The following is a 57671-nucleotide window of genomic DNA, read 5'->3' as shown; positions in this document are numbered from 1 at the left end:
AAATACATTAGTTTCCTCAACAGCTTCTCTTAATAATTCATAATCCATTTCTTCTATATCTGATCCTAATAATAAATTATTTACTTTAATTCCAACTTGTTTACAAACAGCAGCTGTAACCTTATCATTATCTCCAGTTAAGATTTTAACATTAACACCATAATCATTTAATGCATTAATTGCACTAGCAGTACTTTCCTTTGGTGGATCTAGAAATGCTAAAAATCCAATTAGCACCATATCTTTTTCATCACTAATGGAAAGTTCATTAACTCTTGGTGGATTATTCTTTTGTGATATTCCTAAAATCCTCATTCCTTGTCCATTATAGTCTGAAACCCTACTTAAAATTTCTTTTCTAACTTTTTCTGTAATGGGTGTTATTTCTCCATAGTATTCTACATGAGTAGATACTTCTAGCATTTCTTCAATTGCACCTTTTGTAATAAGTTGAGTCTTTCCATCTTTATCTTCAACTACAACGCTCATACGACGACGACTAAAATCAAAAGGAATTTCATCTACTTTCTTATAGTCTCTCCAAAGTTCTATCATATTACTTTCATTAGCATGATTAATTATTGCAATATCCATCAAATTTTTAAGTCCAGTTTGATGATAACTATTAAGAAAAGCATGACGTAAAACTCTATTATCTTCTTTTCCCTGAACATTTAATGAATATTCTAAAACTACTTTATCTTGAGTAATAGTTCCTGTTTTATCTGTACAAAGGACATCCATAGCTCCAAGATTTTGTATTGCACTTAAATCTTTAACTATTACTTTTTTCTTAGACATAGAAACTGCCCCTTTAGCAAGGTTTGCAGATACTATCATTGGTAACATTTCTGGAGTTAGTCCTACTGCTACTGATACTGCAAATAAAAATGCTTCCATCCAGTCTCCCTTAGTAAATCCATTCATAAATAGAACTATTGGAACCATGACTAGCATAAGTCTAATTAATACCCAAGATACTGAATTTACTCCTTTTTCAAAACTTGTATCACCTTTTTTACCAGATAAATCCTTTGCTATGGAACCAAATATTGTGTCATTACCAACATTAATTGCTATTGCTATAGCTGAACCACTAACAACATTACTTCCCATAAATGCTAGATTTTTTAACTCTAGTGGATTCTTACAATCAGTTAACAATGAATCTGATACCTTTTCAACAGGCTCACTTTCACCTGTAAGAGAAGCTTGGCTAATAAATAAATCCTTAGACTTTAATATTCTAACATCAGCTGGTATCATATCTCCTGCTGCAAGATGAATTATATCTCCGACTACTATCTCATTTATTGGAATTTCTTTAACGCCTTCCATTCTTCTAGCTACACTAATTGTAGTTTTCACCATTTCCCCTAGCCTTTCAGCAGCTTTATTAGATTTTGTTTCTTGCACAAAGCGTAAAATTCCACTAACTAAAACCATTGAAGTAACTATAATAACAGAAGTTCCATCCTTTTTACCTGGCTCAGCCATTATTATATCTGTTACAAAAGATATTATTGCTAATATTAATAAAATTATTGTGAAGGGATTTATAAAGGCTTCCACTAATCTCTTTATTATAGAATCTCCTTTTTGATGAGTAATTTCATTTTTCCCATACTCTTCCCTCATTATCTCTACTTTACTCTCTTCATAGCCTTGATAACTTGTATTATACTTCTTTAAAAGATCTTTTTCTTTTAATTTTGAAGCTACTATCAAGTTATTAGCTATTTCATTCTTTCTTACTTCCTCTGTAATTATTTTTCTAAATAATCTCTTTTTCATAGTCTTACCTCCTATTATTTTTAATAAATTAAAATGTAAGACATAGATCCGAAAGAAGTATTATAATAAATATTTAATTTTAACTTGTGAGAGGAATAAAATCCTCCCTTATAAATAATCTTATAATTTGCCCTAAAGGATCTATAATCTTACTACTGGCTTCATCCATTCCTCTTCACCTCCTAAAATCAAATTTAATAAAATGGATGTTAAAAATAAAAAAACCTTACCACAGATATATGGTAAGGTGAGTAAACTTATAAATATATTATATAAAAATAATATAAATAAAAAAGTTTGCGCAAAACATAAAGTAAATTAATTTACTTTATTATCGTTCAAGCTTCAGTATCACAAGGCGATGAAATTGCATTAGTCTATGCCTTGGTTTCGACATCGACTGCTGACCTTCTCATAGTGTCTCCACTATTTTGCGGCAGCAACCCGTATCCTTGTGGTAACCTCACCTACCGAATATTTATTTTCTATTACACTTACATATTATTCTTTAATTTTAAAATTGTCAACAAATTTGAAATTTATTTTATAATATTGTTATATTTATTTAAAAATGCTAAAATAATCCTAATAATAACTTTCTAAGTTTATTATTAATATAAGATATTATTCTAATTTGGGGTGATGTTACATGAATAAGAAAAAAGTTGCATTAGTATCTACAGGTGTTTTAGGTATTCTATCTGTTGGTGCATTAAGCATAGTAGGTAATTATTTTTATAATTTAGCGTTAAATCCTAAAAGTTCAAAGGAAGCGATTTTCGGTACTCCAGAAGAGTCAAATTCAAATAGTGGAGAGGTAGTTAATGAAACAATAAAATGGTTGTTTAATAACTCAAATTACTCTGATGTTTATATTGAATCTTTTGATAAATTAAAGCTTCATGGATATAAGATATTAAATGAAAATTCAACTGATAAATGGGTAATTACAGTTCATGGCTATACTGGTAATGGTATTGAGATGAGTAGTTATTCTAAAAGGTTTTATGATATGGGCTACAACATACTAATTCCTGATTTAAGAGGTCATGGTAATAGTGAAGGAAATTATATTGGGATGGGTTGGTATGATAGACTTGATATTTTAAAATGGATAAATTTAATTATTGAAGAAAATGAAAATTCTAAGATAATACTTCATGGTATTTCCATGGGAGCCGCAACAGTATCTATGACTTCTGGTGAAATACTTCCTAATAACGTAAAAGCTATAATTTCTGATTGTGCTTATACATCTGTTTGGGAACAGTTTTCTCATCAACTTAAGACTATATTTTCATTGCCTAATTTTCCTGTAATGAATGCTTCTTCCTTAGTAGCAAGATTTAAGGCTGGATATGGTCTAAAACAAGCTTCAGCTTTAAAACAAGTTAGGAAATCCAAGACTCCTATACTATTCATACATGGAGATAAAGATGATTTTGTTCCTTATAGAATGATGGATGAACTCTATAATGCAGCTAATTGTGAAAAAGAAAAATTAACAATACATGGAGCAGGGCATGCTAAGGCATCAAAAGTAGACCCTGATTTGTATTGGTCAACAATAGAAAACTTTATAAACAAATATTTAAGCTAATGAATATAAATAAATTGCTTTGCAATTTATTTATATCCATTAACAACTAAATCTAATTTTCCTGTCTCTGGATCAATAACTAGACCATGTACAAATATATCTTTAGGAATTAAAGGATGTTTTTTTATTAAATTAACGCTATCTTCAATGGACTTCTCTACTGAATCAAATCCATGAAGCCATTTATTAATATCTATTCCTCCATTTTCAAGGGTTTCAATAGTATCAATAGGTATTCCTATATCTATAATCCTATTAATTAAATCCTTTGTATCTAAATTACACATTCCACATCCATGATGGCCAATGACTAATATTTCATCAACATTAAACTCATATACCGCTACCACAATACTTCTAATAACGCTTCCAAAAGGATGCATTATTGATGCACCTGCATTCTTAACTATTTTAACATCTCCATTTTTAATATTTAAAGCTTTTGGCAATAAATCTGTTAATCTAGTATCCATACAAGATAATATAAGGATTTTTTTATCTGGTTCTTTTGATGTTCTGTATATTTCATAATCTTTATCTTCTACAAAGTTTTTATTGTATTTTAATATTTCTTCTAATTTATTCATATTATCCTCCTTATGCCTTAGCTTCTATATTATACCTAAATATTATTTTTATCTATTTTTTTGCATATATTTACTGAATATTTATTCTTTTTAGTAATAATTAATATCTTTTATTTTAAAAATATATTATAATTATTAAAAATATATTTTTAGGAGGTATTTATGGAAACATATGCTATAACTTTTTATTTAAATGAAGATAGTCATACTTGTGGATGCGAAGGACATGATCACGATCACAATCATGATCATCATCATCATCGTGATGATTATGATATTATTGCAACTATAAAATCTCTTGGAGCATGGGCTAACTTTATGCCTGATAGTTATTTAGTTAAAACTACCTCTTCTGCAAAGGAAATTGCTGAAAAGATACAAGCTTTCTTAGAAGCTGGTGATTTACTTTTTGTAACTAAGGTCGCTAAGGATGATGTAGCATCATTGACTCCTGGAGTTGTTGATTGGATAAACTCATAATTCAAAGAGATATTTAAGATAAAAAAGTGTAGCAACTTAATATTGCTATGCTTTTTTATGTTAATCAAATGAAATTATGGATATAAATTGTCCAAAATTATATATTATGTATATTATTCCCCTATATTCTGTTTATTGCTTTATATAATTAAGTTTTCCTTATATGAAAATTTAAACTAATTAATCTATAATAACTAAAAAAGGAGTGATTTTTTTGATAGATGCATTAACCATATTTTTATTACAGTTAGTTTATGTTCCACTTCTTACCTTAAGAACTACCTTTGTTGTTAAAGGTAAAAAAATTCAAGCATCACTATTTGCTTTTTTAGAAGCAATTATTTACATAGTAAGCTTAGGTATAGTATTTTCTGACTTAAAGAACTTTTTAAACATAGGTTCCTATATCCTTGGTTATGGAATAGGAATATATATAGGTGGAAGAATTGAAGAGAAACTGGCAATTGGATATAGATCAGTTCATGTGAATTTAACAAAATATAATGAAGAGCTTGTCAATAAGCTAAGAGAATTAAAATTTGGTGTTACTCTCTATGAAGGAGAAGGAATAAATAAAGAAAAGAGATATAAACTTGAAATAGTTTCTCATAGAAGTAGAGAAACTGAAGTTATTTCTTTAATTCAATCTATAGAAAAAAATGCTTTTATTGTTTCATATGAACCTACTCAATATAAAGGTGGCTACATTACAAAACAACTAAAGAAATTTTAATAAAAAGAACCATAAATTCATATCATTTATGGTTCTTTTTAAAGTTCTAAATTATCCCTACTTGTTATTACTGCAAGGAAAGTAAATAAGGTAGCTAAAAATGATTTATAGCTAGACACTACTTCTTTATTATTAAAATCATTTTTATGTTTACACTTATTTTCTTGTAATATAGTATAGTTTAAAATTAAAAACATTCCTGTTGTAAATAAAAACATGGTATTGGTTATTATTGGAAAATCTGTGGTGTCTATAAAATTTTCTTTACAATTTGTATTAAATAATTCATCTAATATTTGTGCTTTTAAACTATGCACATAATACAAATTTAAAATTGTTGCAATGACTATTATAGTTACTAAATCTATGCTTAAATTTATAATTCCTAGTTCCTCAAATAATTCTTCTCTAGTAGGTGTTTCAGTGGTAGCACCCTCTTCTACTTCTTCTATAACAGGTTCACTTTCTTCATCTGTTGTTGTAGTTGAATCTATTCTTATTTCTATCCTTCTTCCCCCAAAAAGATCCGTTGCCCCTCTTCCCTTTTTTTTTCTATGTTTTTTCTTAGACAAAAAAATACCCCACCTTAAAGACATCGTTATATTACAATCTATGAACTTTTTATCAGTGAGGTACTATTTTAAAAATATTTAATTTACTTCTTCCTTATTAGCAAATTGGCTATTATAAAGATTTTCATAAAAACCACCTTGCTTCATTAGCTCTTCATGAGTTCCTTGCTCTATAATATTCCCATCATTTATTACTAAGATTAGATCTGCGCTTCTTATAGTTGAAAGTCTATGAGCAATAACAAAACTAGTTCTACCTTTCATTATATTTCTCATTGCTTTTTGAAGTAATAATTCTAATCTAGTATCTACTGAACTTGTGGCTTCATCTAGAATTAATATTGCTGGATCTTTAAGAATAGCCCTAGCAATTGTTAAAAGTTGTTTTTCACCTTGAGATATGTTAGAAGCTTCTTCATTTAAGAACATATTATATCCATCAGGTAAGGTTTTTATAAAATGATGTACATTTGCAATTTTTGCAGCTTCAATTATTTCTTCTTTGCTTGCTCCAAATCTACCATATTCAATATTATCATAAATAGTTCCATTAAATAACCAAGTATCTTGAAGCACCATTCCAAAGATTTCTCGTAAATCTTCACGTTTCATATCTCTTATATCAACGCCATCAATCTTTATAGAGCCACCTTTAATCTCGTAAAATCTCATTAGAAGATTAATTAAAGTTGTTTTTCCTGCTCCAGTTGGTCCAACAATAGCTACCATTTGACCACTTTTCACTTCTGCACTTAAATCTTCTATAAGTATTTTATCATCACTATATCCAAACCTTACATGTTCAAAGCTTACATTTCCTTTAGGATTATTAATCTTTATAGAATTTTCTTTATCAATTATATCTTCCTCTTCATCTAAGAATTCAAAAACTCTATGTGCTGATGCAAAAGCTGATTGTATGGCAGATGATAATTGAGTTACTTGAGATAATGGTTGATTTATTTGCCATATATAACGTATAAACGCTTGTAAATTACCTACAGTAATTCCTCCTGAAAGTGAAATAATAGCTCCTGTAATACCTACAACTGCTATTCCTAAATAACTAACAAGGCTTACTAAAGGAGACATTATACTTGATATAAATTGAGCCTTAAATCCCATTGCACGCAGGTCTTCATTAGCTTCCATAAAATCCTTTAAAGCATCATTTTCCTTCCCATATAGCTTTATTTCATTAAAACCTGTATATAATTCTTGTACTCTCCCATTAAGCTTACCTAAAGCTTCCTGTTGCTTATTAAATAGATTTTGTGATTTATTTACTATTATTTTTGTTATTATTAAACTTAAAGGAATTATTAAAGTGGCTAAAAGTGCTAGTTTTACATTTATTGAATACATCATTATAAGTGCTAAAGCTACTGATAAAATAGCATTTACTACTTGAACAAAGCTTTGTTGTAATGCATTTGATATTGTATCAACATCATTGGTAATCCTACTTAATACATCTCCATAGCTATGTGAATCAAAATATCTTATAGGAAGCCTACTTATTTTATTTTTAACTGCCCTTCTAATATCTCTCATAGTATTTTGAATAGCATTAGTTAATAAAAAGCTTGCTATAAATGTAGAAGCTGCACTACTTAAATATACTAAAAATAATACAATTAGAACTTTTATAATATAATTAAAGTTAACAGAAGCACCTGTAACACCTTTTATAATATCAGCAAAATCTATTGTTAATCTTGTTATTATAAGGCCTTCTGTTCTTGGTGCAATTGCTGTAAAAACTGCTGCTGAAATTATAAATAATATAGCACCAAAGAAAGACCACTTATACTTACTGACAAAAGGAGAAATCTTTTTTACAACTATTCTAAATTTATTCATTATGCTAATTCCTCCTCTGTAAGTTGTGACAAAGCTATTTCATGATATATTTCACAATTCTTTAGAAGTTCCTTGTGCTTTCCAATACCAACTACTTCACCTTCATTTAAAACTATAATCTTATCTGCATCCATAATTGAACCAATTCTTTGTGCAACTATTAATACAATTGAATCCTTTGTTTCAGACTTAAGTCTTTTTCTTAAAATAGCATCTGTTTTAAAATCAAGAGCTGAAAAACTATCATCAAATATATATATTTCTGGTTTTCTAACAATTGCTCTGGCAATAGATAATCTTTGTTTTTGTCCTCCAGATACATTAGAGCCACCTTCACTTATTTGCTCCTCAAACTTTTTTGGCTTACGTGAAATAAAATCATAAGCTTGAGCAACTTTAGCAGAGTATTCTACTTCACCAGTTTCTGCATTTTTCTTACCGAATCTTATATTACTTGCTATACTTCCTGTAAATAAAAGTGTCTTTTGAGGAATAAATCCTATTTTCTTACGTAATGCTCCTAAATCATAATTTCTTATATCTATACCATCTATTTTTATACTACCTTCTGTAACATCATAAAATCTTGGTATTAAATTTATTAATGTACTTTTTCCACTACCAGTACTTCCAATAAAGGCAATAGTTTCACCTTTTTTTGCTTTAAAAGAAATATTCTTAAGTACTGCTTCTTCTCCATTTGGATAAGTAAAGGATACATTATCAAATTCTATTAATCCTTTAACATCAGTTTCTTTAATTCCATTTTCAGGGCTTTTTATTATTGGCTCTTCATTTAGAATTTCCATAATTCTATTTGCTGAGACTTGAGCTCTTGGATACATTACAAATACTAAAGAAAATAACATTATTGAAAACATTGCATGGAAAAGATATTCAATAAATGCAACTAGTTGACCAACTTGAAGTGTGCCTACATTTATCATTTTACTTGATACCCAAAATATAACTATAATAGCTATATTAAGTAAAAAGAAAAACATTGGCTGAGAAATTGCCATAAGCTTGTTTAACTTTTTTGATACATCTGCATAAAGTTCATTAGTTGCATTAAACCTTTCATCTTCATGCTTGTCATTCCCAAAGGCCCTAATTACTCTTATTCCAGTTAGATTTTCTCTTGATATCCTGTTTAGTTTATCCAATCTCTTTTGTAAGGTTTCAGATAAAGGTTCTGAAGTTTTTGCTATTACAAATACACCTAATATTATAAGTGGTATTACTGCTGCTAGTACTAATGAAAGTGATGGACTAGTTTTTAATATCATTACTAAACTAACTGTAAACATAACAGGTGTAAGTAAAGCTGTTCTTAATAATGTATTTGTAAATTGTAATAATACAAAAGCATCATTAGTAGTTCTTGTTATCATTGAAGATACACCAAACTTATCATATTCTGTATGAGAAAACTCTTGTGCTTTTTTAAAAATATCATTTCTCATATCTCTAGTAATTCCTGTTGATATCTTAGATGAACAATAGCCTAAAAGTATAGTTCCAAGTACTCCTACTATGGAAATAACTACTATTATAAGTCCCATTCTTTTAATATAAGGAATATCATTGTTAATAATTCCAATATCGATTACTTTAGCCATAATAGTAGGTATTCCAAGTTCTACTAAAGCAAAGCCAAATATTGATATAATATTTAAAGCAAGTATTAATTTATAATTTTTCATATATTTTAGTATTAATTTCATTGCTGCAATTTACACTTCCTTTCTTTAAAGTCTTATATATAAATAAAAATGAAATACTCTCTAAATATTAGTATTTCATCTTTCTTAAATATCCATTCTAATTATCACAATATTTTATCATAAATTAATATAAAAATCTACAATAATTGCCATAAATTTAATTGTATATCTTTATAAGTACGTTTTTTTATTTAATAAAATAAAAAAGCACAATATTAATAATAAACATTGTACTTTTTTCTTATAATTATAAAATTAAAGTTCTAACTACATTTTCTACAGTTTTCTCAAGGTTAATTTCTCCATTTTTAAGAGCTTCATCTAGAGAACATACCCCTCTCATAATTCCAAAGATTGAGTTTATTCCTATATCATAAAGATTCTCTACTCCATCTCCAACCTTACCTGCAAAGGCTATTGTTTTTACATTATGCTTTTTAGCTATAGCTGCTACTCCCATTGGAGTTTTGCCAAAGATAGTTTGATTATCTATTGCCCCTTCTCCAGTAAATACGAAATCTGCTCCCTGTATCTTATTTTCTAAGTCAGTATGCTTTATTATTAAATCTATACCTCTTTTTAATTCTCCATTAAGAAATGTAAGCAAAGCTGCTCCAAGGCCTCCTGCTGCTCCTGCACCTTCCACATTAGCTACATCAACTTTGAATTCTCTTTTAATAATCTCTGCATAGTTACTTAAAGCCTTGTCTAATTCTAATACCATTTCTTCTGTAGCACCTTTTTGTGGACCAAATATTCTTGAAGCACCTTTTTCTCCAATAAGCGGATTTGTTACATCACAAGCGACTTCAAATGTTACTTCCTTTAACCTACTATCAAAACCAGTTAAATCTATATTATTTAAATTAATTAAAGCTGCTCCTCCAAATGGAAGTTCATTACCTTCTTTATCTAATAAATGACAGCCTAATGCTTGAAGCATACCAGCTCCTCCATCATTAGTAGCACTTCCTCCAATTCCAATAATTATATGTTTTACACCTCTATTTATAGCATCTAGTATTAATTCACCAGTACCATATGTAGTTGTAATTAAAGGATTTCTCTTTTCTCTTTCCACAAGATGAATGCCACTTGCACTTGCCATTTCAATTATAGCTTTTTCTCCATTTCCTAATAAACCATATTCAGCCTTTATCTTTTTATCTCCAAGAGGATGTGTAACTAATGTATTAACAATTATTCCTCCAGTAGATTCAACTAAGGCTTCAACAGTGCCTTCTCCTCCATCTGCCATTGGAACCTTTATACATATAGCATCTTTTATTACCTTCTTTATTCCTCTTTCCATTGCATTACAAGCATCTTTTGATGTCATACTTTCTTTAAATGAATCTGGCGCTAATATAAACTTCATGTAATTCATCTCCATCCAATCATATAATTATAATATTATACCAAATATTATTGAAGAAACTATTGCCATTGTCAATCCGATTATAGATTCATAAGGTATAAGTTTTAATCTTTCTCCCATACTCATATTTACACTACCACCTGTTGCATGGAAAAAGCTTCCGTGTGGTAAATGATCTAAAACTGTTGCACCTGCATGTATCATAGCAGCTGTTCCTAATGCTGGTATACCTAATTCTAGTATAGTGCTACCAAATACTGAAGTTGCTACTGCTGTTCCTGAAGTTGTTGATGCCGTTGCTGCAGACATTAATATTCCTGAAACTGGTGCTAATGCAAAGCTTGGCAAACCTAATACATTTATTCCACTTATTATTACGTCCTTTAATCCTGAATTAGATATAATTCCTGCTAAAGTTCCTGTACCTATTAGTAATATTGCTACTCCACTCATTTTTCCTATTCCTAGTGTTGCATATTCATTTATATTTTTAATTTTCCCCATTGCTAATGCACCTGCTAGTCCACCTAATGGTAGTGCTATTAACGGATCAATTTCTATCTTTGCTATTGGTCTTAACATTAATAATAATATAGCAACTATTGGTCCAACTATTGAAGCTAAAAAGCTTGGCATTTCTTCAGTTTTTTCTAATGTTTCTTCTACCTCTACAGCTGTACCTTTATTTTTAATCTTTTGTGTTATTATACAAGTTACTATTAATCCAAATATGGCTGGTACTATTCCTGCTATCATAACGCTAGTAAGAGAAACTCCCATATTATCAGCAGCTGCAATTGCATTAGGATTAGGTGACATAATATTTCCTGCCTTACCACCACCAATCATAGCTAATAATATTGCTGTTCTACTTAATTTAACTCTTTTTGCTATGGCTAGCGCTATAGGTGAAACTGTAATTACAGCAACGTCTATAAATACACCTACCATTGTTAATACCATTGTTGCAATAGCTAATGCTATTAATGCTTTTGACTCTCCTATCTTGTCCACTATTGTTTCAGCTATTTTAGCTGCTGCTCCTGATTGAATTAAAACTCCTGCTAAAATACCTGCGGTTATAATTCTTAAAATTGCTGGCATCATTCCTTTAGCTCCAGTAATCATTAATGTTACTGTATCAACAATAGATGCTCCTCCAACTAATCCACCTATTACAGCACCAATTATTAAACTGTATGCAGGATGAACTTTTTTAATTATTAATGTAATTGCTACAATTAAAGCAACAATTGCCCCTAAGGCAGTAACTGTTATATCCATTATATCTCCCCTTCCATATTTTATGAACACAACCATATAATACTCTCAATAGTAAATGATTACATCGTTCATAAACACAAATTTACAACTTTTCTATTGTGCATTTGAATAAATGACTTTATAGTAAATATATGCATTAGTTAGTCTATAACAATCTATTGCCTTATTAAATTTTAATCCTGTCAATTCTTCTATTTTACTTATTCTATATGCTAAAGTATTTCTATGTATATGTAATTTTTTATATGTGATTTGTCTTTCATAATCAGACTCCACAAAAGCAATAAATGTTTCTAAAATATCACCACCATAGTTTTTCATTTTTTCAATCATTTCTTTATTGTTTATGTTTTGAACCATTTTATCTATTTCTGATAAAAATTTTATATCCTTTTGTAGAATAACTTTGTCTGTTATATTTAATTTGTTCGCTATAGTTATTGAATTTAAAAGTTTGTAGAAGGATATAGATAATACATTCTCTATATTATCGTATATTACTTTTACTATTTCTTCTGTATTTTCATTAATTAATTCTGTTATTCTTTGTTTTGTAATATCTAATTTAGTACTAAGAATAAGTACTAATCTATTAAAATTTGTATAAATCACATACTCATTTTTCTTTATAAATAGTTTTATATTTCTTCTTAGAATATCATCCTTACTTTTTTTATATTCTATTATAACTATAGTTTTGCTTAGTTCAACATTTATTTCTACTTCAATTCCTCTTTCAATAAATTCCTTATCATAAGGCTCTTTTCTATGAAGCCATTCATATAAATATTCTTCTTTAATTTGATTCTTCACTATATATTTCTGTATACTATACTCTTGATTAATTAGTAATTCAGCAGTAACTCTTACAATTTCACCAAAGGACCTCACCTTTTTTGGATCTCCTGTAATTCCTATAACTCCAATTATTCTACTATTAAAGGTTATTGGAATATTTACTCCAGGCTTTACCCCTTTACTTTCCTTGCTCACTTCTGTACCTTTCTTTAATCTAAGTGATTCAACTGCTCCTAAGTGTAGTTGCCCTATTCTATCCTCATCACCACTTCCTATTATTACCCCATTCTTGTCCATTATATTAACATTGTAAGGAATAATATCCATCATTTTATCAACAATTTTTTGTGCTAATATTTTATTTAACATTTTATTCCACCATCCAAAAAACAATATTTTCATATTTATATAAATTTATTAAAGTTCTTTTTCAAAAGCTATTCTTTTACTTCCATCTACTAAATAAATAATTCCACAATATCTATAGTTGTTTTTTTGTAATAATTTTTGCATTGATAGATTATCTTCATGAGTATCTATTTTTATATTATTTATCTCTCTAGCTCTACATATATCTTCAGATCTTTTTAATAATTCAGTACCTATATTTTTTATTCCTTCTACTTTAGCCACAGCTATTCTATGTATAACAGCATATTTATTTTCTGATAACCATTTACCTTCATAAATCTTATCATAAGTTTTTTCTCCATTAAAAGAAAGTGCTAAAGTCCCTATAATTTTTCTATTATATTCTAATACATAACTTTCACTTCTACTTATATCATTTAATAAAGCTTCTTCATTAGGATATCCATTTTGCCATTGGTCTACATTATTATTCTTTAGGAATTCCTTGCCTTCATTGATTATGTCCATTATATTATTTAAATCCTCTTTGGTTGAATTTCTTAATATCATTTTAATCTCTCCTAATTTATAAATATAATAATTATTATACAATACATTCTGAATATTTTAGAATAATTTCTAAAATTGCAAAAGAAAAATCCATAGCATTTTATACTATGGATTTTTACTCCTACTTTTTTATTTAGTTTTTTATTTATCTTGATATTTTACCCACACCATAGTTTACTTGATTTTCCACTTCTTCCCTAGTAACCAAATTTGCATCCCCATAAATACTATGTTTTAATACTGAAGCAATCACTGCAAATTCGCTTATATATTCTGGTGATTTTTTTCTAAGGATTCCATAAAGTATTCCTGATGTCAATGCATCTCCACCACCAACTCTATCTACTATATCATCAATTTCATGTATTTTAGATAAATATAATTTATTATTTGTATAGTAATTGCATTGTAATGTATTTACTGAAGCTGATTTAATTTCTCTAAATGAAGAAAAAATATGTTTTATATTAGGATAATCTTTAGTTATTTTATCATAATAATAATTTATCTTTTGGTACTTGTCTTCTATATTACAATTCATATTTAATATATTTTCAGCATCAAGTATACCTGCTGATAAGATATTTACATAGGGTAAAACTTTTTTGGTAAACTTACTAGCTTTTTCTAAGCTCCACATTTTAGCTCTATAATTTGAATCATAACTTACTAAAATATTATTTTCCCTACAATATTCTAATATTTTAAATGTGAGTTTTCTAACTTCATCAGATATTGCTAATGTAATCCCTGAAAAATGAAATATATCAATATCTTTTAATGCTTTTTCAATTATTAAATCATCTTCTGATATTGATGAAAAGGCTGAATTTTTCCTATCATATATAACTTTAGAATTTCTATTTCCACTACCAACCTCTAAGAAATATATTGGGGTTCTACCTTCTCCTCTAGAAATATATGTTGTATCTATAGCTTTTGATCTTAAATAAGATAACATTCCATCTCCAAAGCCATCTTCAGAAATTTTGCTTATCATTCTAGTTTCCACTCCAAAGTTAGACAATGCTACTAAGACATTAGTTTCTCCCCCACCATAATTAACATTTAATTCACCAGTATTTGAGATTAAAACACCTTTTTTAGTAGCTAATCTAAGTAATACTTCTCCAAATGCAGCAACTTTCATAATTATTTACTCCTTGCTTCATTAAACTTTTCTATATATTCTTGACAAGTAGATACTATCTCATCATATCTTCCTTCTTCGCCTAATTTATTTAATTCTCCGCCTATGCCAACTAGTGATGCTCCTGAATTTACCCAAGTATCTATATTATTTATATTTACTCCACCAGTAATCATTATAGTTACATGTGGAATAGGACCCTTAACAGAGGATATATAACCTTGTCCAAAAGCATTTCCTGGGAATAACTTAACTACATCTACTCCACTTTCATAAGCTTTAACTATTTCATTTATAGTCATAACCCCTGGTATATATGGAACATTATATCTATTACAAAGTATTGCTGTATCTTCATTAAAAGATGGTGAAACTATATATTCAGCTCCAGCTAATATAGCCATCCTTGCAGTTTCAGAATCTAATACAGTTCCAGCTCCAATTACAACATCTTCTACTCTTGAATATTTTTCTGAAAGTTCTCTAATTATCTCATTTGCAAATTTATTTGTATAAGTTACTTCTATAGCCTTTACATTTCCTTTAATACAACTTTCTGATATTTTTATTCCTATTTCTTTGGTAGTACCACGAACTACTGCAACTACTCCACATTTATTTAAGGCATTTAATACTTTCATCTTAAACATTAGTAATCCTCCATATGTTTTATGTTTTATATTTTATTCCATATATCCACCCTTCATAGGTGATACGGCTCTATCTGAAAATACCTTTAAAATTCCTGATTCATATTTATTTTTTCTTGGTTTCCATAGCCTTTTACGATTTTCTAAAACCTTATCTACTTCATCAAGATTCACTCTTTCTGCATTAACCCCAACTATCTGAAGAATTCTATTTTCTATATCTATTTCTATCAAATCATTTTCTTCAACTAATGCTATTGGCCCACCAACTGCTGCTTCTGGTGAGACATGTCCTATAGCTGGTCCCTTTGATGCTCCTGAAAATCTTCCATCAGTAATTAATGCAATACTTGCTGATAAATCCTTATCCGATGAAATTGCTTCTGTTGTATAGAACATCTCGGGCATTCCACTACCCTTAGGGCCTTCATATCTTATGAATACTGCATCGCCAGGTTTAATTTTCTTAGAAAGTATAGCTTCTATTGCTTCTTCCTCACTATCAAAAGGTCTGGCTTTTAAGATTGCCTTATGCATTTCTTTTGGTACTGCAGAATGCTTAACTACTGCTCCATCAGGCGCTATATTACCCTTTAATATCGCAATTGCTCCATTTTTCCCAATTGGATTGCTATATGGTTTAATTACATCTTCTCTTTTTAAACCAACCTTTGCTAAGTATTTATCACATTTTTCATAAAAACCATTTCTTCTTAAATCCTCTAAGTTTTCTCCTAAAGTCTTTCCAGTGACAGTCATTACATCTAAATGAAGTAAATCCTTAACCTCCTCCATTATTGCTGGTACACCACCTGCATAATAGAAATATTCTGCTGGCCACTTTCCTGCCGGTCTTATATTTAATAGATATGGTGCAAATCTATGAATTCTATCAAAAGTTTCTTCATCTATCTCAATTCCAAATTCACGTGCTATAGCAGGAATGTGCAATAATGAATTACTTGAACCTGAAATTGCTGCATGAATTACTATTGCATTTTCAAAGGACTTTTTACTTACAATATCTCTCGCCTTTAAGTTTTTCTTCGCAAGTTCTATAATTTGCTTTCCTGCTTCAATAGCTACATCCTCTAAATCTTTGCAAGTTGCTGGCATTAAAGCACTTCCTGGTAACATTAATCCAAGAGCCTCAGCCATAACTTGCATAGTTGCCGCTGTCCCCATAAATGAACAAGATCCACATGATGGACATGCATTATGTTTGTAGTAAGTTAATTCTTCTTCAGAAATCTCACCACGTTTTTGCATAGCGCTATAAGCTCCAATCTGTTCTAAAGTTAATAGGTTAGGGCCAGCTTCCATTACACCACCAGTAACTATAATAGCTGGTATATTTATTCTTCCAATAGCCATTAAATGTGATGGAACTGCTTTATCACAACTTGATATAAAAACTCCTCCATCAAAAGGTGTTGCATTAGCATGTATTTCTATAAGTGATGCAATAGTATCTCTAGATGCTAATGAATAATTAATTCCATCATGACCTTGAGCCATTCCATCACATATATCAGTTGCAAAATATCTTGCTGCCTTTCCCCCTTTTTCATTTACTCCTAAAACTGCATTATTTGCAAATTTTAAAAGATGGGCACTTCCTGGATGACTGTCCCCAAATGTACTTTCAATTATTATTTGAGGCTTAGATAAGTCTTCTACAGACCATCCCATTCCTCTACGTAGAGGATCCATTTCTGGAGCTATTTTTCTTATTTCTTGACTAATCATTATACCCTCTCCTATCTTAATAATTATTAAAACATAGCTCGGATAATGGCAATCCATACTCCGAGCTATCATCATATAATTATTTCTCTATTTTAATTCTGGCCAATATCCCTTATTTGCTTCAATTAAATCATCTAAAATTTCCTTAGCAACTTTTGCACTTGGAACTGTCTTAGATAAAGTTAATGCTTGCCATAATTTTTGATAACTTCCTTCTATCCATGCTTCAACTACTAATTTTTCTACTGCTACTTGTTGTTCCATTAATCCTTTTTCAAATCTTGGAATGCTTCCTTGAACTAAAGGTTCTGGTCCATTGCTACCAACTATACATGGAACTTCTACCATAGCAGTTGGATCAAAGTTTTCAATAGCTCCTTTATTTTCAACTATACATAACATTCTTTCATGAGTATTGTATGCAATTGCTCTTGCTAAATCAACTATAAATGTTGCATGGGCATCTATATGGAATTCACTGCCTTTAGCAGTTCCAGCCTTTATTATATTTCTAGCTGCTTCAAACACATGCTTTTCTCTTCCATTCATTACTTCATTTGCTCTAGTATAATCTTTATTAGAATGTTCTACTACGTAATCTGGATATAAATAATATTTTAAGTATGTGTTTGGTAAGAACTTTGGATCTAAAGCTATTAAGTCTTTAGCCTTCTTATGTGTTTCTTGCCAGCTTGGTTCTGTATGTTGTGTATCTACTTCTATTTGATTTAAATAACCATTTTCAGATACATATTCTCTCAGTTTTGGCATTAAGTCATTTCCTTGTTTATCTCTAACACTTGTCCACCAACCAAAGTGATTTAATCCAAAGTAGTTAACTTCTAAATCTGCTGGTGTTAATCCAACTATTTGAGACATACGACGTAATGTTCCTACAGGCATATCACAAATATTTAATACTTTTGAATTTGGCTTTAATACACGACATGCTTCTGCTACTATTGCTGCTGGGTTTGAATAATTTAGCATCCAACAGTTAGGAGAATACTTTTCCATCATATCTATTAATTCTAACATTCCACCTATAGAACGCATTCCATAAGCAATTCCTCCTGGTCCACAAGTTTCTTGTCCAACAACTCCATGCTTTAGAGGGATTTTTTCATCCTTTTCACGCATTTCATATTTTCCAACTCTAATGTGAGCCATACAGAAATCTACATCTGTAAATGCTTCTTCTGGATCTGTTGTATATGAAAATTCTACTTCTGGGTAACTTTCTTTTAATAATATTTCAAGAGCTTTCCCAATTACTTCTTGACGCCCCTTATCATTATCATATAACTTTAATTTACGTAATGGAAAACGATGTGCATTATCTAAAAGCATCATTACTATTCCTGGTGTAAATGTACTTCCTCCTCCTGCTATTACTATAGAAAATTTTCTATTATCCATATTGCCTACCACCTTTCATTATTAACATATATAAAAATTAGCTTATTATATATTTTAAATTTTGTTGTTTTTATTACTTATAAGCACATTATAAAACAGTAAAATACCATGGTAAACAATTTCGGTAACCAAAAAAACTTGTTACCCTAGGTTGTAACCTGTTCCTTAAATACGCCTATATTTTCACTTTTTTCTTACTTTTATTTTCATAAACTTATTATGTTATACTTTAATAAACAACTCTATACTTGGAGGATTTTATATTGGAAATTATAATCATTTTATTATTAATATGTTTGTTTATATTCAACGTTCTTTTCTATATTCCTAATCGATTAAAAAATCAAGAATAAAAATTATCTTTACACTTTAAAGAAATTCAAATTAGGTTAAATAAACTTGAAAAACTAATAGAAGATAAAGGAAAATAGGAGTGACGAATAGTCACCCCTATTTTATTAATTAGCTTCTATTCCAAGGAATTCATCAACGCTCTTTCTAACCCCAGTAACCTTTAATCCATAGATTACTTGAACATTCTCTCCTTTAATTACTACTCCATTTGCTTGTGTTTCATTTTTCAACACAGCTTCATTAACTAATGAGGAATCTTTTAATATTAATCTTAATCTCGTAAAGCAATTATCTACCTTAACAATATTATCTACTCCACCTAAAGCTTCTACAATAATTGGTGCGAATCCAATTTCACCATTACCACCTTTTGCTGCTACTTTTTCTTTATAATCATTCTTAGTATAAAGCTTAGTATCTCCATCTTCTTCTCTTCCTGGAGTTCTTAATTTAAACTTAGTTATAACAAATCTGAATATTACATAATAAACTACAAATTGCCCTAATCCAATTAATATATACATTGGCCAACCGGTCTTTTCTATTCCTAGTGGTAAGTTATATAATAAGAAGTCTATTAATCCATTTGGACCTATAGCTGTAACTCCTAGTACATTTAATACAACCATACCTAAACCACTTAATAAAGCATGGATTACGAATAATACTGGTGCTGCAAACATAAATGAGAATTCGATTGGTTCTGTAACACCTGCTAATATCGATGTTACAGCAGCTGGTATTAATATAGCCTTTATCTTAGTTTTATTTTGTGGTAATGCTGTGTGATACATAGCTAAACATGCACCTATTAATCCAAACATCTTAGAAAGTCCTCTAGCATCCCAAATTACTGTTGCTGAAAGTTTAGCTATAGTTGGATCAGCCATTTCTGCAAAATAAATGTTTCTAGCACCTTCAAAAACTTGTCCTCCAATTTCAGCTACTCCACCTAAAGAACTATATAAGAATGGTGTATAAACTAAGTGATGTAATCCTGTTGGGATTAATAGTCTTTCTAATGCTCCGTATGTGAATATACCAAAATTCCCTGAACCTTGAATAAATTCACCAAGATTGTTAATTACATTTTGTACTGGTGGCCATACATAGCTGAATAGTATTGCTATACCAACAGTAACTGGTATTAATATTATAAATACTAATCTAGAACCACCATAGATTTGAAAAGCTCCTTCAAATTCTTTTTCACAGAATTTATTATGAATATAAGCAACTACTATACCTAGTATAATTCCTAAAAAAACACCCATATCAAGTATTTGAACACCTAATACAGTTGTTTGTCCACTTCCTCTTAAAGCATCTGCTGGTACTAACTTTTCACTTAAAGTTAAGAATATATTCATTGCATTTATAAATATCAAGAATACTAAAAGTGAAGTAAATCCAGCTTCAGCTTTTTTCTTCTTAGCAAGACCCACTGCTAAACCTACACAAAATATAATACCTAAGTTAGTTAATATTGAAACTAGTGAGCCTGATAGCATTTTACCCAGTCCATATACAATATCATTCTTTAAGAATGGTAAGTATTCTGCTAATCTAGCGTTTGTTAATATATTACCTATAGCAATTATTATACCTGCAATTGGTAATATCAAAACCGGTACAAACATCCCCTTAGAAAAGTCTTGTAATTTACTCATTATCTTTTCTTTCATTCTTATTCTCCCTCCATTACTCTTTTCAGAAACCATTTACATTTTCCATTATAGTCAGCTATCTACTTTCTGTATATATATTTTGAGCTCAAAAAAACGTGTTACTCAATTAGATAACACGTTACTTAGATATATCTTTTTTTCGTTTATAATATTCATATATTAATAACTCAATAAGCACTAATACTTTTGGGAAAAATGTATTTGGCATTAGGTTTCTATCGTCTAACTTGTTTGGGTCATCAATTTTAAAGCTTATATCTGCCAACTTACTTATACTATTTTCTCTTTCGTTAGTAAATGAAATTACTTCTATTCCATAATCCTTTGCTGTTTTAACCTTATTTAAAACCATTGGGGTTTCACCAGACTTTGATATAACTATAATTGAACTTATATAATCTAAATTATTTTCAAAAACACCTATTGAATCTGTTCCATTTGATAATATACATCTTTTACCCATTACTAAAAGCTTCTTATTTATATATTCTGCTACTATACCTGAAAATCCATTTGCATATATAAAAATAAACTTATTATCTTCACTAAATAAGATATCAACAAATCTGTCAATGCTCTCACTACTATTTCCTTGCAAAAGATTATCCATATTTAAGCTATCAACAAAACCTCTCTCATCTATGGTATCCCCTGACTTACTTTTCTTAAGAGCAGCTAAATTATACTGCATTTCTAGAAATCCAGAATATCCCAACTTCTTTGAAAGCCTCATTACTGTAGATGTTGATGTAAAATTGTTTTTTGCTATTCCTCTAACACCTAACTTATTTACTTCATCTATGTTATCTACTATGTAATTTAAAACTTTGATTTCAATCTCTGTAAGCCCTTTATTTTCAGTAAACTTTGATAAATCCATTATATCTTCCTCCATTATTATAAGAAGATTATATATTATTTTCATAATTTTTTCACTATATATATTATCTAATAAATATTGTACTTTTTAGCCTTATATTTTTATGTTCTTCTCTAATTTTTTAATGGCTTCTTCCATTCTTTTTATTTTTGTTTCTTCTTTTTTAGCTGAAGTTATCCATTGAAAATACTTTCTTTGTTGAGAATAAGATAAGCTTTCATAAAATTTGTATGCATTATTATTTTTAATAAGTTTTTCTTTAAACTCTTTTGGTAATTCTATTGTTCTCTCTTCTTCATCTTTTTCTAATTCAACACTTACAATATCACCATATGTTTTTCCAATTTTATTTCTTATCTCCTTAGTAATTCCAATCATGTAACATGGTAACCCCATTTTTACTATGGAACCTCTATAATCTACATCATCAAATTTTGCCTTTATCTTAGCTCTTTTTGCTCCAAATTCTTTTTCAACATCTATAGGAACCTCTATATAAGTTGCGTCCTTGCCTTCATGTTTTTTTATTTCCGCTTCAAAATTATACTTTTTCATATATTTCTCCTATTTTTATGTTTTAATTTATTAATTATAATTTTAATACATATTCTAACTATTAGTAAAATAAAAGTATATATTAATTTAAATTTTTTATCCATAACAAAATTGATAAATATAAAAACTCACTGATTTTTTAGTAAATCTATATAAATTAACATTTTCTATCTGATATAATAATTAATAAATATTTTTATAGGAGATTATATGAATACACTTGATACTAATAATATTTCTATATCTAAACTTGGTGGTTTAAACAATTCCAATTATCTAATTAGCTTTTCAGGCTCAAAATTTGTATTAAGAATTCCTAGTAAAGATAATAATAATAATTTTTATTATGAAAATGAAATATTAAATACTATTAAATTCTTTAATATTTCCCCAGAAATTATTTTTCATGATAAAGAAAGTGGAATTTTATTAAGTAGATATATTGAAAGCCAAAAATTTAATACAGAATTTTATAATTCAACTATTTTTATTAATAAATTAGTTTCTACATTAAAAAAACTACATGTGTTAGAATGTAGTAATTCTTTTAATCCTTTTGAAGAAATTTATAATAACATAAATCTTTTACTTAGTTTAAATTATAAATTTAATCATGATATAAATTTTTTAGTTAATAAGTTGAAAGAATTAGAAAAAGATTTATCAAAAGATGTACATTATGGACTATGCCATAACGACTTAAATACTTCTAATATTTTATATTCTAATGATTATACTTATTTCATAGATTTTGAATTTGCAGGTATGGGAGATATTTTCTTTGATTTAGCCACAATATCATGGTTTTTAGAAGATAAACTTAAAGATGAGCTAATAAAGAATTACTTTGGCTACTTTAGCGTAACCCTTAAGAAAAAGCTTACAGGGTATTTATTTGTCGTAAAGCTTTGGAATGCAACTTGGAGCTTTATTAAATCAATTAATAATACTTCCGATTATGATTATAAATTAGGTGGAAATATGATATTAGATGATTTGATAGAAAACTACAAAAAGTATTGATTAATAATATCAATACTTTTTTTATCTTTTCTAATTATGCAACCATCTTAATAAATGCTTCCATAGTAATTTTATACTCTATCTCCATTGGAAGCTCCCTGACTTCCATAAATCCAATCCCCTTAAATAAATTTTGTGATCTTTCATTTACCTTTTTGATTTTAGCCACAACATAGTTAGCTCTCATCTGAAAAAAAGCTACATTCAAAGCTTCAACCACTGCATTATGGCCGATTCCCATACCCCAGAATTCTTTCTCACCTACAGCAACAACTATTTCAACATAATTTTTTTTAGGTACTAGTCTTAAAAAGCCAATACTTCCATATAAATTTTTAATTATAAAAAATCTACAATTATTATTAAAAAGATGAGTCAATATGGGCATATTTATTCTGTTTATAGTATTCATTAGATTTTTTTGAACATTTACTTCTTCATTTAAAAAACTTATTATTTCCTTGTCATTAAGCCAGTTACATATTTTTTCAGCATCAGATCTATATACTTCCTGACTCAGGACAACATTACTAATTTCCACAAAGAACACTCCTTAGACATATATTCTTATATTCAATAATCATATATTACCCTCATTACCGATATAAGTAAAAATCAGTATTCTTTGTTGTGAAGGTTTAACTTGCCTTTCTTAACTTTATCTTCATTTACCACCATTTTTACATTATGTTTATATTTCCCATTTATAGTATTTTATTTCCATTTAAAGTTATTAAAAGTATTTTTCTTGTAAATTGAAAAAGTAACTTCCGTTTTTTTACTTAAACAGAAGTTAGTTTTGCAAAGTCTTTGATATAATTAATTTGATATTTGTCCTTAGCATATTGGGAGGATTAATTATGTCAAACAATAATTTATGCAAGGGAAAGCACCTTAGGATTGAAGATCGAATTATAATTGAATATGGATTAGATCAAAATTACCCATTAAAAGAAATTGCCGAAAGATTAAAAAAGGATCCAACTACTATATCTAAGGAAATTAAAAGAAATAGATTTCTTAAAGTAAGTAAGAAAAAGGAAAATGATATACAACCGTGCCAACATCGAAGAAGTTGCACTAAGACAAACTTATGTAATAGTAACTGCGGAAAGCAATGTAAGAAATGTAGATTCATAAACTGCTACAGAGCATGCACTGATTTTTCAGCTAAGAAATGTTTTAAACTTGATCGCTATCCATATGTTTGTAACGGCTGTAACACTGCTACTACGTGTACGGCAGAAAAGCAGTATTATAAATCTAAAATTGCAGATACAAAGTATAAAGAACTATTAATATCATCTAGGGAAGGCCTTAATATAACCTCAAAAGAATTGAAAAATATAGATGATGTTATCTCTCCATTAATTTTTAAAGGGCAATCTTTATTTCATATTTTTACTCATCATAGGAAAGAAATAAATTGTTGTGAAAGAACTTTATATAATTATTTTGATAAAAATGCTTTTACAGCTAGAAATATTGATTTACCTAGAAAAGTTAAGTATAAACCCCGAAAAAAATCTACACCTCCTGTCATTAAAGAATCTAATTATAGAATTGGAAGAACATTTGTTGATTTTGTTAAATTCACTGAAGAGAATCCAAATATACCTATAGTAGAAATGGACACCGTTCACGGCACACGAAGTGGCAAAGTTCTTATAACTTTTATTTTTAGAAATTGTGCCTTAATGCTAGCGTTTATAATTGATAGTTGTAGCGAGCTAGCTGTAAAAGAAGTTATAGATAAGTTATATGAAGTATTAGGGCATGAAGTATTTAAGAATCATTTCCCTATTATATTAACAGATAATGGTTCTGAATTTAAGAATCCTAAAGATTTAGAATTAGATGCTAAAGGAAATCAGAGGACCAAAATTTTCTACTGTAATCCCATGGCTTCTTATCAGAAGCCGCACGTAGAAAAGAATCACGAGTACATAAGGTACATAATACCTAAAGGAATATCATTAAACAATCGTACTCAAGAAGATATTACTTTGATGATGAATCATATTAATAGTACAGCAAGAGCTAGCTTAAACGGAAATACACCATTCAGACTAGCTCAAATGTTATTAGATAATTCATTGTTAGACAAGCTATCATTAAAACCTATACCAGCAGATGAAATACATCTAAAACCTGCACTTTTTAAAAAATAAGATATCAAAAATCTAGGGCAAGTATCAACGGAACTTAATCATGCAAAAATCAAGCAAACGGAACTTAGTTTTGCAAGCCGATTTCCGTAGGCTTAATAAGCATGCTTAAAAACCCTAAAAATTGATTATCTTATGAAAATTATATCTTATTTTAGAGCTTTTAGCCACTAAATTTAAGTGTAAAAACTGACCTTACTCTTGCAATATCAATAGCTTACTCTAAAACGGAAGTTAGTTTTGCATTCAACGAAAGTATTTTTCTGTAAATTTATATGCAGCTATCTATAAAAGCTTTAAATATAGAGAATTGAATTTTAAAATCCTTATATAATAGTTCTGGATGCCACTGAACTCCTAATACAAATTTTTTATTTTTTAAATAAATACTTTCTATAAGTCCATCATCAGTTATAGCCCCCACTTCTAAATATACTAGTAGCATCCAAATACTATCTTTTTTATCATCAAATAATGCAGTGACTGCTACTATTGGTTTCTTCATAAAAATCTCTCCCTTTGTAAATATTGACTTAATATATTAGTATGAAGTATCTATATTGAAATTTAATATAAAATATATTCAAATGTTAAATTTAACAATACTACAAATTTTTTCATATAATATTTAGAAACATTGGAAGGAGTTATATGGTATCTTGGACAATGAAGAATTCAAAGAGTATATGGAAGAATATATAAGAGAGCTAGATTTAGAGACAGAAAGATTAGAAATTTTAGGTGCCTCTTTAAATGCACTTGGATACTTAATAATTTGCTACGGTGCTAAAATTGATATTTATGACATAATTACCAATAATGAGATAGATATAACTTCTGCTGAAGTTACTTTATTTGGACAACTTGTGGTAGTAATAGGATACTCTATCCTGTGGGTTGTTTCTAGACGAAGAATATATTCTAGAATACTAAGAAATGAATATTTAGATGAAAATAACTTTATTCCCTCATTTAAAAAACTTGAAACTGGTTATATTCTAAGTGTATTTGCAAACTTACTAAGACTAGAAGCTTTTTATGAAATTCTACTAAACCGTGAAGTAAATAGAGAAGATAATTTTGAATAGTCTAACACTATAATAAATAATGTTAGACTATCTTTTTTATATTGCTTTATAATATATTAACTTTCCTTTGAAATCTCCATAAAGACCTATTAAGTTTATACCTGCATTCATTAAAGCAGCTCCTGACAACACGTCCCCGGTTTCTTTATTTTCGTATAATTTTTCATTATCTAATCCTTTTAATTTTATTCTTCTGCTATGATAGTTAGGTCTGCCTAAAACTTGAATACAAGTTACTAAAACCTCATCCTTCTCCTTAGATACTACTTGCCATGCATCAAACTCATGATTTTCAGAGTAATTATTTAATCTATAATAATCCCCTCTTCTAATCAAATCATTATATTTATGATATAATTCTACTTGTGTAGGAATCATTTTTCTATCTTCTTCAGGTATTTTAGTTACATCAAGCTCATAACCAAATGTACCAGCTAACGCCACATAACCTCTAGTTTCAAAAGGTGTAGTTCTTCCCACTGTATGATTTGGACAATCACTAACATGAGCTCCTATAGCAGAAAGTGGATATACCATTGATGTTCCTTCTTGTATTTTTAATCTTTCAATTGCATCAGTATCATCTGAACACCAAATTTGAGGACTATAATATAACATTCCTGGATCAAATCGTGCACCACCGCCAGAACAATTTTCAAGCAATATATTTGGAAAATCCTTCGTGAATCTATCCATCATATCATATACACCTAAAACATATCTGTGGAGTAATTCCCCTTGATGTTCTTTATCTAATGCATAACTTCCTAAATCGGATAATTGTCTATTCATATCCCATTTAACATATCTTATATTAGCACCAGATATAACTTTCTTTATCGTATTATATATATAATCAACTATTTCTTTTCTAGAAAAATCTAATACATATTGCTCTCTACAAAGTGCTGCCTTTCTTCCTGGAATCTGAATATACCAATCTGGATGTTCTCTAAATAAATTTGAATTCTCAGATATCATCTCTGGTTCAATCCATATTCCAAATTCCATTCCAAGTTTATTAACTTCATCTACTAAATATTTGAGTCCACCATTTATTTTATCTTCATTTACAAACCAATCTCCTAGGGATGAATTATCAGCATTACGCTTTCCAAACCATCCATCATCCATAACTAACATTTCAATTCCTAGAGAGGATGCTTCTTTTGCTATATCAAGTAACTTTTCAGTATTAAAATCAAAATAAGTTGCTTCCCAATTATTAATTAAAATAGGTCTCTTTTTATCTTTATATTTACCTCTTATCAAATGATTTCTATAAAAATCATGATAAGTTCTTGACATCTTACCTATTCCTTCATCAGAATATACCATAACTACCTCAGGGGCTATAAACTCATCATTTTTATCAAGAACCCACCTGAAATCCTCTGGATTTATTCCCATTACAACTCTAGTAGTATTATATTGATTTACTTCTGCTTCAGCTATGAAGTTTCCTGAATATACAAAGTTAAATCCATATACATTCCCATAATCATCTGTAGACTTTTTATCTAATATTGCTATAAAGGGATTATGTTGATGGCTTGATTCTCCTCTTATGCTACCTATTCCTTGTTTTCCATAACCTATTGCTTTTCTTTCTATATGTCTTTCTCTAGCCCATGCCCCATTTAAAGTTATCATATCATAATCTACTCCCTCAAGAGTAACAGAAGTAGATAACACTTTGTCTAAAATAATTCTCTCTTCACTTAAATTTTTAACTTTTACAGCTCTAGTAATTACATCTAATTCTTCAAAAACACAATAGATTAACTTAACCTCTATATTTAGAAGTTTATCTATACAAGTAACTTCAAGGCTAGTACATTCATTATCCTTTCCAAAAGTACTAGGAAGGCTATATAGTTCTTTTTTCCCCTTATAAATGTTATAGGACTGATATTCAAGCTTAATGTATGAATGTCCATCTCTATCTAAAACCTTTATTGCAGATTCTCTAAAATCCCCTATTCCATGGCTTGGATATTCAAAGGGGAAACTATCATAAAACACTACTCTATCCCTATTATTTTTAGATGGAACAAAAGGTGATTCTTCTGTCCTCATTAAATAATTTAAATCTTCATCTAATAATTTTTTTCCAAAATATACGTGTCCTAAGAAATTCTCATCATCTACTATTGAAATAACATATGATGTATTTTTAGAATCTAATTTAAAGCTTCTATTTTTCTCAATATATTTAATTCCCATTTCTATACCTCCAACTGTAAATTACCTTTTAATTATACAATTATAAAAAATAAACCTTAAAGGTTTTCATTAATTTCTGATTTATTTAGTTAATCTTACATATATAATACTTATTTTTTATAAAAAAGCACAGTATTATAATTAAATACTGTGCTTAGGCTTACTAATATTTATTTTAATTCTTCATGCTTTTTTATTACTTGTATTGATATACAGCTTGGCCCACCTTGAGTAATAAAAACAGGTCCTAGTTCTTTTATTTCTATGTCAGCATCTTTTATAGCATTAGAAATTATTTCTTTACCTTCTATTGCTAACTCTAAGTCTTCTGCATGTGATATATAAATTTTATAATTAGAATCCACATTATTTTCAATTAAATTTCCCACTATTTTTTTTACTGCTTTTTTAAAGGAACGTGTAGCCGAAAATTTAACAAGAGACTTTGAATCTTCAGCAAGAGTCATAATAGGAACTAGGCTTATCATACTTCCTATCTTTCCTACTATTGAAGATATTCTTCCACCTCTTACTAAGAAATCAAAATCACGAGGTATTAAAAATGATTTTGATGTTTCAATTAATTTGTTAATCTCGTTAATTATGCTTTCTTTATTATATCCTTTATCTACGAGTTTCGCAGCTACATCTACTAGATATCTTTCAGGTCCACATAAAGTTTTAGAATTAATTACTTCTATTCTATCTGGATTAATTGCCATTTCCTTAGCCATACATGCTGAATTATATGTTCCAGATAATCCATCAGCCATAGAAATATTAATTATCTCATCCTCTGGATACTTATTATATAAGTCTACAACATATCCTATAGGAGGTTGTGAAGATTTAGGAATATGTCCCTCTTTAATTAATTTTACAAATTCTTTTGAATTAATCTCTTCATACTCCATATAAGTTCTATCATTAATAGTAACAACTAAAGGTGCAATATCTACATTATTTGCTTGTCCTTCACTAATTGAATAAAGTGTGGAAGAGTCTGATAAAATTCTAATCATCTTTTGTCTCCAATTTCATATTAATCTATAAAAAATATACTTTTTACATTTTCAGATTATCATGTGAAAATATTAGTGTCAATAATATTTTGTAAACATTTAATTTAAATTGTATTATTAAGTCTATTTAACTAATATAAACCTTTGTTCCTTCTGGTATATTGTCGTAAATCCACTTTGCATTAACTTTTTCTAATCTTACACATCCATCTGATAAAGCCATTCCTAGTCTTCCATCTCTTACACTTCCATCTAAGTTATATAATATGGAGTGAAATAAATAATTTCCTTTAAATTGTGTATAATACCAGCATTTATATCCCTTTTCTACTCCAAAGTATAATCCTTTTATACCTACTGTATAAGTTCCTTTTGGAGTTGGAGTTGATTTCTTACCTATAGTACACAAATAACTATGGAGAAGTCTCCAATTATTTTTTGAACCTGTAAAAATATTAACCTTAAAATTTTTTAAATCAATCCAAATAAAATACTTAGTATTACTTGAAAATCCACTTGTATTTACAAACTTTGTTGAATTTTCAATATCTCCTCCTTCGCCTCTAAATAATGAAATAAACTTATTAACAATTTTCATCTTGTCACCTCAATATAATCAATTACAAATTTATATTATGCTTAAGTAATGAAAATTTCTAAAGAATAATCCATATTTACTTATTTAATCTAATTTAATGTATTGTAATTTCCACGATTTGCTTTTTAAGTGTATTTAATATACAATATATTAATATAATACAATACATTAATATAAAGGAAGGTGATGCATATGTGGGGCTTTTAAATTAAGCTCTATAGACTTTATTATCACACTTATCTTAACTTTATAGAGCTTAATCATTAATAATAAAGTTATTTAAGGAGGTATATTAAAATGTCAGACTTAACCTTTAAGGTATATGATAGAAATGTAAAAGAAAACAAAAATAGATTAAGAAAAGCTGGTGAAATACCTGGTATTATTTATGGTGAATTTCTTAATAAAAATATTCCAATAAAAATCTCTGATGCAGAACTTACAAGAATGTTTAAACTAAATAATAGTGGTTCTATAATAGAGATTTCACTTGAAAATAAAAAAATAAATTGTGTTGTTAAAGAAGTACAAAAAAATGAAAAAAATGAGGTTCTTCATGTAGATTTTCAATATGTTAAACCTAATGAAATAATTAAAATGAGGATTCCTATCAAATTTATCGGACAAGATATTTTAGAAGGAAAACGTCTTACTTTAGAAACACATGCTTTGTATATAGATTTACAAGGTAATGTAGAAAAAATCCCAGAATTTATTGAATTAGATGCTTCTGATTTACAACTAGATGATAAGATTTTTATTAAGGATATTGATATTCCAGAGGATGTAACTGTATCAAATGATCCAGAAACTTTATTAGCTGTAGTAAGTAGTCAATATTTTAGTTAAATTATTTATATAAATTTAAAAGGATGATTCTATTTTAGAATCATCCTTTTTGTAATTAAACGGGTTTACTACATACTGCACTACATAGTATTGGCAAAATATACTTTAATTTAAAGAAGATATAAGATTTATACTAGAAAAAGCTATCTTGAATAGAATTCCACTATTAGATTTTCATTTATTTGTATAGGTAGTTCTTCTCTTAATGGATATCTTAAATATATAGCCTTATATTCATCTAAATTAGACTGAATATATGGTAAAACATTTGTGTGGTTACTTATATTTTCAGTATAATTCACTGATTTTCTAGATGATTCTTTCAAAGAAATTTCTGAACCTGGTTCTACTTTATAAGATGGAATATCTATTTTCTTTCCATTTACTAAAATATGACCATGGTTAACCATTTGTCTTGCTGCTCTTATTGAGTTTGCAAAACCCATTCTATAAACTAGATTATCTAATCTTGATTCTAATCTAATTAATAATGCTTCACCTGTTGTTCCTTCTTTAACTTTAAAAGCATCTTCAACATATTTTCTAAATTGTTTTTCTAGAACTCCATAATAAGCTCTTAATCTTTGTTTTTCTAAAAGTCTTATTCCATATTCAGATAATTTTTTATCTGCTCTACTTGTTCCCCTTGTAGCTCTGTCCATAGCTTTAGGGTGTCCTGAGACATTTAATCCAAGCCTTCTGCATTCCTTAAATCTTGGACTTCTTTTTCTAGCCATTGCTTTCCTCCTCTTTTAAATTAAATTATGTTTAAATAGTATCATAATTTATATTTAATTGAAAATGATTATCATTATTATTTATAGTCATTTAATTAAAATATATTCTAAATTCTTTATTTTTCTATTTAATTTGTAGCATTACTCTTTTTTTCTTTTTTATTGATAAAAACAAAAAGTTTTATAGATTAAACCTATAAAACTTTTTATAATAATATTAATTTTAATTACTACATTAAATATTATAATCTTTAATATAATGCTATATGTTTTGGAATTCCATTAACATATTCTATTATTACCTCTCCTTGTATAAGAGGTAATAAATACTCAATCATTTTATCCTCAACGTAATTACCTTTTTCATTTATCCAATCTAATGGTACTTTCTTTTCTTTATTGGCTATTTTATTAATAGGAACTGATGTTAATTCTATTTTATATGGATTATTTCCTTTTCGAATTAAACTAACCATTACTCCTGTATATCCATCCATGGCACATTGACAAGCCTTCATTCCAAGTAACTTAGATTCATCTATATCAGTTTTACTTAGAATATGACCACTACATCTCTGCATTAAATTTAATTCAATAGCTCTTACCTTGCACCCTATTTCTTTTCTAACCAATTCTTCTAATATTCTTCCTACACCTGCAATATATTTATGTCCAAAGGAATCTATTATATTACTTTGAACTTCTTCAGATACATAATTACCATTTTTGTATTTCAATCCTTCACTTACAGCAACTAAAACATTTGACTTTTCCTTAAGTTTTTCTCTTATATCTTGTATAAACTTTTCTGGCTCAAATTCTCTTTCACATAAGTATATAAGACTTGGACCTCCACCATTAATTTGCCTGCTTAATACAGATGAAGCTGTAAGCCAACCTACATTTCTTCCCATTACCTCTACAATAGTTACTGAATCTTTATCATAAACTCTTGTATCACATTCTAATTCTGCAAAAGTAGTGGCTATATATTTCGCTGCTGAACCAAATCCAGGACAATGATCTATTCCTAACAAATCATTATCTATAGTCTTTGGTGCTCCCACTATTTTAATATCTTCTATAAAATTATTCTTACAATACTCAGATATTTTATTAACTGTGTCCATAGAATCATTTCCACCAATATAAACAAAATATCCTATATTATATTTTCTAAAAATATTAATAATGCTATTTATCACTTCACTATTACTATCATTAATTTTATATCTACATGAACCTAGTGCAGAAGATGGTGTATTACTAAGAATCTCCATATCTTTAGTATCCTTAATTTTTTCTGTCAAATCTATTAATTTTTCTTTTAACACACCTTCAATTCCATTTATAGCTCCATATACTTTATCTATTACATCTTTCTTCGTTAATGCATAAGTTAATACACCTACTAAAGTTGAATTAATTGCTGCTGTAGGTCCACCAGATTGTGCTACTAAAAGATTTTTCATTTCAACCCCTCTCTTCTGCATTAATATCTGAACTAATTTTTGCTAGCTATTTCTACTAATTCTTTAGCATGATTAGTTAATACTTCAAATTCTCCAGCTTCTATCATTTTTTTATTTGTAATATAATTACTTATTCCAGCACCTACAAAACCTAATTTTAAAAATTCCCCTAAATTATCTGGTGTAACACCAGCAGTTGCTATAAATTTAACATTATTTATTGGTCCCATTAAATCTTTAGCATAATTTAAACCTAAAGTTCCTGCTGGAAATAATTTTACAAAGTCTGCCCCAGCATGATGCGCCTCTAAAATTTCACTTGGTGTCATGGCTCCAGGAATAGTAACTAAATCCAAATCATTTGCTATTTTTAATATTTCAATATCAGCATTAGGAGAAAGTATATACTCAGCACCTGCACTCTTTGCTGCAAAAACTTGTGCGGGTTTAACTACTGTACCAGCTCCAACCTTGATTTTCTCCCCAAATTTAGAACTTAATATTTTTATCGCTTCAGCTGTCTTTTCTATACAATCTACATCATTTTGATCAAATGTAACTTCAACTAACTTAACGCCGCCCTCATATAATGATTCAACTAATTTTACTAGTTTTTCTCCATAAATTCCTCTACATATAGCTATTATCTTATTCTCTTCAATAAATTTAATTACATCTTTTTTCATTTAAACACCTTCTACAACCTTTTTAGATTTTTTATCAATTTTATTATTTTCGGCTGTCTCTATATTTGGCTTTAATAAACCTAACATTATAGCAGTAACTATTGAGCCTATTATTATTGCAGCTATAAACCATAATTTTTGTTCAACAACTGGTAAAACTATAAATCCACCATGTGGAACGTAACATTTTACGCCTCCAATTGCTCCTATAATTGCACCAACTGATGCTCCAGTCATAGTTGATGGAATTACCCTCTTAAAATCACCTACTGCAAATGGTATTGCACCTTCAGTAATACCTATACATCCCATAATTCCAGCAGCTAATCCTGCATCTCTATCTCCTTGAGTAAATTTATTCTTAAATATTCTTGTTGCTAAGAATATTCCTATTGGTGGAATTGCAACAGTTATACGGAACATACCATTTGGTTCATAAACACCTTCATTCATTAATGCCAATGTAAACATTGATACTGCTTTGGTTACTGGTCCTCCCATATCAAATGCATTCATACATCCAATACAAATAGCTAGAAGAACTTTATTAGTTCCATTCATATTTCCTAAGAAAACTGTTAAATTATTCATTAATGCTGCTAATGGTTCAGCAATTAAGTATATATAAACAACTCCAATTACAAATACTGCAATAGTTGGAATAATTAAGATAGGCATTATAGTTTTAATTGTTTTTGGAACCTTAAAACTCTTAATCCATTTAACTAAATATCCAGCTACTATTCCAAGGACCATAGCTCCTAAAAAACCTGATTTTGCTCCACTTTCCCCTATTGGATTATTAGCTAAATATCCTAGAATCATACCTGGGGCTAATCCTGGCTTTCCTGCAATTGAATATGCTATATATCCTGATAATATAGGAATCATCATTGCAAAAGCTGCTTTACCTAATACATTAATATTAGACATAAATTGATTAGTTATAGTAATTCCACCTTCAGCTTTTTCTCCTGTTGCAAGAGAAATAGCTAGCATTAATCCTCCTGCTACAACTGCTGGCATCATGAAAGAAACACCACTTAAAAGAGCTTTTTGTATTTCCTTAAATATCTTTTTCCCCTTATCCATATAATTTTTCCTCCCCTATTCAACTAATTTTTCTGCTTTGTCTATAACCTCAGATGTTTTTGATATTGCATCGTTTACATCAATGTTCAAAATTAGCTTGTCCTCGAAACGTTCTTCCCCTTCTACCATTACTGCAACAGCCATAATAACTATATCTGCTTCGTCTACTTCCTCTTGACTTAATTCATTCTCAATTCCGATACTTCCTTGAGTTTCTATTTTTACATCATACCCTCTTCTTCTACATTCTCTTTCTAAAGCCTCTTGTGCCATATATGTGTGTGCTACTCCTGTTGGACATGCAGTTACTCCTACTACTTTCATTTTTATTTCCTCCTATTTCTCTAATAAAATATTTTTTGCTATTTCATTTAGCATTTCATATATTTTTTCTTTATCATTACATATCAATTCTTCTCTAAATTCTTCATCCATTAACTTTCTACTTATTTGCGCTAAAATTTTTAAATGCAAAGTGTCTTTTTTACTTTCTGGAACTCCTAATAAAAATACTAATCTAACTTTTTCCTTCTGATCTTTCTCCCATTCTATTTCTTCTTTACATCTAAAAAAACCTATAAATGCTCTATTTACGGCTGATGATTTTCCATGGGGAATGCTCACTCCGTATCCTACAGCTGTGGAGAATTCACTTTCTCTCTTTTTTACTGCATCTATATACTCATTTAGATTAGAGATATATCCTGCCTTTAAAGCTTTTTTAGCTAATACTTCTATAATTTCATCTCTAGTCTTTAATTCTGAATCTAAAACAATTAATTCTTTATTTATCAACCTTAGACACCCCCTAACTCATCAAATATTTCTTTCTTATTCTTACCTAAGAATATTTCTTTCACTCTTTCCTTTGATTCTACAATGTCATATACTTCAGATAATATATTTTTTACATTTTTTATGTCTTTCTCTGAAATACAAATTAAAATAATAGTATTTATAGCTTTTCCACTCCACTTTATATTCTTATCTAAAGTCATAATTCCAATTACGCTATGCTTCACAGTTGAAGGTAAAGCATGAGGTATAGCCACTGCTGAATCTAAAGAAGTTGATCCAAGTTTTTCTCTTTCCATTATGGATTCTTTAAATCCACTATATACTAAATCTTTTTTTATAACAGCATCTATCATATATGATAAGCAATCTTCCTTTTTATCAAATTTACAATTTGTAAAAATTAAACTTTCATCCATCAAATTATTTATATATTTATATTTCTTCTTTTTCTCCATATAAGAAAACTTAGATTTCTTAGTATCTATAAATATATCTGTATAAATTTGAGATATGTTTTTTAAATCTTCATTAGATACTAAAGGTGATACATAAATAACAGGCTTGTCCTCTATATCTAATTGAACAGAAGAAATAATCAAATCAACATTATCAATTCTATTCTCATAAATTTTTCTTATAGGAACCACTTCTATAATATCTTTAGATGGTAAAAATCTTTTTATTTTATTTGCAATTAACTCCGATGATCCAATACCAGTTGGACAAACAATTAGTATTTTCTTAACTTGAGCATTCCTATCTATAGCAGCTTGAAAATGAACCATAATAAATGCTACTTCGTCTTCATTTAATACAATATCGAGTTTCTCAGATATTTTAGACATAACATACCATGTTGCATTAAAAGTTACTGAATACTGTTCCTTTATTTCCCTTAGTAATGGGTTCTCAATCATTATCCCAATATGAAGTCTATAAACCATTGGTACTATATGAAATAAAAGCCCTTCATAAAGTTTTTTATCACCTTTTAGATTAACATTCATTATCTGGCTCATTTCTGATATAGCTTCTTTTACTACATTTTCATACTTCTTAGTTTGTTTTTCATTACTAATCTTAGGACTTATGCAATGTGCTATTAATTGTTTATTTAAATAATCAACATCTTCATTATTAATACTAATTTTAAATTTAGTTGATATGCTCTCCAATGTACTCTTAGCTATGAAGTATGTTTCTAAAGATTTTATTTCTTCAAATATAAAATTCTTCTTAAATTTAATATGATGATTTTTACTTAATCTAAATACAAAGATTATTAAAGTTATTGTTAAAGATTTTAAATAATAATATGTTAATGAAATATTTAATGTTTTTTCAAAATTTGCTACTTCCTCAAATATGATATCTACTAATTCCTCAGGATATATTGGCTTTAATATTTTAGGCCCATGCTTTAAAAAATCTTTTTCATTTTCAATACTTTTTTTGCTAAGCAAATCTTCTGTATATAACTTTAATGTATATTGTATCTGCTCTTCGCTACCTATTATTCTTGTTCCCTTTTTATCTGATTTTATTAATACAGTTTTGTTATTTAAAAAAGATTCTATAGCTTCCATATCCTTAGATATTGATGTTTTGCTAACCCAGAAGTATTCAGAAAGCTTTTGATATGAAATTGTTTCTTCATTAACTAACAACATTTTTAAAATATCAAGTTGTCTTTCTTCAGAACTATATACATTTTCAATGTTAATTTTATTATTTAAGATTTTAATTACTTTTATTATATTTTCAGTATCGCCAGTAAGTTTTATACCTACTCTAGGTTTCTTTTCTATTGTTACTTTGAAATCTTTTAAATTGTCATTTATTATTTCTATGTCAGTATATATTGTTCGAGGTGATACTTTTATAGATGATGCGTAATATTTCATAGTTTTATAATCAACTTCGTTTATTATCATCTTTATTAAATCTTTTTGTCTAGAATTAAGATTTAACATTTTTATACCCTCCTTAAACTAAAAAAGTACTTTTCTTATGATTATACTTTAGCACTTTTCTTATAATGAATAAATAACAACTAATTGCAACAATAATGTCGCAATTTGCAAACTAAACCTTTACATACCTATTTTTACTACTTATTATATTTAATAAACAAAAAGAGCCTAAACATCAGTTTAAACTCTTTTCTAAATATACATAATTACTTTTTCTTGCCACTTATAGCTCTTCTCCATTGCTAGATATAACTTTTTTGTACCAATAAAAACTCTTTTTCTTACTTCTTTTTAAAGTTCCATTGCCTTCGTTATCTTTGTCAACATATATAAAGCCATAACGTTTTTTCATTTCTCCAGTTGAAGCTGACACTATATCTATACATCCCCATGGAGTATATCCGATTAAATCAACACCATCTTTAATAACTTCTTTCATTGCTTTAATATGTTCACTTAGATATTCAATTCTATAATCATCATTTATAGAACCATCTTCTTCAACTTTATCAACGGCACCTAATCCATTTTCAACAATAAATAATGGCTTTTGGTATCTATCATATAATGAATTGCAAGTTATTCTAAGTCCTAATGGATCTATTTGCCATCCCCATTCTGAAATTTTTAAATTTGGATTTCTAACAGTTTTAAATACATTTCCCGCAGTTTGTCCCTTTAATACCTCTGGATCTGAACTAGCACATCTACTTGAATAATAACTAAATCCAATGAAGTCTACTGTATTATTTCTTAGTATCTCTTCATCATTTCCCCCAAATTCTATTGTTATTCCATTTTCTCTTAAAAATCTTTTAGCATATCCAGGATACTCACCTCTTGATTGTACATCAATAAAGAATAAGTTTTCTCTGTCCTTTTGTTTTGCTAATAACACATCTTCTGGATTACATGAGTATGGATAAAATTCTCCAGCAGCAAGCATACAACCTACCATTGAACCTGGAATTATTTCATGTGCCATTTTGGTTGCTAAAGCACTAGCTATAAGTTCATGATGAGCAGATTGATATTTTACTTGAAGCTCATTATCTCCTTCTTCAAATCTTACTCCTGCTCCCATAAATGGAAGGTGTAGTATCATATTGATTTCATTGAAAGTCATCCAATATTTAACCTTATCCTTATACCTATTAAATATTGCTTCACAATAATTTAAATAAAAATCTATAAACTTTCTATTTTTCCATCCACCATATTTTTCAATAATACCTATAGGAGTATCAAAATGACAAATAGTAACTACTGGTTCTATTCCATACTTTAGCATTTCATCAAACATTGAATCATAAAAATTTAAGCCTTCTTCATTTGGAGTTTTTTCATCTCCATTTGGAAAGATTCTTGACCAAGCTATAGATATTCTTAGACATTTAAATCCCATTTCAGCAAATAATGCTATATCTTCTTTATATCTATGGTAAAAGTCTATAGCTTCATGAGAAGGATAATACTCATTTTCTAAAGGTCTTAAAACATCTATCTTTCCTTCCATAACTTTACGTCTATTTTCTCCTGCTGGGCAAAGATCTACTGTTGTTAGACCTCTTCCACCTTCCTTATAACCACCTTCACATTGGTTGGCAGCTAAAGCACCGCCCCACAAGAAATTTTCTGGAAACTTATTAAAATCTTTAATCATTTTTTACCTCCATATTTTCAGGTTCTTTAGTAAAATTTATAATTTCATTGTAAATTATGGGGCTGTCGCAACAGCTCCTAAATTAAAAATGTAGAATTATTTATTTTACATTGTGCGACAGCTCTATTAATTTTTATATAATGCTTATAATAGCATCCCCAGTATTAACTTTCTTTGCTCCTCTAGATAATACTTCTAAATAATCATTTGTGTTTGTTACTATAACAGGTGTTGTTAATTCATAACCTTCTTTTTTTATAGCTTCTGTATCAAATTCTATTAAGGTATCTCCAACCTTTACTTTATCACCATCTTTAACATAAGCTTTAAAGTGTTTACCTTCTAATTGAACTGTATCCATTCCAATATGAATAAGAATTTCTGTTCCATCTTCAGATTTTAATCCTATAGCATGTTTTGTTTTAAATATAGTTTGAACTATTCCATTTATTGGTGATACAACTTTACCATCTAATGGCTTAATAGCTACACCTTTTCCCATCATTTCTGATGCAAAAGTTTCATCATTCACTTCATTTAAAGGCATAATTTCGCCCTTCATAGGACTTGCTATAATAATTTCATTTCCTAAAGATCTTTGTACATTTTCTTCTTCCTTAACTGCAACTTCTTCTTTATCTTTATATAAAGCTAAACAAGCAACAAATGAAACAGCAACACTAATAACTGCACCAATACAAGCATATACAAAATTCATCATTGAATCTCCACCAATATAACTTGGTAAAGTTAAAAATCCTGGTGAACCTCCTGAGTAGTTACAAACACGGAATAATCCTAAGAATAATCCACCAACTGCTCCACCTATCATAGATGAATATAATGGAGTTTTAAATCTTAAGTTTACACCATATAAAGCTGGCTCTGTAATACCACAAACTGCAGTTATACCTGCTGAAGATGCTAATTGCTTTATTTCTGAATCCTTAGTTTTTAATGCTACTGCTAAAGCAGCTCCACCTTGAGATACATTAGATGCTAACATTCCTGGGTAAATAATAGTGTCATATCCCATTGTCATACGGTTATTTATACCTATTGGAACAAGTCCATAGTGAGTACCTGTCATTACTAGTAAAGGTGTTAATCCACCTAATAGTGTTGGAACTAACCAACTTGCATAAGTTTCTACAGTTTTAATAGCTAAGCCTACTTTATCGCTTACTATATATCCTAAAGGTCCAATTACTACTAATAAAGCTATTCCTGTAATAACTGCTGTAATTAATGGTTTAGTAAAGAATTTAATTGCCTTTGGTGATACTTTATCTGCTATTGGTTCAACATAGGACATAAACCAAACTCCAAGTATTATAGGTAATACACTAGAGCTATATGAAGCTAATGAAATAGGTAATCCAAATACTGATATAGATGTTCCAGCTTCTTTAGCTGTATTTACCATTGTAACAAAAGTTGGATGTAATAAAATTCCACCAAGCATCATTGCTAAGTATTGATTGCACTTAAATTTCTTAGCAGCTGAATTTGCAAGAAGTATTGGTAAGAAGTAGAAAGCAGCATCTGCCATAAAGTTTACAATTTGATAACTTTGTGAATCTGTAGTTACTAATTTAAATGCAGTTAATAATGATAGAACTGCTTTCATCATACCAGCTGCTGTAATAGCAGGTAATATAGGTGTAAATATACCAGTTACTGTGTCTATTACTTTTGCAAATATTTTACGATCGTCAACCTCTTCTGAAGCATTAGACTTTATCGTATCTAAGTTAGCTATTTTTGCTATTTCCTTATATACATGATTTACATCATTTCCTATTATTACTTGATATTGACCGCCTTTATCAACAACTCCCATAACACCATTAATATTTTTAATTTCTGATGTCTTTGCCTTTGCTTTGTCTTTTAGATTAAATCTTAATCTTGTTGCACAATGTGTTAAATTTGATACATTTTCTTTTCCGCCTATTTTTTCTAAAATTGATTTAGCTAAATTTTCATAATTCATAGCTTAATTCCTCACTTTCAAAATTTAAATTATTTAAGTTTTGAAGAATTAAGGTTTTGCCTGATCGAATCAGTTACAATCCTATGAAACTTCTTGTTATAAAATTAATTACCTGCTATCCCCTCCAATAATTGATTATTTATCAGTATATAATAAAAAACCTAAATTAACTTGTAGATAACCACTGTATGGGCTATGCATAGCCCATAGTTAAAAATGTAGAATGTAGAATTATTGAAGTAATTTGTTCCAAATTACTAAAAATATATATTTCCTATAAACTCTGAAGGAGTTTATTCCTTTATTTTACATTCTTCATTTTTCATTTTACATTGTGCGCCAGCACACTTATTGTGGTTAAATTTTGTTAACTTAGGTTTTGCCTGATCGAATCAGTTACAATCCTTATAAAGTTAAATATAATTCTAATAATTTTCCTTTACAACTCTTGCTGTATGTACTATAAGATATAGTTTTTCTTCTTTTGTTAATTCATTATTAAACTTCTTTTGTATAAATCCATCAATTTTTTTAGTACATTCATAAGATTTTGGATATTTTATTTTAATCATTTCAAAAAGTTCATTGTCATTATCTTCATAATACTTACCATTTACTAATCTTTGAGCAAAGAATTTTAAATGAGTAACAAATCTATAATAATTTATTGATTCTTCATCAAAATCTATATTGAAATGATACTTTACAATTTTAAGAACTTCATTTATTAAGTTTATTATATCAACTATCTGTGGCATATCTTGGCTTAATTCACCATTTAAAATATGCATTGCTATTGATGCTGCTTCATCTTCTGGAAGCTCTATTTTAAGTCTACTTTTAATTATTTCTAATGCTTTAAGTCCTATTGAAAATTCTGTTTTATGTAATCTTTTTATATCCCAAAGCATAACATTCTTCATTTCTAAATTATTCTCATACCTATTTATAGAAAAGCTTATATGATCAGTAAGTGTTAAATAAATATTTTCATTTAATTTAGTACCTAACTTTTCTTCTGCATAGTTAATTACTTCCTCAGCAATTTCTAAATTTTCTACAGGAATATCTTTAACTAATGCAATTAACTTTTCATTTATACTCTTATTCTTTAAAACAAATATTTTATCTATCTTATCCTTATCAACCTCATCACCTTTTTTCTTTTGAAAGGCTATCCCTCTCCCCATAACTACTGCTTCTTCATCATTTTCATTAATAATTGTAATGACATTGTTATTTAACACTTTATTAATAAGCATATCTCTAACTCCTTCTATATAATTTTCTATTAGAAATATAAAATATATTCTGCAAGCAGTATTATACAAAAAAACCCAAACTAATATCAAATAGTTATAGTACACCCACTAAAACTAATTTGGTATCAATTTAGGTTTTGCCTGCTTTCCAGTAACAATCCAAAATGGATCCTCATTAATATGTTATCATTTTAATATACAATGTAAACATTGTCAACAATTTTATACAAAAAACATTTATTTTTATAAACATTTTTATACATAATTACATCTATTTTTATCTGATATTTCATAGTAATATTATACTTTTCCTGAATAACTTCTATTTAAAGCCATTAAAAATACATCTTCTGATTGTGCACCACTAATAATAAATTTATCATTAATAATAAATGTAGGTACAGAAGTAATAGAATAACTTCTAGCCAAAGCTTCATCTTCTCTGACTTCTTTCTTATACATATCACTATTTAATACCTTAATTGCCTCATCTTTATCAAGGCCAATACTCTTTGCAATATCTCCTAAAACATTAAAATCACTTATATTCTTAGAGTCTGTAAAATAAGCTTTAAATAAAGCTTCTGTCATTTCATTGTTCTTTCCAAAATTTTTTGCAAAGTGGATCAAACGATGTGCATCAAAAGAATTAGTAAGTACTAAATCATCAAAGTTATAATCTAGACCTAAAGTTTTAGCTTGATTTACTATATTATCATTATTAGCTTTTGCTTCCTCTAATGTAATACCATACTTTTCTGCAATGGCTTCATGAATATTATTATTGTTTACTTTTTCTGCATTAGGATTTAACTCAAAACTCTTGAATAATACTTCTACTTCTTTTTTATTTTCAAATTTATTTAAAGCATTTTCAAATCTACGCTTTCCAATATAACAAAATGGACAAAATATATCTGACCAAATTTCTATTTTCATAATTTATTCCTCCTTTATGAACTTATCTAATTCCTCTCTTGTAGGTAATCCTTCATTATCACTTACAAAGGTTACTTGAATTGCCCCAATTGCATTAGCTCTAACTACTGATTCTTCAAGTTCTAACCCTTCTAGTATTCCGCTTATAATCCCTACAGCAAAGCCATCTCCTGCTCCTACAGTATCTACTACATTTTCCACTTTAAAGCCTTTCTTTCTATAAGTCTTGGAACCAGCTCTAACATAGGCACCTTTGCTACCTTCTTTTATTATAATATCATTCACGCCTAAATTTTGATAGAAATCTGCTATTTTATCTGGATCACTGCTTCCTGTTAAAGTTAATCCTTCTGATATTCCAGGTAATATTAAATCACACTTACTAGCTAAATTATTAATTACTTTAATCATCACTTCTTCACTTTCCCATAAAGCTGGTCTTAAGTTAGGATCAAAAGTGATATATGCACCTTTTTCTTTTGCTTTTTCTATTAATCTATATGTTGCTTCTCTACACCCTAATGATAATGCTGGTGGAATTCCAGTAACATGAACCAATTCAACTCCATCAAAATCTATTTTATCTATATCTTCTGCTGTCATATAAGAAAAAGCTGACCCCTTTCTATAGTAAGCAGTAACAGGATCTCCAGAAGAAACATTGCTCTTAAGCATAATTCCAGTTTTGTAGATAGGGTCAAAGGTTATAAATTTTGTTCCTATTCCTTCTTTATCTAAAAAGTTCTTTACATACTTTCCTAAGGGATCTTCGCCCAATTTAGTTATATATTCTACTTTATGTCCTAATCTTGTAAGGCCTGTACATACATTAACTTCTGCTCCTGCTAATGATCTTCTATATAATTCTACTTCTTCTAAAGGGCCCTTTTCTTCAGCTGTAAACAAAACCATTGGCTCCCCTAATAATATAACCTTGCTCAAAATAAAGCCCTCCTTAATTAATTGCATTTATTAATATTTTACAACGTTCTCTTAATATATCTAAATTTGAAGAATTAATCCCTTTTGTTAAATATCCACCAAAACCTACAGAAAATGCACCATTTGCAAACCACTCCTTAATATTTTTATCATCAACTCCCCCTGTTGGCATCATTTCAATAAAAGGCATTGGAGCCTTTATTCCTTTAATCATATTCATTGGAATGCAATCTCCTGGGAAAAGCTTAACTACATCACTTCCTGCTAAATAAGAGTTATATACTTCTGTTGGAGTTGCAGCTCCCATAGAACAAAAAATATCTTTTTCTTTGCAATATGTACCAACTTCTTCTACTAAGCAAGGTGATACTATAAAATCTGCCCCATTAGATATGGCTAATTCTGCTTGTTCTTTATTTAGTACAGTTCCAGCTCCTATTAAAGCATCTGGTAGTTCTGCTTTTAACTCTTTTATTAATTTTTCAGCACTTGGTAAAGAAAATGTAATTTCTAAAGTTTTTATCCCTGATTCAACTATAGTTTTACATATTAATTTGGCTTCTACCAAATCACTTCCCCTAATTACTGCAATTAATTTTCCTTTTATGCAGCTTTTAACTTCTTCCTTATTCATTACTAACACTCCTTAAGACATTTATAAATCAGTTAACAAAGAACATATTTTATGTGAACCGATTAATTTAATACGGATTTATATTAATTTCAAATTTGTGTATATTATATAGTTATTAAAAATCAAATTCAATATATAAATTCAATTTCATTAATATCCTAAATATTCTAACAAAATAAGGATGCTGAAACTCAGCATCCTTATTTTGTTATGAATTCTCCATTATTACACTTTCAACTAAGTTTGCAACACTTTCACAGGCATCACAACTTTTTTCAAAATACTTTAAAGTATCTGTCCAAGTCATAAGTTCTATTGGATCCTTAGATGTAGTATATAAATTTCTTAAAGTACTAAAGTATAGCCTATCTCCTTCTTCTTCTAAATCATTTATACCTATAATTAATTTTTGGATTTCTGTAGACTTTTTATAATTATGGAATTCTGCCATTATCTTTTTAAGTCCGTCACAATTTTTAATAATAATACTTGAAAAATCTATAGCTTCCTTTTTTATTTCTGTAATGTTATACATATATATTCTTGTTAAAATTTCCTCTATATCATCTGTAACATTATCGATATAGTTAGCTATATCAATAATATCTCCTCTTTCAATTGGTGTTATAAATTCTTTAGCTAATTTATTCATCATATCATGCTTCTTTACATCAGCAGTATGCTCTATCTCATGCATTTCTTGTATTTTATCTTCAATTTTATCTTCATTAAAATTCAATAGTGTTTTTTGAAGTAAATTAGCAGCATCATATGAATAATCTACTAATTCAACTAACATATCAAAATAATTATTTTCTTTCTTACCTAACATTATATATTACTCCTCTATAGTTTTATTTTAAAATATCCAAATAAATAATTCCGCCATTAAAAATCCTATTAGCCCACAGCCTGGGAAGGTTAAAATCCATGTCCAAACCATTTCCTTAACTACACCCCAATTAACTGAGCTAAGCCTTTTAGCAGCTCCTACTCCCATTATAGCAGTAGTTTTTGTGTGTGTTGTACTAACAGGAATTCCTGTCATTGAAGATATTAAAAGACATCCAGCCCCTGCTAAGTCTGCTGAAAATCCTTGATATTGCTCAAGTTTAACCATATCCATCCCAACAGCTTTTATTATTTTATATCCACCTATAGATGTTCCTAATGCCATAACTAAGGAACAAAGTATCATAAGCCATACTGGAATAACAAAGTTTTGAACATCAGCTTTTCCATTAGCCAAGAATATTCCAAGCATAAATACTCCCATAAATTTTTGGCCATCTTGGGCTCCATGCATAAATGCCATAGCTGCTCCACCACCAATTTGAGAATATTTAAAGAATCCACTTGTTTTTCTACGATCAACGCCTTTAAAAATTAATCCAATAATCTTTACAGTTATCCATCCCATGCCAAAGCCTAAAAATGTAGATAATATAAGACCATATATAACTTTAATCCATTCACTGCCATTAATACCACTCATACCTTTTTGTAAAGCAATTGCTGCTCCTGAAATTCCAGCAATTAAAGCATGACTTTCACTTGTGGGTATTCCGAAATACCATGCTGCTGTTGCCCATACAACTATTGCAAACAAAGCTGCACATAGTGCTATTAATGAATAGTGTGGGTCACCACCAAAATCCACCATGTTGTATATTGTTTGTGCTACATTGGCATTTATCATTGTCATAAAAAAAACGCCCAAAAAATTAAATATTGTAGCCATAAAAATAGCTGCACGAGGTCCTATTGCTCTAGTTGAAACACATGTAGCAATTGCATTAGGAGCATCTGTCCATCCATTTACTAAAATTACTCCTAGGGTTAAGATAACAGTAATTAGTAATGGTAGGTTATCCACTAGTTGCCCCAAAAATTCAAAAAAAGAAATCGTCATCAGTTTTCTCCTTTCAGTTTATATCTATATTATCAAATTATTATGTATATTCTAACAATATAACTTTTTTCATAATTTTTCAATTATTTTGCACAAAAATAGCCTATATTTTTAAACATAGGCTATTTTATTATTTATTCTATTTTATGCCCTGAATTTTCTAAACAAGATTTAATTGAAACCTCTGTTGCTGGCTCATTATAAATTACTTCTACTGTGCCTCTTGCAACATCTACACAAACTTTATCAACTCCCTCTAGCTTTTCTAAAGAGTTTTTAACTTGAGTTTTCATATTTTCATTTGCTATATCATTAATTTTATAATGTACTCTTTCCATACAGTATCTCCTTTCTTATTTATTCAAATATAGTATGCACATTTATCTAGAAAAAATAGATGCTTTCATAATCACCTATTTCCATATGCTATTATCTCTATAATAGTTTACATTTTCCTCTGTAAGCCTTTTTCCTTGACTTTCTAACCTAATTTTATACTCTTCAAAGTTTCTAAGATTTTTAGGAGTCCACCCAATTTCAGCATAACCTAATAATCTTGGGTATATCATATACTCCATTTCTTCTAGGTTGCTTATTGTTTCAGTCCATAAAGGTGCTTCAATTCCTAAAATCAAATTTTTAGGTGCAAATTCTGTTGGATCCCACTCATAGGCAGTTTTTATTGGAATATATCCAGCCCAATCTAAGCCATAAGGTGTATCTTTATTATATTTCATATCTAAATAGGCTTTACTTGCAATTGAGATTATCATCTTCATCTCCTTTTTCCTAGCAGCTTCATTTGAATCCTTCCAATTTTGAAGAATAACACTAGAATTTATTTCTGGAGCTGTATCTATTGGATCCCATCCTATTGGAGTTTTTCCATATTTCTCAACTATCTTAGAAACTCTCCCTACAAAATAATCATAGTCTTCTTTTTTGGTACTTTCAGCTTCATCTCCACCCATGTGAAAATATTTAGAAGGTGAAATTGCTGATATTTCTTTAACTACATCATCTATAAACTCATAGGTCTTTTCACTATCTGTCATTAAGGTACTAAATCCAACATCAATGCCAGTATATAAAGGTTTTCTTTTACCATCTGGGTTTAAAAAACCATAAGAAGCTAAAGCAGCATTAGTATGTCCTGGCATATCCACCTCTGGTATAATTTCCATATATCTATCAGCTGCATACCTAACTATACTTTTAAATTGCTCTTGAGTATAATAGCCTCCAGGTCCTCCACCTACTTCTGTACTCCCACCTATAAGGGTTAAATCAGGGTATTTCTTTATTTCTATACGCCATCCCTGATCATCAGTTAAATGTAAATGAAGTCTATTTATTTTATATTCAGCTGCAATATCTATTTGTTTTTTTATTTCTTCTTCAGTAAAAAAGTGTCTTGCTACATCTATCATCAATCCTCTATAGCTATACTCTGGTTTATCATAAATTACCGAATTTTTAATACTCCATTCAGTATTACTTACTAATTTATTTGAATCTATTTCTGGAGGTAACATTTGTCTTAAGGTTTGAATACCTCTAAATAGCCCTTCAGGCTTATTAGCTGTTATCTTAACTCCATTAGAAGTAGTAGTAATATTGTATCCCTCATCTCCTAATGTACCTTCACCCTTTAAAGTTGTTAAGTAAATATAATTTTCTTTGTTATTTCCATTCTTATTTATATTAAAATTATATCCTGTGGCGGGCTTTAATTTTTCTCTTAAATATTCTGCTATCTTAGTTATTTCTGTTGTTTCTTCTTCATTTTTTCCCTCTACAAAAATATTAGTATCTTTATTAATTATAAATTTGCCTTGATTTTCTTTATAAGATAATGGCTTAGGAATAATAGTATTATTAATATTTTTTCCTTCACCCATTACCTCTATATCCTTCTTATTTATATTTGAAGTTAATGAAGCTATTAGTGTAATTACAGCTACTAAAACAAATATAAAGTATTTTTTATTTCCTTTAAGCAAAGTATTTTCCTCCTTAGGTTCTTTTTTCTTATGTTAATTATTAATTTTTCTTATGCATCTGGCTTATTTTTATGAACAACCCCTTCAAATATTTTCCCTTTTTCCTTTGGAAGCTTTCTTTTTACTAAAATGTCATAAAAGCCTGATATTATATAACTTATTGTCATAACTATAATTATTGCTAGCATTTCTTCACCACCAAAATACTCTAAAGCCATAGCTATAGATGTTATAGGAAGAGAAGTTGCACTACAAAATACTCCTATCATACCTAATGCAGTAACAGAAGTAAGTGGCAAATTAATATATTTAGAAACAAAACTTCCTAAGGTTGCCCCTGCAAAAAATGTTGGGTTTCCCCTACCACCTTGAAAAACTGAACCTATGGCAACAGCAGTAAAAATAACCTTCCATATATAATCCATTATGCTAACATGATTTTTAAAGGAATCATTTATAAAACTTTGACCTAAACCATTGTAATTATCTCCAGCTATCCAAAATAATATTATTGTAATAACCCCTCCTAGAATTGCCTTAATATATGGATTTTTAGTAAATCTATCATAAGCCTTACTACTATTATCTAAAACTAAATTAAATATAAATCCACCAACTCCAAATATAATTCCTAATAAAACTAATTTCATAATTACTATAAAACTTAAATCATCTAAAACTAAGCTAGTATATTCAACAGCCTTACTACCAATCCAAAGAGCTATTTCATTAGATACTACAGTTGTTAAAAAAGCTGGAATTAGTGCTTGATAATGAAATCTTCCTTTTAAAACTAGCTCCATTCCTAAGATAGCCCCTGCAAAGGGAACATCATATATTACTCCAAAGGCACTTCCTACTCCACATATTACTAAAGTTCTTTGCTCATCATCAGATAGCTTAAACTTCCTTGCTATAAAATCTCCTAAAGTTCCACCCATTGCAACTGCTGATCCTTCTTTTCCTGCAGAGCCACCACAAAAAGTTGTAAGCAAGGAACCTATAAAAACTACAAAGGTCATATAAAAAGGGATGTCTTTAGCTGCTGATTGAACTTCTGACTTAAGTAAGTTTTCTCCTGAATAAGCATTTCTTTTAGTTCTTAAATACATAAAGCTAATTATTAATCCTGCAATAGGTAATAAATATATAGTGTACGTATGCTCTCTTCTAAAGGTATTTGCAGCTGTTAAAGTCTTATTAAATAAACCTACTATAATTCCAATAGGAATTCCCATAATAATACTTAATACAATCCATTTAAATATCTGTTTTATTAAATTAAAATAATCTTTATTCTTTTCTTTAGTATTACTTTCCATAAAAATCTCCTTATTCTTTTTTCTTATTATTTGTTATTTAAATAAAAATAATTCTTATTACCTTGTTTTCATAATTATAACTATGGTAATTATCATAATATTAATAAAAAAATACACATTAAATATTAGATTTTTATTCTAATACTTAATGTGTATTTAAAAACTATTATTTTAATATTTAATTATATAATTACTATCAGACTGTATATCTACTTCATGATTTCTTTGGAAATAATCTATAATAAGTTCACTCATATCCATATTAATTTCCTTAACTACTTCTGCATTTTCATAGGCTGGATAAATTGAAGTATTACTTGCTCTATAGTTATTTAAAACTACAGTATAATCCTTATCTAAATCTATATCTTCACCATCTTTTTTCATAGAAACAACTCTATTTCCAAAATCCTTATGTAAATCTATTTCATATGTTAAGCCTGCAAAGGTATCATAATTATAATTTTGTACCTTTGGCACTAAAAATTCTTCATTTATCTTAACTTCATTATTTTCTAAAACAAAATAAGTAGCACTTTTTTCAATGGCTTCTTTAAATTTGCTTCCCTTTATCTTAAGTACTTTTAAAGTATTTGGATATGGATAATTTATTAATACATCTCTTATTGAAACATTCTTCTTAAATCCAATAGCAGTATCAAATAATGATAAAACTGAAAAATCTGCTTGAGATACATCTAATTGAACTTCATGTAAAAAGTTTATAAATGGATGTCCTTTAAGTCTTGCAATAAATATATCATCTAAAATTATATCATTTTTAAAATGACCAATTTCTCTATCTAAGTATCCTTGTAATTCTTTATCTACATCCGTAAATCTTCTTTCTAAATCTACATTTATTTCATCATTTAACTTAGATACATCTACTAATTCATAACTTGCTTCCTTTGTTTCTGTATCAAGTACTATTTTAGTAAAGTTTTGACCATTATGCATAGGTTGTGAACATATTACTCCATTAACTTTAGTTATAAAAGATCTATGTTGATGTCCACTTAAAACTATATCTATAGAATCATAGTTTTCTAATAATTCACTACCTTGGTTTTCTTTTGTTAACTTTTCAGTAGGAGTATTATTTCCATCTAAACTTTTCTCAAAACCTCCATGATAACAAACTATTATCATATCAGATTTTTCTTTTAATTCTTTTTCGTATTTTCCATAAACCTTAACTGGATCTAAAAATTCTAAGTTCTCTATGTTCTTTTCTTGCTCCCAATTTGGAATAAAAGATGTTGTAAAACCTATACATCCAATCTTAAATCCATTAATATCAAATATTCTGTAAGGCTTACTTTCAAAAGCTAACCCTTTAATATTTGCATTTATTATTTTATCAGAAACCATACTATAAGCAGCTTTTAAATAATCTAATCCATAATTAAACTCATGATTTCCTAATACATAAGCATCATAGCCAACATCCTCTAATAATTCTATTATAGGATTATTTTCTAACATTTGCTTTGATAAGTAGTGAGTCAGTGCCGATCCTTGAACTAAATCCCCACAATCTATTTTTAAAGAATGATCATAATTCTTTTCATCTTCTAATATGTAACTTCCAATCTTTAATATTCCAAGGGATTGGTCTGTTACATAGTTAGTTGGATATACAAATCCATGTAAATCACTAGTTTGATAAATAACTAATTTCATAGTTCCTCCTTAAATGTGCTTCGCACAATGTAAAATGAAGAATGAAGAATGTAAAATTAAAGAAGAAACTCCTAAAGGAGTTTCTAAAATAAATATTTATTTAAGTAATTTGGAACAAATTACTTAAATAATTCTACATTTTACATTATACATTCTTAATTAAAGAGCTGCCTTTAGGCAGCTCAGTTCTATTCCCAGATTGAATTTAAAGTAGATTTAAATTCTTCTAATTTTTTAGTAACATCAGCATTATTAGGATCTGCTAATACTGCTTCTAATACTGTACCAGCTTCACGATATGCAGCATCTGCACCACTTATTACTGGGTTTGTATATAAGTTCTTAGTTGCATCTGAAAGAATTGGAGCTATTAAACTTCCACAGTTTTTATATTCTTCTGAATCAAGAGCACTTTGTCTTACAGGTACATATCCAGTTGCTGAAGCCCATTTAATTTGGCTTTCTTTGCTAGTTAAGAACTTTAAGTATTCATATGCAGCAGTTTTTTGTTCTGCAGTAGCACTTGAGAATACATATAAATCAGTACCTTGTTGTAATGAAGCCTTTGTTGGGTATGGAGCAACTCCTATTTCAAACTTACCATCAACACCTTGTTTTACAAAGTTTTCACCAGCATTAGATCCAACGTACATTGCAATAGTACCATTTCCAAATGGTCCAGATAAGTATTTATCTGTTCCAGCAATTCTGAAGTATCCTTCTTTAACACCTTCTAAGTAGTAATTAACAGCCTTTTCTGATTCCTTACTAGTTACATCAAAATTATTATCAAATGACTTTCCTTCTGACTTTAAGAAAGTAGTGTAATATGTATTTAATGAGTCAAAACCTGCTCCTACAATACCTTTCTTCTCTTTTATTGTCTTAGAAACTTCAACAAGTTCATCATAGTTTGTTGGAACAGTTAATCCTAATTCATCAAATAAAGTCTTATTATACCATAAAACTTCAGTTGACTTATTAAATGGCATAGCATAAATCTTTCCATCTATAGTAGTGGCTTCTCTAAAACTTGGTAATATATCTTCATAATTATCAAATTTAAGAGTTTCATTTTCAACGTATGGTGTTAAATCAGTAACTAATCCATCTTGAATAGGATTGAACATCCAATCAGGATAAGCTTGAGTTAAGGTTGGTAAGTTACTTGGACTTGCAACAGTTGCAGTTATTTTTTGTTGTAAATCTGGATAACTTGATTGATTTTGTAAAGTAACAGTTATATTAGGATTTTTCTCCATGAATTTTTCTGTTAAACTTGTAAGAGACTTTTCTAAATCTCCACTCATAGCATGCCAGAAAGTTATTTCAACTGGTGCTGTTATTTCTGTTACAATTTCTTCATTAGCTGTTCCAGCGCCCTTATTTGAGCAACCAGTTAATAGGCCTAATGAAAGTGCTAGAGCAAGTATTTTCTTGATCTTCATAATTTTGTCCTCCGCTTTATATAGTTTGTTTTTTTTCTGGTAAAAGTACATCCCCATTTTCGTTATATAGTTTCTCTGGGCGATAAGAATGTATTGGAACTAATAACTTAGGTTTAATTAAATTAATTATTTTAATTAAATCATAAGGATGTGCATGCCCACTACATGATATTCTTTCGAATTTAATATTTCTATCCTCAAAACTCTTTATAAATGGTTCATATTTAGGGTCAAAATCTCCTAATGGAACTGCATTTGAGTGAATATAAATTCCACCTTCTTGTAATTTATCTATATATCCAATGGCAAGTGTATCTAATTGCCAGAAAAAGTCACCTTCATCCTTTAATAATCTTTCAAATTTTATTTCTAAATCTTTATTTAATCCATACTCCTTATTATCTAATGAATAATAATAAGATTCATATCCAGTTGCTTCTTTAAGAACATAAGAATAATATGCTGATAAAACAACTTTTCTTGGATTAGTTTTTATTATATTTAATATTCTTTCTATATTAGAAATATAATAATTAAATGTTATTTGTTTATTTGGATTTTCTTTTACTATTTTATTTATTTTATCTATTAATTCTGGTTCATTTGATATTTCATCTTCTCTTACTTCATCAAAGTCTTGGAAGGATACGCTAACACCTTCTATTAATAGAACATCACAATTTTCACTTTCCTTACAGAAATTTAATGTATCTTCTTTTCTATAACCATGAAGTCTTATATCTCCAGTATATGAAATAACTAAGTCAGGAGTTTCAATTAATAACCCACATGCACCATATGCATCATGATCTACTGGCATTACTTTAACTTTTATCTTGCCAATTTCTATAACTTCATTTTCCTTAACTCCAATTATGTCTCTAGTATTTTTTCCTTTATTCTCATAAAGTGGGAATAAGAAATCATTATTTATATTTAAAGTATTTAATAATGATTTTGTTCCTTCTAAAGTATATAGAGGCACCTCAGGATTTAAGTAGTTCACAATCTTAGAATGATCTAAATGCATATGTGATAAGAATACAGCAGTATTCTTAAATTTATTTTCTTTTGATTCATATCCCTTTAATGGAATACTTGGGTCATACATATTATCTAAATATGGAACTAGATTTTCATCTAATAAATCCTGTAAATTTTCTGGCTGAACTGGAGCTTTTGGATTATATTCACTACCAAAATCAAAGAATATATGGCTGTCTTCATATACTACTTCAATTATTGTTCCGCCAATAGTTAATATACCATTGTGAAAAGTTATTTTTGTCTTTTTATCCTTTAACGCCACTCTTAACAACTCCTCTAATTATTTGTTTTCTAAATATTAAATATAAAATTAGTATTGGTACTATAGCTATAGTTGATGCTGCCATTTGAAGTTGTACATTTGTACCGCTTTCTGTTGCAAAAGAGCTTAGTCCATTACTTAATAGTCTCATTTCCTTACTATTTGTTACTAAGATTGGCCATAAAAATGAATTCCATCCACTTATAAAGCTTAATATACCCATAGTAAATAATGCTGGCTTTGCTAAAGGTACAAGTATTCTATGTATAAAGGCTAAATCTGAACATCCATCTACCTTTGCAGCCTTATAATATGAAATTGGAATGCTTGTTAAATATTCTTTTAAATAAAATATGTAAAATACACTTGCAAGTGAAGGTAATATTAATGCTGCATATGTATCTAGCAATCCAAGCTGAGCTATAGTTTGGTAATTTGTAAATACAGTAACTTCATAAGGTACCATAAGTAAAGCTGCCATAACTAATATTAAAATATTTTTATATCTAAACTCTAATTTAACTAAAGCAAAGCCTGCTAAAATAGCAGTAATTACTGTCCCTATAGTAGAAATTCCAGAAACTATTATTGTGTTAATAAAGTATCTTCCAAATGGAGCCTGCTCCATTGCAAGTGAAAAGTTATTCCACTGAAATTCCTTTGGGAATAATGTTGGTGGTATACTTATTGCCTCTTGATATGTCATTAAACTTGATAAAATCATATATACAAAAGGAAATAATGTTATTATTGCCATTAAAACTATAAATGTTTTTGATAAAACTGAATTAATTTTCTTCATATTTTCACCTACTTAGATATTCTTTTTAATATACGATTTTGTATTAATGTGAAAATTAAAATTAGGCCAAATAATATAACTGCTGCAGCCATACCTTGACCATAACGGTTTTCTACATAGAATTTATTAAATATGTAGAATACAGCTGTTGTTGCACTATCAGCAATACCTGCTTTACCGTTAAATATTGCAAATACCTGTGAATAAACCTTAAAGGCATTAATAAAATTTACCATTAATAAAAACGTAATAATTGGTATCATTTGAGGTAATGTTATTCTAAAAAACTGTTCAAATTTAGTAGCACCAAACATATCAGCTACTTTATAATAGCTCTTATCAACATTTCTTAATCCTGAAAGTAATATAATTATATTAAAAGCAAGACCTGACCAAATACCAAATATAATAAGAGTTATCATACTCATATTTGGGTCATCAAGAAAGTTAAATGGTCCTATATTAAAAAATCCTAAAACATAATTTATAATTCCATATTCACCATTTAATAAAAATCTAAATACAATACCAACGGCTATAACACTTGTTAAGTATGGTATAAAGAAAATTGTTTCAAAAATATCTTTATACTTAATTTTTTCATATATTGTAATAGCTATAAACATAGATATAATTAACCCTACTGGAACTACTACAAAAGAAAAAAGTGCTGTATTTCCTATTGCTGTATGAAATTTAGGATCTTTAAGTACTATTTCGAAATTTTTAAATCCATTAAATGTTAAGTTGTTTAAAGTTCCTTTTTGGAAAGACATAATAAATGTCTTTATTAAAGGTAACACATTAAATATTCCGACTATTATTAAAGCAGGTAGTAAAAACAACCATGCTTGTGGTGAATTTTCTGCTCTATACTTAAACTTCTTCATTAGTACACTCTAACTCCATTCTCTTGGAATAAATAAATTCCATTATAGTCAATATCAAGGCCTATCTTATCACCTTCTGAAATTCTTTTATTAATGTCTGTAATAGACTTTGCATTTGTATCATTAATATTAAAGTTTATAATGCAATCTTTTCCTATTAATTCTACAGATTCTGCTTCAATTTCAAATAATGGATTTTCACTTAATACAAAATACTCTGGTCTAATTCCAACTATGTACTTTTCTTCTGTTAATTCTCCTTTAAATCTATCTTTATTTAAAAGTTCTAAATCAATAGAAAAATCTTTAGATACTAATTTATTTCCTTCTTTTTTCATATCAACTAAATTTATTATTGGATTACCCATAAATTTAGCCACAAAAAGATTTTGAGGTTCTAAATAAAGATTTTGAGGTATATCAAATTGTTGAACTACACCTTCATTCATTAAAACTATTCTATCACTTATAGATAATGCTTCTTCTTGATCATGAGTAACGAAAATTGTAGTTATACCAATTTCTTTAACTAATCTTCTTATTTCTTCTCTAATCTTTAATCTTAATCTAGCATCTAAGTTACTTAAAGGTTCATCAAGTAATAATATTCTTGGGTTTTGAACTAAAGCTCTTGTTATTGCAACTCTTTGTTGTTGACCTCCAGACATCTCACCTGGTTTTTTATCTGCTAGTTCTTCAATGCTTGTAACTGCCATATACTTTTTTGCTATTTCCATAGCTTCACTCTTTGGCTTTTTATTTTTACCAACAGTAAGTGGGAACATTACATTTTCTAAAACTGTCATATGTGGATATAAAGCATAATTTTGAAAAACTAATCCAATCCCCCTATCCTTAGGGTGCTTATCTATAACTGATTCATTATCAAATTTAATATCTCCATCACTTGGGTCTAAAAGTCCAGCTAATAAATTAAGAATTGTTGTTT

52 protein-coding genes and 1 riboswitch (2 of these 53 running past the window's edge) are annotated in these 57671 nt (G+C 28.6%); of the genes, 7 read left to right on the top strand and 45 right to left on the bottom strand.

The annotated features are described in order from the left end of the window. A protein-coding gene (gene mgtA, locus ACFYH6_RS06330; RefSeq protein WP_416180149.1) for a magnesium-translocating P-type ATPase crosses the window boundary here: on the bottom strand, positions 1-1794 show its 5' portion. It extends 897 nt beyond the left edge of the window; only the first 1794 of its 2691 coding nucleotides appear in the window; the start codon lies at positions 1792-1794; its stop codon lies off the left edge, out of view. Between the two features lie 324 nt (positions 1795-2118). Next, positions 2119-2276: riboswitch (M-box (ykoK) riboswitch) on the bottom strand. A gap of 167 nt (positions 2277-2443) precedes the next feature. Between mgtA and ACFYH6_RS06325 the strand changes: the two genes are divergently transcribed. Next, entirely contained in the window at positions 2444-3394 is a 951-nt protein-coding gene (locus tag ACFYH6_RS06325; RefSeq protein WP_316345600.1) for an alpha/beta hydrolase, read from the top strand. Between the two features lie 26 nt (positions 3395-3420). On the opposite strand, the gene ACFYH6_RS06320 is transcribed toward ACFYH6_RS06325, so the two are convergent. Further along, complete coding sequence (locus ACFYH6_RS06320; RefSeq protein ID WP_416180148.1) at positions 3421-3981, bottom strand: beta-class carbonic anhydrase; 561 nt, start codon at positions 3979-3981, stop codon at positions 3421-3423. Between the two features lie 162 nt (positions 3982-4143). Between ACFYH6_RS06320 and ACFYH6_RS06315 the strand changes: the two genes are divergently transcribed. Together ACFYH6_RS06315 and ACFYH6_RS06310 are read left to right on the top strand one after the other, a co-directional pair. After that, a complete protein-coding gene (locus ACFYH6_RS06315; protein ID WP_416180147.1) occupies positions 4144-4461 on the top strand; it encodes a hypothetical protein in 318 nt (105 codons plus the stop codon). 205 nt (positions 4462-4666) lie between these two features. Then, positions 4667-5194 (top strand): DUF5698 domain-containing protein, encoded by a 528-nt coding sequence (locus tag ACFYH6_RS06310; protein WP_416180146.1) that lies wholly within the window; start codon positions 4667-4669, stop codon positions 5192-5194. 38 nt (positions 5195-5232) lie between these two features. Here the strand turns inward: ACFYH6_RS06310 and ACFYH6_RS06305 are convergent, their stop codons facing one another. From ACFYH6_RS06305 to ACFYH6_RS06240, 14 genes are all read right to left on the bottom strand, one after another. After that, a complete protein-coding gene (locus ACFYH6_RS06305; RefSeq protein WP_416180145.1) occupies positions 5233-5766 on the bottom strand; it encodes a hypothetical protein in 534 nt (177 codons plus the stop codon). Between the two features lie 78 nt (positions 5767-5844). Further along, positions 5845-7629, bottom strand: a complete 1785-nt coding sequence (locus ACFYH6_RS06300) for an ABC transporter ATP-binding protein (protein WP_416180144.1) — start codon at positions 7627-7629, stop codon at positions 5845-5847. After that, positions 7629-9356 (bottom strand): ABC transporter ATP-binding protein, encoded by a 1728-nt coding sequence (locus tag ACFYH6_RS06295; RefSeq protein ID WP_416180143.1) that lies wholly within the window; start codon positions 9354-9356, stop codon positions 7629-7631. The genes ACFYH6_RS06300 and ACFYH6_RS06295 overlap by 1 nt, the downstream gene beginning before the upstream one ends. A gap of 247 nt (positions 9357-9603) precedes the next feature. Beyond that, complete coding sequence (locus ACFYH6_RS06290) at positions 9604-10734, bottom strand: glycerate kinase (protein ID WP_416180142.1); 1131 nt, start codon at positions 10732-10734, stop codon at positions 9604-9606. A gap of 27 nt (positions 10735-10761) precedes the next feature. Beyond that, positions 10762-12018, bottom strand: coding sequence for a GntP family permease (locus ACFYH6_RS06285; protein ID WP_416180141.1), 1257 nt, complete (start codon positions 12016-12018; stop codon positions 10762-10764). Positions 12019-12111: 93 nt separating this feature from the next. Beyond that, positions 12112-13185, bottom strand: coding sequence for a CdaR family transcriptional regulator (locus ACFYH6_RS06280; protein WP_316344110.1), 1074 nt, complete (start codon positions 13183-13185; stop codon positions 12112-12114). Between the two features lie 48 nt (positions 13186-13233). Next, entirely contained in the window at positions 13234-13737 is a 504-nt protein-coding gene (locus ACFYH6_RS06275; RefSeq protein WP_416180140.1) for a GNAT family N-acetyltransferase, read from the bottom strand. A gap of 145 nt (positions 13738-13882) precedes the next feature. Then, entirely contained in the window at positions 13883-14887 is a 1005-nt protein-coding gene (locus ACFYH6_RS06270) for a sugar kinase (RefSeq protein ID WP_416180139.1), read from the bottom strand. A gap of 2 nt (positions 14888-14889) precedes the next feature. Then, positions 14890-15537, bottom strand: coding sequence for a bifunctional 2-keto-4-hydroxyglutarate aldolase/2-keto-3-deoxy-6-phosphogluconate aldolase (locus tag ACFYH6_RS06265; RefSeq protein ID WP_416180138.1), 648 nt, complete (start codon positions 15535-15537; stop codon positions 14890-14892). 33 nt (positions 15538-15570) lie between these two features. Then, on the bottom strand, positions 15571-17286 hold the full coding sequence (gene ilvD / locus ACFYH6_RS06260; RefSeq protein ID WP_316344106.1) for a dihydroxy-acid dehydratase: 1716 nt from the start codon (positions 17284-17286) through the stop codon (positions 15571-15573). A gap of 87 nt (positions 17287-17373) precedes the next feature. Continuing rightward, positions 17374-18705 carry a 6-phospho-alpha-glucosidase gene (locus ACFYH6_RS06255; RefSeq protein WP_416180137.1) on the bottom strand — a complete coding sequence of 444 codons (1332 nt, stop codon included), beginning with the start codon at positions 18703-18705 and terminating at the stop codon, positions 17374-17376. A gap of 458 nt (positions 18706-19163) precedes the next feature. Then, on the bottom strand, positions 19164-20744 hold the full coding sequence (locus ACFYH6_RS06250) for a PTS transporter subunit EIIC (RefSeq protein ID WP_416180136.1): 1581 nt from the start codon (positions 20742-20744) through the stop codon (positions 19164-19166). Between the two features lie 121 nt (positions 20745-20865). Then, a complete protein-coding gene (locus tag ACFYH6_RS06245) occupies positions 20866-21627 on the bottom strand; it encodes a MurR/RpiR family transcriptional regulator (RefSeq protein WP_316345649.1) in 762 nt (253 codons plus the stop codon). 93 nt (positions 21628-21720) lie between these two features. After that, positions 21721-22182, bottom strand: a complete 462-nt coding sequence (locus tag ACFYH6_RS06240) for a DUF1905 domain-containing protein (RefSeq protein WP_416180135.1) — start codon at positions 22180-22182, stop codon at positions 21721-21723. Between the two features lie 210 nt (positions 22183-22392). On the opposite strand from ACFYH6_RS06240, the gene ACFYH6_RS06235 reads away from it, so the two are divergent. Then, positions 22393-23205 carry a choline/ethanolamine kinase family protein gene (locus tag ACFYH6_RS06235; protein ID WP_316342860.1) on the top strand — a complete coding sequence of 271 codons (813 nt, stop codon included), beginning with the start codon at positions 22393-22395 and terminating at the stop codon, positions 23203-23205. 34 nt (positions 23206-23239) lie between these two features. Here ACFYH6_RS06235 and ACFYH6_RS06230 read toward each other — a convergent pair whose 3' ends face one another. Beyond that, complete coding sequence (locus ACFYH6_RS06230) at positions 23240-23746, bottom strand: GNAT family N-acetyltransferase (protein WP_316342861.1); 507 nt, start codon at positions 23744-23746, stop codon at positions 23240-23242. 319 nt (positions 23747-24065) lie between these two features. Here ACFYH6_RS06230 and ACFYH6_RS06225 point away from each other — a divergent pair, with 319 nt between their 5' ends. Then, positions 24066-25376, top strand: coding sequence for an IS30 family transposase (locus tag ACFYH6_RS06225; protein WP_416180559.1), 1311 nt, complete (start codon positions 24066-24068; stop codon positions 25374-25376). A 268-nt stretch (positions 25377-25644) separates the two neighbouring features. Here ACFYH6_RS06225 and ACFYH6_RS06220 read toward each other — a convergent pair whose 3' ends face one another. Continuing rightward, on the bottom strand, positions 25645-25878 hold the full coding sequence (locus ACFYH6_RS06220; protein WP_316342862.1) for a gamma-glutamyl-gamma-aminobutyrate hydrolase family protein: 234 nt from the start codon (positions 25876-25878) through the stop codon (positions 25645-25647). Positions 25879-26032: 154 nt separating this feature from the next. On the opposite strand from ACFYH6_RS06220, the gene ACFYH6_RS06215 reads away from it, so the two are divergent. Beyond that, positions 26033-26461, top strand: coding sequence for a hypothetical protein (locus ACFYH6_RS06215; protein WP_416178841.1), 429 nt, complete (start codon positions 26033-26035; stop codon positions 26459-26461). Between the two features lie 36 nt (positions 26462-26497). Here the strand turns inward: ACFYH6_RS06215 and ACFYH6_RS06210 are convergent, their stop codons facing one another. From ACFYH6_RS06210 to ACFYH6_RS06200, 3 genes are all read right to left on the bottom strand, one after another. Then, positions 26498-28687 (bottom strand): alpha-galactosidase, encoded by a 2190-nt coding sequence (locus tag ACFYH6_RS06210; RefSeq protein ID WP_416178842.1) that lies wholly within the window; start codon positions 28685-28687, stop codon positions 26498-26500. 170 nt (positions 28688-28857) lie between these two features. Next, a complete protein-coding gene (locus ACFYH6_RS06205; RefSeq protein ID WP_416178843.1) occupies positions 28858-29709 on the bottom strand; it encodes a DegV family protein in 852 nt (283 codons plus the stop codon). A gap of 127 nt (positions 29710-29836) precedes the next feature. Next, entirely contained in the window at positions 29837-30307 is a 471-nt protein-coding gene (locus ACFYH6_RS06200) for a L,D-transpeptidase (protein WP_316342866.1), read from the bottom strand. A 297-nt stretch (positions 30308-30604) separates the two neighbouring features. Between ACFYH6_RS06200 and ACFYH6_RS06195 the strand changes: the two genes are divergently transcribed. Next, positions 30605-31156, top strand: coding sequence for a 50S ribosomal protein L25 (locus ACFYH6_RS06195; protein ID WP_316342867.1), 552 nt, complete (start codon positions 30605-30607; stop codon positions 31154-31156). A gap of 143 nt (positions 31157-31299) precedes the next feature. On the opposite strand, the gene rpsD is transcribed toward ACFYH6_RS06195, so the two are convergent. The 24 genes from rpsD to ACFYH6_RS06075 all read right to left on the bottom strand — a co-directional run. Then, positions 31300-31893, bottom strand: coding sequence for a 30S ribosomal protein S4 (rpsD, locus tag ACFYH6_RS06190; RefSeq protein ID WP_316342868.1), 594 nt, complete (start codon positions 31891-31893; stop codon positions 31300-31302). Positions 31894-32144: 251 nt separating this feature from the next. Further along, on the bottom strand, positions 32145-33365 hold the full coding sequence (locus tag ACFYH6_RS06185; RefSeq protein ID WP_316342869.1) for a 6-phosphofructokinase: 1221 nt from the start codon (positions 33363-33365) through the stop codon (positions 32145-32147). 32 nt (positions 33366-33397) lie between these two features. Further along, positions 33398-34051: a bifunctional 4-hydroxy-2-oxoglutarate aldolase/2-dehydro-3-deoxy-phosphogluconate aldolase gene (locus tag ACFYH6_RS06180; RefSeq protein ID WP_316342870.1), complete on the bottom strand. Its 654-nt coding sequence runs from the start codon at positions 34049-34051 to the stop codon at positions 33398-33400. Next, on the bottom strand, positions 34052-35143 hold the full coding sequence (locus ACFYH6_RS06175) for a PTS fructose transporter subunit IIC (protein ID WP_316342871.1): 1092 nt from the start codon (positions 35141-35143) through the stop codon (positions 34052-34054). Between the two features lie 15 nt (positions 35144-35158). Beyond that, a complete protein-coding gene (locus tag ACFYH6_RS06170) occupies positions 35159-35467 on the bottom strand; it encodes a PTS fructose transporter subunit IIB (RefSeq protein ID WP_316342872.1) in 309 nt (102 codons plus the stop codon). Positions 35468-35479: 12 nt separating this feature from the next. Then, a complete protein-coding gene (locus ACFYH6_RS06165) occupies positions 35480-35938 on the bottom strand; it encodes a PTS sugar transporter subunit IIA (RefSeq protein WP_316342873.1) in 459 nt (152 codons plus the stop codon). A 2-nt stretch (positions 35939-35940) separates the two neighbouring features. Beyond that, entirely contained in the window at positions 35941-37914 is a 1974-nt protein-coding gene (locus tag ACFYH6_RS06160) for a BglG family transcription antiterminator (protein WP_316342874.1), read from the bottom strand. 223 nt (positions 37915-38137) lie between these two features. Further along, positions 38138-39577 carry a 6-phospho-beta-glucosidase gene (locus tag ACFYH6_RS06155; protein WP_316342875.1) on the bottom strand — a complete coding sequence of 480 codons (1440 nt, stop codon included), beginning with the start codon at positions 39575-39577 and terminating at the stop codon, positions 38138-38140. Positions 39578-39710: 133 nt separating this feature from the next. Then, positions 39711-41573 carry a beta-glucoside-specific PTS transporter subunit IIABC gene (locus ACFYH6_RS06150; protein ID WP_316342876.1) on the bottom strand — a complete coding sequence of 621 codons (1863 nt, stop codon included), beginning with the start codon at positions 41571-41573 and terminating at the stop codon, positions 39711-39713. A 425-nt stretch (positions 41574-41998) separates the two neighbouring features. Continuing rightward, on the bottom strand, positions 41999-42835 hold the full coding sequence (gene licT, locus ACFYH6_RS06145) for a BglG family transcription antiterminator LicT (protein WP_416178844.1): 837 nt from the start codon (positions 42833-42835) through the stop codon (positions 41999-42001). A gap of 300 nt (positions 42836-43135) precedes the next feature. Continuing rightward, positions 43136-43774 (bottom strand): DsbA family oxidoreductase, encoded by a 639-nt coding sequence (locus ACFYH6_RS06140; RefSeq protein ID WP_416178845.1) that lies wholly within the window; start codon positions 43772-43774, stop codon positions 43136-43138. Between the two features lie 3 nt (positions 43775-43777). Further along, positions 43778-44716 carry a sugar kinase gene (locus tag ACFYH6_RS06135; RefSeq protein WP_416178846.1) on the bottom strand — a complete coding sequence of 313 codons (939 nt, stop codon included), beginning with the start codon at positions 44714-44716 and terminating at the stop codon, positions 43778-43780. Between the two features lie 13 nt (positions 44717-44729). Then, a complete protein-coding gene (locus tag ACFYH6_RS06130; RefSeq protein WP_416178847.1) occupies positions 44730-45350 on the bottom strand; it encodes a bifunctional 4-hydroxy-2-oxoglutarate aldolase/2-dehydro-3-deoxy-phosphogluconate aldolase in 621 nt (206 codons plus the stop codon). Between the two features lie 208 nt (positions 45351-45558). Continuing rightward, entirely contained in the window at positions 45559-46182 is a 624-nt protein-coding gene (locus tag ACFYH6_RS06125) for a DUF47 domain-containing protein (RefSeq protein WP_416178848.1), read from the bottom strand. 27 nt (positions 46183-46209) lie between these two features. Then, a complete protein-coding gene (locus tag ACFYH6_RS06120) occupies positions 46210-47262 on the bottom strand; it encodes an inorganic phosphate transporter (RefSeq protein WP_416178849.1) in 1053 nt (350 codons plus the stop codon). 134 nt (positions 47263-47396) lie between these two features. After that, on the bottom strand, positions 47397-47600 hold the full coding sequence (locus ACFYH6_RS06115; RefSeq protein ID WP_416178850.1) for a heavy-metal-associated domain-containing protein: 204 nt from the start codon (positions 47598-47600) through the stop codon (positions 47397-47399). A 75-nt stretch (positions 47601-47675) separates the two neighbouring features. Then, positions 47676-49265, bottom strand: coding sequence for a beta-N-acetylhexosaminidase (locus ACFYH6_RS06110; protein WP_416178851.1), 1590 nt, complete (start codon positions 49263-49265; stop codon positions 47676-47678). A gap of 50 nt (positions 49266-49315) precedes the next feature. Then, entirely contained in the window at positions 49316-50587 is a 1272-nt protein-coding gene (locus ACFYH6_RS06105) for a chloride channel protein (RefSeq protein ID WP_416178852.1), read from the bottom strand. A gap of 171 nt (positions 50588-50758) precedes the next feature. Continuing rightward, positions 50759-52273 (bottom strand): bifunctional metallophosphatase/5'-nucleotidase, encoded by a 1515-nt coding sequence (locus tag ACFYH6_RS06100; RefSeq protein ID WP_416178853.1) that lies wholly within the window; start codon positions 52271-52273, stop codon positions 50759-50761. A 188-nt stretch (positions 52274-52461) separates the two neighbouring features. Further along, positions 52462-53721 (bottom strand): ABC transporter substrate-binding protein, encoded by a 1260-nt coding sequence (locus ACFYH6_RS06095; RefSeq protein ID WP_416178854.1) that lies wholly within the window; start codon positions 53719-53721, stop codon positions 52462-52464. 16 nt (positions 53722-53737) lie between these two features. Then, positions 53738-55030: an MBL fold metallo-hydrolase gene (locus tag ACFYH6_RS06090; RefSeq protein WP_416178855.1), complete on the bottom strand. Its 1293-nt coding sequence runs from the start codon at positions 55028-55030 to the stop codon at positions 53738-53740. Beyond that, on the bottom strand, positions 55014-55832 hold the full coding sequence (locus ACFYH6_RS06085) for a carbohydrate ABC transporter permease (RefSeq protein WP_316342888.1): 819 nt from the start codon (positions 55830-55832) through the stop codon (positions 55014-55016). Before ACFYH6_RS06085 ends, ACFYH6_RS06090 begins: the two co-directional genes overlap by 17 nt. A gap of 8 nt (positions 55833-55840) precedes the next feature. Beyond that, the gene (locus ACFYH6_RS06080) at positions 55841-56722 is read right to left on the bottom strand and encodes a sugar ABC transporter permease (protein WP_316342889.1); all 882 of its coding nucleotides are present in this window, start codon (positions 56720-56722) and stop codon (positions 55841-55843) included. After that, positions 56722-57671, bottom strand: the 3' portion of a protein-coding gene (locus ACFYH6_RS06075; protein ID WP_416178856.1) for an ABC transporter ATP-binding protein. 121 nt of this gene lie beyond the right edge of the window; 950 of the gene's 1071 nt are visible here — the last part of the coding sequence; its start codon lies beyond the right edge, outside the window; its stop codon occupies positions 56722-56724. The genes ACFYH6_RS06080 and ACFYH6_RS06075 overlap by 1 nt, the downstream gene beginning before the upstream one ends.

The sequence above is a fragment of the Clostridium sp. HCS.1 genome (assembly GCF_047900555.1).
In the GTDB taxonomy this organism is placed as follows: Bacteria; Bacillota; Clostridia; order Clostridiales; family Clostridiaceae; genus Clostridium.
This window is presented reverse-complemented; position numbering and strand designations above follow the sequence as displayed.

What these genes read in the sequence shown, in the direction of transcription:
- ACFYH6_RS06325 (WP_316345600.1), top strand. Translation starts at nt 2,444, where the DNA reads ATGAATAAGAAAAAAGTTGCATTAGTATCTACAGGTGTTTTAGGTATT.
- ACFYH6_RS06320 (WP_416180148.1), bottom strand. Translation starts at nt 3,981, where the DNA reads ATGAATAAATTAGAAGAAATATTAAAATACAATAAAAACTTTGTAGAA.
- ACFYH6_RS06315 (WP_416180147.1), top strand. Translation starts at nt 4,144, where the DNA reads ATGGAAACATATGCTATAACTTTTTATTTAAATGAAGATAGTCATACT.
- ACFYH6_RS06300 (WP_416180144.1), bottom strand. Translation starts at nt 7,629, where the DNA reads ATGAATAAATTTAGAATAGTTGTAAAAAAGATTTCTCCTTTTGTCAGT.
- ACFYH6_RS06295 (WP_416180143.1), bottom strand. Translation starts at nt 9,356, where the DNA reads ATGAAATTAATACTAAAATATATGAAAAATTATAAATTAATACTTGCT.
- ACFYH6_RS06290 (WP_416180142.1), bottom strand. Translation starts at nt 10,734, where the DNA reads ATGAAGTTTATATTAGCGCCAGATTCATTTAAAGAAAGTATGACATCA.
- ACFYH6_RS06285 (WP_416180141.1), bottom strand. Translation starts at nt 12,018, where the DNA reads ATGGATATAACAGTTACTGCCTTAGGGGCAATTGTTGCTTTAATTGTA.
- ACFYH6_RS06280 (WP_316344110.1), bottom strand. Translation starts at nt 13,185, where the DNA reads ATGTTAAATAAAATATTAGCACAAAAAATTGTTGATAAAATGATGGAT.
- ACFYH6_RS06275 (WP_416180140.1), bottom strand. Translation starts at nt 13,737, where the DNA reads ATGATATTAAGAAATTCAACCAAAGAGGATTTAAATAATATAATGGAC.
- ACFYH6_RS06270 (WP_416180139.1), bottom strand. Translation starts at nt 14,887, where the DNA reads ATGAAAGTTGCTGCATTTGGAGAAGTATTACTTAGATTAGCTACTAAA.
- ACFYH6_RS06265 (WP_416180138.1), bottom strand. Translation starts at nt 15,537, where the DNA reads ATGTTTAAGATGAAAGTATTAAATGCCTTAAATAAATGTGGAGTAGTT.
- ilvD (WP_316344106.1), bottom strand. Translation starts at nt 17,286, where the DNA reads ATGATTAGTCAAGAAATAAGAAAAATAGCTCCAGAAATGGATCCTCTA.
- ACFYH6_RS06255 (WP_416180137.1), bottom strand. Translation starts at nt 18,705, where the DNA reads ATGGATAATAGAAAATTTTCTATAGTAATAGCAGGAGGAGGAAGTACA.
- ACFYH6_RS06250 (WP_416180136.1), bottom strand. Translation starts at nt 20,744, where the DNA reads ATGAAAGAAAAGATAATGAGTAAATTACAAGACTTTTCTAAGGGGATG.
- ACFYH6_RS06245 (WP_316345649.1), bottom strand. Translation starts at nt 21,627, where the DNA reads ATGGATTTATCAAAGTTTACTGAAAATAAAGGGCTTACAGAGATTGAA.
- ACFYH6_RS06240 (WP_416180135.1), bottom strand. Translation starts at nt 22,182, where the DNA reads ATGAAAAAGTATAATTTTGAAGCGGAAATAAAAAAACATGAAGGCAAG.
- ACFYH6_RS06235 (WP_316342860.1), top strand. Translation starts at nt 22,393, where the DNA reads ATGAATACACTTGATACTAATAATATTTCTATATCTAAACTTGGTGGT.
- ACFYH6_RS06225 (WP_416180559.1), top strand. Translation starts at nt 24,066, where the DNA reads ATGTCAAACAATAATTTATGCAAGGGAAAGCACCTTAGGATTGAAGAT.
- ACFYH6_RS06220 (WP_316342862.1), bottom strand. Translation starts at nt 25,878, where the DNA reads ATGAAGAAACCAATAGTAGCAGTCACTGCATTATTTGATGATAAAAAA.
- ACFYH6_RS06210 (WP_416178842.1), bottom strand. Translation starts at nt 28,687, where the DNA reads ATGGGAATTAAATATATTGAGAAAAATAGAAGCTTTAAATTAGATTCT.
- ACFYH6_RS06205 (WP_416178843.1), bottom strand. Translation starts at nt 29,709, where the DNA reads ATGATTAGAATTTTATCAGACTCTTCCACACTTTATTCAATTAGTGAA.
- ACFYH6_RS06200 (WP_316342866.1), bottom strand. Translation starts at nt 30,307, where the DNA reads ATGAAAATTGTTAATAAGTTTATTTCATTATTTAGAGGCGAAGGAGGA.
- ACFYH6_RS06195 (WP_316342867.1), top strand. Translation starts at nt 30,605, where the DNA reads ATGTCAGACTTAACCTTTAAGGTATATGATAGAAATGTAAAAGAAAAC.
- rpsD (WP_316342868.1), bottom strand. Translation starts at nt 31,893, where the DNA reads ATGGCTAGAAAAAGAAGTCCAAGATTTAAGGAATGCAGAAGGCTTGGA.
- ACFYH6_RS06185 (WP_316342869.1), bottom strand. Translation starts at nt 33,365, where the DNA reads ATGAAAAATCTTTTAGTAGCACAATCTGGTGGACCTACAGCAGCAATT.
- ACFYH6_RS06180 (WP_316342870.1), bottom strand. Translation starts at nt 34,051, where the DNA reads ATGAAAAAAGATGTAATTAAATTTATTGAAGAGAATAAGATAATAGCT.
- ACFYH6_RS06175 (WP_316342871.1), bottom strand. Translation starts at nt 35,143, where the DNA reads ATGGATAAGGGGAAAAAGATATTTAAGGAAATACAAAAAGCTCTTTTA.
- ACFYH6_RS06170 (WP_316342872.1), bottom strand. Translation starts at nt 35,467, where the DNA reads ATGAAAGTAGTAGGAGTAACTGCATGTCCAACAGGAGTAGCACACACA.
- ACFYH6_RS06160 (WP_316342874.1), bottom strand. Translation starts at nt 37,914, where the DNA reads ATGTTAAATCTTAATTCTAGACAAAAAGATTTAATAAAGATGATAATA.
- ACFYH6_RS06155 (WP_316342875.1), bottom strand. Translation starts at nt 39,577, where the DNA reads ATGATTAAAGATTTTAATAAGTTTCCAGAAAATTTCTTGTGGGGCGGT.
- ACFYH6_RS06150 (WP_316342876.1), bottom strand. Translation starts at nt 41,573, where the DNA reads ATGAATTATGAAAATTTAGCTAAATCAATTTTAGAAAAAATAGGCGGA.
- licT (WP_416178844.1), bottom strand. Translation starts at nt 42,835, where the DNA reads ATGCTTATTAATAAAGTGTTAAATAACAATGTCATTACAATTATTAAT.
- ACFYH6_RS06140 (WP_416178845.1), bottom strand. Translation starts at nt 43,774, where the DNA reads ATGAAAATAGAAATTTGGTCAGATATATTTTGTCCATTTTGTTATATT.
- ACFYH6_RS06130 (WP_416178847.1), bottom strand. Translation starts at nt 45,350, where the DNA reads ATGAATAAGGAAGAAGTTAAAAGCTGCATAAAAGGAAAATTAATTGCA.
- ACFYH6_RS06125 (WP_416178848.1), bottom strand. Translation starts at nt 46,182, where the DNA reads ATGTTAGGTAAGAAAGAAAATAATTATTTTGATATGTTAGTTGAATTA.
- ACFYH6_RS06120 (WP_416178849.1), bottom strand. Translation starts at nt 47,262, where the DNA reads ATGACGATTTCTTTTTTTGAATTTTTGGGGCAACTAGTGGATAACCTA.
- ACFYH6_RS06115 (WP_416178850.1), bottom strand. Translation starts at nt 47,600, where the DNA reads ATGGAAAGAGTACATTATAAAATTAATGATATAGCAAATGAAAATATG.
- ACFYH6_RS06105 (WP_416178852.1), bottom strand. Translation starts at nt 50,587, where the DNA reads ATGGAAAGTAATACTAAAGAAAAGAATAAAGATTATTTTAATTTAATA.
- ACFYH6_RS06100 (WP_416178853.1), bottom strand. Translation starts at nt 52,273, where the DNA reads ATGAAATTAGTTATTTATCAAACTAGTGATTTACATGGATTTGTATAT.
- ACFYH6_RS06095 (WP_416178854.1), bottom strand. Translation starts at nt 53,721, where the DNA reads ATGAAGATCAAGAAAATACTTGCTCTAGCACTTTCATTAGGCCTATTA.
- ACFYH6_RS06085 (WP_316342888.1), bottom strand. Translation starts at nt 55,832, where the DNA reads ATGAAGAAAATTAATTCAGTTTTATCAAAAACATTTATAGTTTTAATG.
- ACFYH6_RS06080 (WP_316342889.1), bottom strand. Translation starts at nt 56,722, where the DNA reads ATGAAGAAGTTTAAGTATAGAGCAGAAAATTCACCACAAGCATGGTTG.